Source organism: Duncaniella sp. (assembly GCF_029056165.1).
Lineage (GTDB): Bacteria > Bacteroidota > Bacteroidia > Bacteroidales > Muribaculaceae > Duncaniella.
In genome coordinates, this window is the sequence record NZ_JAIDBW010000015.1 from 1 (window position 1) to 53,624 (window position 53,624).

Annotated in this window: 42 protein-coding genes, 4 tRNA genes and 1 pseudogene; 23 read left to right on the top strand and 24 right to left on the bottom strand. The window is 47.1% G+C overall.

Annotated elements, in window-relative coordinates:
- Positions 1–62: 62 nt before the first annotated feature.
- The 4 genes from K2G41_RS04015 to K2G41_RS04030 all read right to left on the bottom strand — a co-directional run bounded on the left by K2G41_RS04015 (position 63) and on the right by K2G41_RS04030 (position 3,155).
- Positions 63–296, bottom strand: a complete 234-nt coding sequence (locus K2G41_RS04015; protein WP_300114809.1) for a hypothetical protein — start codon at positions 294–296, stop codon at positions 63–65.
- 139 nt (positions 297–435) lie between these two features.
- Positions 436–509, bottom strand: a tRNA-Arg gene (locus K2G41_RS04020).
- 357 nt (positions 510–866) lie between these two features.
- Positions 867–2,216 (bottom strand): DUF4861 domain-containing protein, encoded by a 1,350-nt coding sequence (locus K2G41_RS04025; RefSeq protein WP_300114812.1) that lies wholly within the window; start codon positions 2,214–2,216, stop codon positions 867–869.
- 78 nt (positions 2,217–2,294) lie between these two features.
- Positions 2,295–3,155, bottom strand: coding sequence for an RNA polymerase sigma factor RpoD/SigA (locus tag K2G41_RS04030; RefSeq protein WP_300114816.1), 861 nt, complete (start codon positions 3,153–3,155; stop codon positions 2,295–2,297).
- A gap of 279 nt (positions 3,156–3,434) precedes the next feature.
- Here K2G41_RS04030 and K2G41_RS04035 point away from each other — a divergent pair, with 279 nt between their 5' ends.
- The 4 genes from K2G41_RS04035 to K2G41_RS04050 all read left to right on the top strand — a co-directional run bounded on the left by K2G41_RS04035 (position 3,435) and on the right by K2G41_RS04050 (position 6,867).
- The gene (locus tag K2G41_RS04035) at positions 3,435–4,259 is read left to right on the top strand and encodes a glycogen/starch synthase (protein ID WP_300114818.1); all 825 of its coding nucleotides are present in this window, start codon (positions 3,435–3,437) and stop codon (positions 4,257–4,259) included.
- Between the two features lie 60 nt (positions 4,260–4,319).
- Complete coding sequence (locus tag K2G41_RS04040; protein ID WP_300114821.1) at positions 4,320–5,738, top strand: DUF4270 family protein; 1,419 nt, start codon at positions 4,320–4,322, stop codon at positions 5,736–5,738.
- Between the two features lie 140 nt (positions 5,739–5,878).
- A tRNA-Thr gene (locus K2G41_RS04045) sits at positions 5,879–5,952 on the top strand.
- A gap of 261 nt (positions 5,953–6,213) precedes the next feature.
- A complete protein-coding gene (locus K2G41_RS04050) occupies positions 6,214–6,867 on the top strand; it encodes a DUF3800 domain-containing protein (RefSeq protein WP_300114824.1) in 654 nt (217 codons plus the stop codon).
- A gap of 164 nt (positions 6,868–7,031) precedes the next feature.
- On the opposite strand, the gene K2G41_RS04055 is transcribed toward K2G41_RS04050, so the two are convergent.
- Together K2G41_RS04055 and K2G41_RS04060 are read right to left on the bottom strand one after the other, a co-directional pair.
- Positions 7,032–7,991, bottom strand: a complete 960-nt coding sequence (locus tag K2G41_RS04055; protein ID WP_300114827.1) for a nuclease-related domain-containing protein — start codon at positions 7,989–7,991, stop codon at positions 7,032–7,034.
- Between the two features lie 61 nt (positions 7,992–8,052).
- Positions 8,053–8,760: a hypothetical protein gene (locus K2G41_RS04060; protein ID WP_300114830.1), complete on the bottom strand. Its 708-nt coding sequence runs from the start codon at positions 8,758–8,760 to the stop codon at positions 8,053–8,055.
- Between the two features lie 616 nt (positions 8,761–9,376).
- Here K2G41_RS04060 and K2G41_RS04065 point away from each other — a divergent pair.
- On the top strand, positions 9,377–9,892 hold the full coding sequence (locus K2G41_RS04065) for a hypothetical protein (protein ID WP_300114833.1): 516 nt from the start codon (positions 9,377–9,379) through the stop codon (positions 9,890–9,892).
- Positions 9,893–10,004: 112 nt separating this feature from the next.
- Here K2G41_RS04065 and K2G41_RS04070 read toward each other — a convergent pair whose 3' ends face one another.
- Positions 10,005–10,805 (bottom strand): RNA methyltransferase, encoded by an 801-nt coding sequence (locus K2G41_RS04070; protein WP_300114836.1) that lies wholly within the window; start codon positions 10,803–10,805, stop codon positions 10,005–10,007.
- A 262-nt stretch (positions 10,806–11,067) separates the two neighbouring features.
- On the opposite strand from K2G41_RS04070, the gene K2G41_RS04075 reads away from it, so the two are divergent.
- A complete protein-coding gene (locus tag K2G41_RS04075) occupies positions 11,068–11,925 on the top strand; it encodes an enoyl-ACP reductase (protein WP_300114839.1) in 858 nt (285 codons plus the stop codon).
- A gap of 70 nt (positions 11,926–11,995) precedes the next feature.
- On the opposite strand, the gene K2G41_RS04080 is transcribed toward K2G41_RS04075, so the two are convergent.
- From K2G41_RS04080 to K2G41_RS04120, 9 genes and pseudogenes are all read right to left on the bottom strand, one after another.
- Positions 11,996–12,658 (bottom strand): HD domain-containing protein, encoded by a 663-nt coding sequence (locus K2G41_RS04080; RefSeq protein WP_300114915.1) that lies wholly within the window; start codon positions 12,656–12,658, stop codon positions 11,996–11,998.
- A pseudogene (locus K2G41_RS04085) lies at positions 12,653–13,267 on the bottom strand (HAD-IA family hydrolase); the annotation flags it as partial. The pseudogene K2G41_RS04085 and the gene K2G41_RS04080, both read right to left, overlap by 6 nt.
- A 242-nt stretch (positions 13,268–13,509) precedes the next feature.
- The gene (gene rhaD, locus K2G41_RS04090; protein WP_300114842.1) at positions 13,510–14,319 is read right to left on the bottom strand and encodes a rhamnulose-1-phosphate aldolase; all 810 of its coding nucleotides are present in this window, start codon (positions 14,317–14,319) and stop codon (positions 13,510–13,512) included.
- 32 nt (positions 14,320–14,351) lie between these two features.
- The gene (locus K2G41_RS04095) at positions 14,352–15,383 is read right to left on the bottom strand and encodes an L-rhamnose/proton symporter RhaT (RefSeq protein WP_300114844.1); all 1,032 of its coding nucleotides are present in this window, start codon (positions 15,381–15,383) and stop codon (positions 14,352–14,354) included.
- Positions 15,384–15,525: 142 nt separating this feature from the next.
- A complete protein-coding gene (locus K2G41_RS04100) occupies positions 15,526–16,782 on the bottom strand; it encodes an L-rhamnose isomerase (protein ID WP_300114918.1) in 1,257 nt (418 codons plus the stop codon).
- 70 nt (positions 16,783–16,852) lie between these two features.
- Positions 16,853–18,292, bottom strand: a complete 1,440-nt coding sequence (locus tag K2G41_RS04105) for a rhamnulokinase family protein (protein ID WP_300114846.1) — start codon at positions 18,290–18,292, stop codon at positions 16,853–16,855.
- A gap of 49 nt (positions 18,293–18,341) precedes the next feature.
- The gene (locus tag K2G41_RS04110; RefSeq protein ID WP_300114849.1) at positions 18,342–20,783 is read right to left on the bottom strand and encodes a glycoside hydrolase family 2 TIM barrel-domain containing protein; all 2,442 of its coding nucleotides are present in this window, start codon (positions 20,781–20,783) and stop codon (positions 18,342–18,344) included.
- Between the two features lie 93 nt (positions 20,784–20,876).
- Positions 20,877–22,196 (bottom strand): ribosome biogenesis GTPase Der, encoded by a 1,320-nt coding sequence (der, locus tag K2G41_RS04115; protein ID WP_300114852.1) that lies wholly within the window; start codon positions 22,194–22,196, stop codon positions 20,877–20,879.
- Positions 22,197–22,490: 294 nt separating this feature from the next.
- Complete coding sequence (locus K2G41_RS04120; protein ID WP_300114855.1) at positions 22,491–23,504, bottom strand: malate dehydrogenase; 1,014 nt, start codon at positions 23,502–23,504, stop codon at positions 22,491–22,493.
- Between the two features lie 585 nt (positions 23,505–24,089).
- On the opposite strand from K2G41_RS04120, the gene K2G41_RS04125 reads away from it, so the two are divergent.
- From K2G41_RS04125 to K2G41_RS04195, 15 genes are all read left to right on the top strand, one after another.
- Complete coding sequence (locus tag K2G41_RS04125; RefSeq protein ID WP_300114857.1) at positions 24,090–24,782, top strand: hypothetical protein; 693 nt, start codon at positions 24,090–24,092, stop codon at positions 24,780–24,782.
- A gap of 14 nt (positions 24,783–24,796) precedes the next feature.
- Positions 24,797–25,246 (top strand): hypothetical protein, encoded by a 450-nt coding sequence (locus K2G41_RS04130; RefSeq protein WP_300114859.1) that lies wholly within the window; start codon positions 24,797–24,799, stop codon positions 25,244–25,246.
- Complete coding sequence (locus K2G41_RS04135; protein ID WP_300114862.1) at positions 25,243–26,121, top strand: DUF6175 family protein; 879 nt, start codon at positions 25,243–25,245, stop codon at positions 26,119–26,121. Before K2G41_RS04130 ends, K2G41_RS04135 begins: the two co-directional genes overlap by 4 nt.
- 6 nt (positions 26,122–26,127) lie before the next feature.
- Positions 26,128–27,270, top strand: a complete 1,143-nt coding sequence (locus K2G41_RS04140) for a hypothetical protein (RefSeq protein WP_300114865.1) — start codon at positions 26,128–26,130, stop codon at positions 27,268–27,270.
- Positions 27,271–27,283: 13 nt separating this feature from the next.
- Positions 27,284–28,960: a hypothetical protein gene (locus tag K2G41_RS04145; RefSeq protein ID WP_300114867.1), complete on the top strand. Its 1,677-nt coding sequence runs from the start codon at positions 27,284–27,286 to the stop codon at positions 28,958–28,960.
- A 251-nt stretch (positions 28,961–29,211) separates the two neighbouring features.
- A complete protein-coding gene (locus tag K2G41_RS04150) occupies positions 29,212–30,417 on the top strand; it encodes an MFS transporter (RefSeq protein WP_300114869.1) in 1,206 nt (401 codons plus the stop codon).
- 115 nt (positions 30,418–30,532) lie between these two features.
- Positions 30,533–31,939, top strand: a complete 1,407-nt coding sequence (locus K2G41_RS04155) for an MATE family efflux transporter (protein WP_300114872.1) — start codon at positions 30,533–30,535, stop codon at positions 31,937–31,939.
- A 99-nt stretch (positions 31,940–32,038) separates the two neighbouring features.
- Positions 32,039–33,616: an FAD-dependent protein gene (locus K2G41_RS04160; protein WP_300114875.1), complete on the top strand. Its 1,578-nt coding sequence runs from the start codon at positions 32,039–32,041 to the stop codon at positions 33,614–33,616.
- A gap of 145 nt (positions 33,617–33,761) precedes the next feature.
- Positions 33,762–36,548 carry a carboxypeptidase regulatory-like domain-containing protein gene (locus K2G41_RS04165; protein ID WP_300114877.1) on the top strand — a complete coding sequence of 929 codons (2,787 nt, stop codon included), beginning with the start codon at positions 33,762–33,764 and terminating at the stop codon, positions 36,546–36,548.
- Between the two features lie 68 nt (positions 36,549–36,616).
- Positions 36,617–37,864, top strand: a complete 1,248-nt coding sequence (locus tag K2G41_RS04170) for a DUF4876 domain-containing protein (RefSeq protein ID WP_300114880.1) — start codon at positions 36,617–36,619, stop codon at positions 37,862–37,864.
- Positions 37,865–38,032: 168 nt separating this feature from the next.
- A complete protein-coding gene (locus tag K2G41_RS04175) occupies positions 38,033–39,442 on the top strand; it encodes a DUF6850 family outer membrane beta-barrel protein (RefSeq protein WP_300114883.1) in 1,410 nt (469 codons plus the stop codon).
- 46 nt (positions 39,443–39,488) lie between these two features.
- On the top strand, positions 39,489–40,391 hold the full coding sequence (locus tag K2G41_RS04180; RefSeq protein ID WP_300114886.1) for an ABC transporter ATP-binding protein: 903 nt from the start codon (positions 39,489–39,491) through the stop codon (positions 40,389–40,391).
- 12 nt (positions 40,392–40,403) lie between these two features.
- Complete coding sequence (locus K2G41_RS04185) at positions 40,404–41,075, top strand: hypothetical protein (RefSeq protein WP_300114889.1); 672 nt, start codon at positions 40,404–40,406, stop codon at positions 41,073–41,075.
- 3 nt (positions 41,076–41,078) lie between these two features.
- Complete coding sequence (locus K2G41_RS04190; RefSeq protein WP_300114892.1) at positions 41,079–42,323, top strand: DUF4857 domain-containing protein; 1,245 nt, start codon at positions 41,079–41,081, stop codon at positions 42,321–42,323.
- 68 nt (positions 42,324–42,391) lie between these two features.
- Positions 42,392–43,003, top strand: a complete 612-nt coding sequence (locus K2G41_RS04195; protein WP_300114894.1) for a hypothetical protein — start codon at positions 42,392–42,394, stop codon at positions 43,001–43,003.
- Between the two features lie 585 nt (positions 43,004–43,588).
- Here K2G41_RS04195 and K2G41_RS04200 read toward each other — a convergent pair.
- The 6 genes from K2G41_RS04200 to rfbA form a co-directional block, all read right to left on the bottom strand.
- Positions 43,589–44,077, bottom strand: a complete 489-nt coding sequence (locus K2G41_RS04200; protein ID WP_300114897.1) for a very short patch repair endonuclease — start codon at positions 44,075–44,077, stop codon at positions 43,589–43,591.
- A gap of 46 nt (positions 44,078–44,123) precedes the next feature.
- Positions 44,124–45,272: a dTDP-glucose 4,6-dehydratase gene (locus K2G41_RS04205; protein WP_300114900.1), complete on the bottom strand. Its 1,149-nt coding sequence runs from the start codon at positions 45,270–45,272 to the stop codon at positions 44,124–44,126.
- Positions 45,265–46,164, bottom strand: coding sequence for a dTDP-4-dehydrorhamnose reductase (gene rfbD / locus K2G41_RS04210; protein ID WP_300114902.1), 900 nt, complete (start codon positions 46,162–46,164; stop codon positions 45,265–45,267). The genes K2G41_RS04205 and rfbD overlap by 8 nt, the downstream gene beginning before the upstream one ends.
- A gap of 190 nt (positions 46,165–46,354) precedes the next feature.
- Positions 46,355–47,509 (bottom strand): lactaldehyde reductase, encoded by a 1,155-nt coding sequence (gene fucO, locus K2G41_RS04215; protein WP_300114905.1) that lies wholly within the window; start codon positions 47,507–47,509, stop codon positions 46,355–46,357.
- A 44-nt stretch (positions 47,510–47,553) separates the two neighbouring features.
- Positions 47,554–48,102: a dTDP-4-dehydrorhamnose 3,5-epimerase gene (gene rfbC, locus K2G41_RS04220; RefSeq protein ID WP_300114907.1), complete on the bottom strand. Its 549-nt coding sequence runs from the start codon at positions 48,100–48,102 to the stop codon at positions 47,554–47,556.
- Positions 48,103–48,129: 27 nt separating this feature from the next.
- Positions 48,130–49,008 carry a glucose-1-phosphate thymidylyltransferase RfbA gene (gene rfbA / locus K2G41_RS04225; RefSeq protein WP_300114910.1) on the bottom strand — a complete coding sequence of 293 codons (879 nt, stop codon included), beginning with the start codon at positions 49,006–49,008 and terminating at the stop codon, positions 48,130–48,132.
- Between the two features lie 359 nt (positions 49,009–49,367).
- Here rfbA and K2G41_RS04230 point away from each other — a divergent pair, with 359 nt between their 5' ends.
- Together K2G41_RS04230 and K2G41_RS04235 are read left to right on the top strand one after the other, a co-directional pair.
- Positions 49,368–50,531, top strand: a complete 1,164-nt coding sequence (locus tag K2G41_RS04230; RefSeq protein ID WP_300114920.1) for a rhamnogalacturonan acetylesterase — start codon at positions 49,368–49,370, stop codon at positions 50,529–50,531.
- Between the two features lie 75 nt (positions 50,532–50,606).
- Entirely contained in the window at positions 50,607–53,162 is a 2,556-nt protein-coding gene (locus K2G41_RS04235) for a glycosyl hydrolase 115 family protein (RefSeq protein ID WP_300114913.1), read from the top strand.
- 97 nt (positions 53,163–53,259) lie between these two features.
- Here the strand turns inward: K2G41_RS04235 and K2G41_RS04240 are convergent.
- Positions 53,260–53,343 (bottom strand) — tRNA-Leu (locus K2G41_RS04240).
- A gap of 167 nt (positions 53,344–53,510) precedes the next feature.
- A tRNA-Leu gene (locus K2G41_RS04245) sits at positions 53,511–53,594 on the bottom strand.
- Positions 53,595–53,624 lie beyond the last annotated feature (30 nt).

Here is a 53,624-nt window from a genome sequence, read left to right on the forward strand (position 1 = left end):
GTTAAACTATACGCTTGAATTTTAACATTAAACTGTCATCGTTTTTAACAAATGCACCGGCATTACGGCTTGAGCCGATATACAGCTTTTCCGCGAATCGGGAAATCCTGAATCAAACGTTCGTCAGTGAAGCCATATTCTCTCACCGTACCTTTTTTATAATCCTCACGTGACATATATCCACGCTCATCCAACCAGTAATCAAGCCTTTCTGCTGATTCTTGATAAGCTACAAACTCAAAGTTCTCCGTGATAACCTCCGGAAAGATAGTTTTCAGCACTTGCCATTGTTTCATACTACAAAGTTACCGATATTTAGTCATATTTTAACAACCGCTTTTTTACATTGACCCGAAATTTCAGGCGCAGTGATGTCGGTATTTATGTAGTTAAGAAAAATGTCGCAAAACCATTGAGGTTTTGCGACATTTTTCGTGATCCGGATGCGACTCGAACGCATGACCGTCTGCTTAGAAGGCAGATGCTCTATCCAGCTGAGCTACCGGACCGACCTTGTAGGTGAGAAATCGGTGAGGGGAGAAGTTTTTGTGAGGCAGGACTATCATGTGTCTGCGACTGATGGCCTATCCTGCGTTACTATTTCAATCCCTCTTATTTCTGTGGTGCAAAGTTAAGTATTATAATTGATTTTTACAAGTCAAAATTTAAAATCCGTTCAACTGTGACATTCGATAGGCTGCAAGGACGATCCGGCGGTAGAATGGGACACACGGATAGTCTGTGACGTGAGGATGGAGGCCGATTGCAGAATCAGAGCACTAAACGGGTCATATAGGTTAAGATGTGGATGGAGAGTTTTTGTCTTTATGGCCTGCGTTTAGTGACGGATTTTTTCAGTTTTGCGTTCAGCGGATCTGTATCTTGACAGGATTGTTTTTTAGTTTTTCCCAGTCGTGGAGATGTTTGAACCATTCAGCTGCGGTGTGGGGTGAAGCAGAGTCGCGGAGCGCACCTGATGTGAAGCTGTAACGTATCTCGCCATTTTTGTCGGGGCGTAGCAGAGTGAGGTAGTTGACATCATCCTCCTTGACTTCCTTGAGATTCACTGCAGGAACCCATATTCCAAGTCCGACGGTGTCGGAGATGTCAGCCATGCCTTTGTCAGGGACGTTTGATCCCCAGCTGCCTGCGAGTCCTTGGGGTGTGAGGAAGCCTTCGTTGTCAATGGCGAGTTTCTGCACACCGGTGCAGAATATGGAGTTGGGTTTTGCGCCGGTAAGTTTTATCTCCACGTCGTAGTCGCGGTGACGGTCATAGACGGTGTAACGCTGACGCATTTCGACGGGTTGACCGTTGTAGATCCAGCCGCGGTCCGACACTTCTATTATAGAGCGCACCGGACCGGTGGTCACAACGCGCTGCGAACGTGTCGTCACGGAGTCGATGGTCACGGGTGAGCCGTTCTGGTAGCCTCGGAACGATCCGAGTGCTACGGATGTTCCTGCCCAGAGGACGTCGCGTCCGTAGCCTTCCTCAAGCTGCTGGCGTGTGGTGTAGAAGCCGGTTTCAGCGAGTTCGAGGCGGGGAGTGTTCTTGGCATAGAGGTCAACGCTCTGGCGGTTGTCCATATAGACACGGATAGCGTTGTAGAGACCTTCGAGGACAGCTCCGTGGCCGTAGATGCTGCTATACATCTGGCGGTTGTCGGTATCGCCGGGGAAGGCGATGGCCTGAATCTTGGGGTATTTCTTGTTTTTGTCGTTAAGGCGGATGTAGGCGTAAGTGCCCGGTTCGAACGATGATGCCGGGAGGGCGTCGGAGGTCTCGATGCGGTAAGTCTCGGTGGCGTTTGGCTTGAGATCGACGAGAAATACGAGTTCGTCGGCACGGCCGTCGTCGTTAAGATCGTCGAGCTGCCATGCTATTTCCGGATGACCTTGGATAGTCACGGAGTTGACTTCCTTGCCTTTCTGACTTAACGGTACAGTGACGGGAACGGCTTCGCGGGCCACGTCGATCGGGTTGCTTACGGTGACGGTAAGTGAGAGTAATAGTGAAAGCGCGAGCATGGTTGAGTTGGAGGTTTTGTTTATTATATTTAAGGTATGTGAATGCTGATAGGTGACGGACCGGAGGAAAGGATGTGGAGTTGTCGTTTTTTCTCCGTCGGTGTCAGAGATTGTGGTAAAAGATAAGGCCGCGGGAGCAGTGTCCTCGCGGCCTTCTGTGGGATTTTTCTTTTTGTGATTGGGCATATCGTTGCCGCAGGGCGGATATGCATTTTCTCTCTTACGTGTTTCGACGGGCCGCCGTAGAAACCGGGACAAATTTTTTTACTGTCCGAGGTAGGCTTTGAGCAGGTGGCTCTTCTGGCCTTTGAGACGGCGGATCGCTTTCTCCTTTATCTGACGGACGCGTTCGCGGGTGAGGTCAAACTTCGCACCGATCTCCTCAAGGGTCATTTCCTGACATCCGATGCCGAAAAACATTTTGAGGATTTCGCGTTCGCGGTCATGGAGCTGCTTGAGGGCGCGTTCCACTTCTCTCGAAAGTGATTCCTGAGTGAGCGTTGCGTCAGCCATAGGAGAGTCATCGTTGGTGAGGACATCGAGAAGGCTGTTGTCCTCGCCTTCGACGAAAGGAGCGTCAACGGAGATGTGACGGCCTGAAACCTTGAGCGTATCGGCGATCTTATCGACGGGAACGTCAAGCTTTTCGGCGAGCTCCTCCGGAGAGGGGCGGCGTTCGTTCTCCTGCTCGAACTTCGAGAGGGCTTTGCTGATCTTGTTGAGTGAGCCTACCTGATTGAGCGGCAGGCGCACGATGCGGCTCTGCTCGGCGAGGGCTTGGAGGATGGACTGGCGAATCCACCATACGGCGTAAGAGATAAACTTGAAACCACGGGTCTCGTCAAACTTCTGTGCTGCTTTAATCAAGCCGAGATTGCCTTCGTTGATGAGGTCCGGGAGGCTGAGTCCCTGATTCTGATACTGCTTTGCAACTGATACAACGAAGCGGAGGTTGGCACGGACGAGCTTGTCGAGAGCTCTTTGATCTCCCTGGTGAATGCGCTGTGCGAGCTCAACTTCCTCTTCGACGGAGATGAGTTCTTCTCGGCCTATTTCCTGAAGGAATTTGTCGAGCGACGCGCTTTCACGGTTGGTGATTGATTTGGTGATTTTTAATTGTCTCATGTTCTACTGATAGCAGATAATTCGTGCAAAGGTAGCAATTTTTTTGCGCATACCAAAATTAAAAATGGCAAAATAGACGCGTCTGTCCGCGTCTTAATGCGTTTTTAGTCGAAAAGTTGCTCCTAAACTGCGCGTGGAGTGGGAAAAATGAAAATTTATTCGTAACTTTGCAATCCGAATCATATAACAAAGAACCGGCGAATTGAGTTCGGTCCCAAAGGCTTCCGCCTGCGGGGACGTGCTCGGCAGGTTCGATTAAAGTCAATATCTAAATCCTGCATGGAGTCAAAAAAAGTACTTTTCATCTCTCAGGAAGTATCACCCTATCTCCCTGACACTTCAATGTCTGTCCTCGGTCGTGAGATCCCTCAGGGTATTCACGGCAGGGAATTCGAAGTGAGGACTTTCACGCCTAAATACGGCTGTATCAACGAGCGTCGCAACCAGCTTCACGAAGTGATCCGCCTGTCGGGCATGAATATCATTATTGATGATGCCGACCACCCCCTTATCATCAAAGTGGCCACGCTCCTGCCATCGAGAATGCAGGTCTATTTCATTGACAACGACGATTATTTCCAGCCTCTTCCTGAAAAGGGACTTGAAACCGATCTGCTTGCCGCCGACAATGATGAGCGAATCATGTTCTTCACCATGGGTGTGGCCGAGACTGTCAAGAAGCTCCGCTGGCAGCCAGCCGTGATCCATTGCAGCGGTTGGGTATCGGCACTCGCTCCGCTCTATCTGCGCCGCAAGTATGCCGACGATCCCACATTCCGTGACTCGAAGATCGTCTATGCCCTCCAGCCTGAGAAATTCGAGGGGACGCTCGATCCGCGTTTTGCCGAAAAGCTCCTCATGAATGACTTTACCGAGGAGGACATCGCGGCTCTCGGCAAAGATCCGGTGGATTTCGCAACGCTCAACCGTCTCGCAATCGACTATGCTGATGCCGTCATTCAGGTGACTCCTGATGTCGATCCGGCACTTGTGGAGTATGCCCGCAATTCCGGAAAGCCCTTCCTGCCCTACGAAAATGATGAGGGGCGCGTCGAAGCCTATACGGATTTTTATCGTTCGCTCATCGGTGAGGAAGAGGATTGACCACGCGTTCGTCTTCCACATCATGCAAACCATTCAGAAGAATTATTCCGTTCAGATTAAATGAAGAATCTATTCCTGCTCTCCGCCGGTCTTGTCGCCGCGATGGCCGTTGCCTCATGTGACGAGGTCACTTCAACTGCCGGAAGTAGCCTTGTTCAGGATCAGGTCGAAATCATCATCGACTCAACGTTTACTGTCTCAGGTAAGGCCGTCATCAATGACCTCGTGCAGTCGCGCACGGTCTTGCAGCTTCTCGGCCGTATCGATGCACAGGGCTATGGCTCTCTTTCAAGCGACATAGTCTGCCAGTACATGCCGTCGAACTACGTGGATACAATAGGCGTGAAGCCTGATTATATCGACTCCGTGAAGCTCGTCCTCACGATGTTCAAGGACGGCTTTGCCGGTGACTCGGTTGTCCCTATGGGTGTCTCGGTCTATCCGCTCACCCGTCAGCTCACGTCGCCCATCTACAGTAATTTCAATCCCGACGGATATTACGATGCTTCGCGTCTGCTCGGCTCGACCACATACTCCGGTCTGATAGACGGAGCAGATGGTGTTGCCGCCGACAATTCAGGCAATATCTATAAGGATATCTATGTGACTCTCCCGCGCGAATTCGGCGTGGCACTCTACAATCAGTTCAAGACTGACGAGAACACTTTTTCGACCCCGCAGGCACTTGCCAAGTGGTTTCCGGGTCTCTACATAGCCAATTCGTTTGGATCGGGTCGTGTCACCCGCATCGTCAGCAATATGATCAATGTATATTTCCGCTCCGTGCAGCCGATCCCCGACACTGATCCGCAGCGCGACACGGTGCTCTACGGTACGGGTACATATCTCGCGGTGACTCCGGAAATCATCACCAACAACAATATCGCCTACAAGATGTCGGAGAGTCTTAAGCAGCGTGCATCCTCCGGCGAGGCTCTGCTTGTCGGTCCTACGGGCTATGACGTAGAGTTTACTTTCCCTGCACGAGAAATCATCTCACGTTACAAGGCTCAGAGCAACGATCTGTCCGTCATCAATTCACTTACTCTTTCCATACCTGTGGAGGAAATCGAGAATGATTACGGTCTGACACCTCCGCCTTACGTCCTGCTGGTGAAAAAGAAGGATAAGGAGAAGTTCTTCTCAGGCACTCAGATCAACGATAACATTTCGTCGTTCTATGCCTCGTATAACTCAACGGACAAATCCTACACATTCTCAGCGATGCGCGACTATCTCATGGATGTCATGTCGCATGACGAGGTCACTGCGGAGGATGAGGAGTTCGTGATCTGTCCGGCACTTGTTTCATTCTTCGTCAACAGCAGTAATAACTATTATTCGTATTATTACGGTACGACCACTTCGACCACTGTCAGCTCGATCACTCCTTACGTGACCGAACCTGTCATGGGCAAGCTTGATTTTGAGAATGCAAAGATCAACTTCACATTCACCAAGCAGACCATCAGCAAGTGACCGTAGCTTCTGAAGGATCTGTGCCCGGATTGATGAATGATTTTTTTAGGACATATCCCTACGAAAATCGGAAAAAATCATTAACTTTGCAGTCGTAAAAACTGAAAGATCCCGTCGCTGACAGATCTTGATGATATTAAGCCGCAATAGCTCAGTTGGTTAGAGCATTTCATTCGTAACGAAAAGGTCGTGGGTTCGAGTCCCACTCGCGGCTCAAAAGAAAAACCAATCCATTAAGGGTTGGTTTTTCTATTTGTATATTTTTGAAGGTGTTGATCTTATGTAATTCCTAAAAAGTTGCTATCCCCGATCGAAATATTAAAAAAGTTAAAATATTTTGTATAATAAAACATTAATCCTATCTTTGCATTACTATAATTGGCAGGTAAAGCCTGAATAAAGAGTGATAAGTGTCATAAGTGTATTTTGAATACACCTCTTTCAGGGTCTGCCTTTTTTTATATCTATACTTCTCATGGCTTCAAATGTATATCTTGATGAAAGTGGTGATTTAGGTTGGGTTCTTGATAAACCTTTTAGAAATGGAGGTTCAAGCAGATACCTGACCATAGCTTTTGTCGTATGTCCAGCAGAGAAGAAGCACTTGCTGCAACGAATAGTTGTGGATATGTATAGACGTAAGAGGTTTGATCCCAAACAAGAGCTTAAAGGTAATAACCTTACTGTTCCTGATAAATGTTTCTTTGCTGAGAAGGTAAGGAAACTTGTCAGTATGAACCCTGATATTTCAGTCGGAGCGATTACTGTGAACAAAAGTAAAGTCAGACAGCATATCAGAGAGGATTCTAATAAACTGTATAATTATATGATCCGTCTTGCAGTTCTTCCTGCGATAAATGGTCATGAACTAGTAAATCTCATACGAGATAATAAAACAGTAAAAGTTAAGTCCGGAAATAGTTTGATTGATTATTTACAGACGGTATTATGGTTTGACTATGATAGTCATACTAAAATTAAAGATATTCCATCTGATAGCAAACGAGTTAAGAATCTCATATTCATTGATTGGATGAATAATTTAATATGGGGGCGGTATGAGGATAATAATACTCAACCTTATGATATTCTTAAAAATGTAATCACATCTAGGAAGCTATTTTTTTGAGTCTTCATCGTCTTGTACTGGACTAAAAATAGCATGGACAGTTGATGTATATTCTTGGCGATTTCACTTATTGCCTGCGAGGATTGAAGATTTTTATTGAAAGCAAGAGAATGCGATGAGGATCGATTATCAGTGATAGTATCTATAGTTTTGGCAAAAGCTGATTATCGAAATATCCTTAGGCGAAATATCCCTCTTCGTGAGGTTTTTCTAAGGGGACTAAAGTAGTATCTGTGGATTCCAGTATATTGGGGATCAGGTCTATTACGATCGTAATATGAGGCAGAGTTAGTGTGAGATGTGACAATCATCGGGTCATTGCCGTTTTGTACTGCCTTCGTGAATAGGTCCATTATCTCATATTTATTACCGAAATTAACATTGGGCCGTCTCAAAATTTCAGAAACTATCTGACTGATTGAATTATGATAGATGATAAAAGTATTGTCCGCATTGCAAGTGATATTTCTGAACTCACAGTTCCCAAAGAATACAATAACTGAATAAATTGGAATGCCGGGATTTTGAGGCAGGTTTTGTCTGATAGCCTGAATGTGGGCTGCATTCTGCATAACCGGATTATAAAAGCGATACTTTTTCGTGCCGTATGCTAATAACTGAGTCCAGTATTTCTGATGCTCGTTTCCAAAAATCCAACCGCTATAGTCCTTAACTTCAAACACGATAAGACCCGCTCTTGTTGCGACTACTACATCTACTTGCGTATATTCACCACTTCGTTTTTGAATATATAAGTTATGAAAAATTGCTTTCGGATTGATGCCTTCATTCAATAAATCCTGTACCACCTGACGTTCCGCCCATTCCCCGCAGTTAATGGGCGAAATCGGTATAAAGGGTTCTTGTTCAGACGGTTCTTGTTCAGGAGAGTTTACAGGGTTATCCTGTCCAGTTGGCTTTGCAGGATTCTCTCGTATAGTTAGCTTTACAGGGCTCTCTCGTACAGTTGGCTTTGCAGGACTGTTCCACTTTACATTCTTTGTAGTACTAACTCGTTTTCTTCGTTTTACATGGATGATATACTCAATACCAAATATTAGACAAATTAAGAATAATATTGAACCAATCAAAAATATGGTAAGCTTGAATGGTATAGTAGGCATGACTTATGATTCGAAGGTTTTAGGGGGAATCTTATAAGAGGATTGAATGATGGGATAATTTCTATTTGAAAGCAATTACAGGAATAACTTTTGTAGTTATACCATCATAATATTTATAATTACCAATTTGCCTTGCGCATTTTCCTTTAGGAGCTTTCACTATTTGGTTATTATAAAAATTACTGCCTTCCTGAGCTAATATGAGAACTTCTAAGTCAGAGGTGAATACATATCCCGAAATAGCATCTCTAATTTCCAAAGCAATAGCATCCCCTGAATCCAAAACTTTTTGAACTTCAAAATTTTTACGACTAACACAGTCTCCCGGCTTATCAAATAATGTTATTCCAGAATTATTTGTGGTAGAAGCAGCTTTGGCTGATCTTGATATTTCTACGTCATCAATGATTTTAACGGCAGGTACTGTTTTCTCTATTCCGGCTTTTGTTGTGTATCTGAAAGTTCCTACCCGTTGAGCACGCTGACCGTTTTTAAGAACGATTGTTTGGTTATCGTAGAACTGTTGACTCTCATCAGGTATTATGAAAACAGTCGCATCAAAAATATCATCAGCATCGGCTAATGCATATCCTGATTCTGATACTTGGAATATCTTAAATTGTGAGTAATCCATATACTCTCCCGGTTCCTCAAACATTTCAAGTCCGGTAATGCCATGATTATTAGATAGACTAATGCCGTATGCAAAAGCAAATGTCAGTATAATTCCTGTAATTACACCGAGTAGATAGACAAGCCATTTTTTCATGATTGATAATGAATAATCTTTATTTAATTAGTCAATAAGGTTAATTTCCCAAATAAAAGGTATGATTTATAATGTTGATTGCTGTTAGGAGCAATACGACCGAGACCAAAAATTTTCTCATTTACTACTTCATACCAATGACCCTTTTAGTTCCATTTGAGCCGTTAATTATGCAGAAGCGTGGAACTGCAATGCCACGTTCTGAATTGGAGGTCGTAGGAAAACCTAATGAGCAGATGTAGTAATAGCAGCCCACGCCATAGCGTGAGAACCACTATGCCATCTTTGCTCATTTGAAAATTTCCTACGTTCCCAATTCACAAGATAAGCATAACGCTTCTTTTTAGTCCATAATGTCTTTGAAAGAGTTGCCTCAATCCAAATGCAAATATAGTGAAAATTCCATAAATATACTTTGATTACAGTTAAAAATCGGAATTTAAAGATTTATATCTTCTTTTTTGTAGCTTTATTGTTCCTTAATATATTCAAGAACGTGATTTTACGGCATTAGGAGTATATAGTGTGTGACCGGCCGGTGAGGGGGAGGGTTGAACTATCTGTCTGGCTACGTTGTTTTTACATTAAAACTAAACCTCATATTATCTTAATTATTATGAAGAAGATTTTATTATCATTGATAGCCCTAATAGGACTGTCGGCCGGGGCTTCTGCCATGAGTCTGAAAGAAGCATTCTCGGCTCTTTCAAATCTGCAGAACATCACAGTAAAGACTCCGGACTATAATCTGCCGGTAGTGGCTGACGTTGTGAAGGACGGCCAGATTGCCGCAGGATATAATATGAACCAACAGCAGGTCTATGAGACCGCCACAGCGGCCTACACGGTGCTGAATCAAGTCCCGTTGGCTTATATGATCAACGGTGGCAATAACAATCAGGTTGCCGCTTTCGTCTATGCCTCGCCTAAGGGTGACGGAATGAACGATGTGCTGATCGTCGTCATGAGCGGTTATAAGGGATCGGTCGTGTCGATGTTCGGTACGATAGACGATGCCGCCAAGGAAGCAATTCAGAATGCCCAGTTTGAGATGCAGGGTATCAATCTGAATATGAACGCTACGATGGCCGACGGCAGTGAGTTCAACATAACGTTGAGCAAAGCCAGATAGCGTACAATGATTAAACCTCTTTTTTGGGGGGAGTATAAAATAGAAAATGAGCGATGGTGTGTCAATTAGCGACTCACCATCGTTCATTTTAGAATCATATCAGTAATGATCCTTATCTTTTTCTGAGTTCCCAGCAGGCTACGGCTGCAGCCGCTGCGACGTTGAGCGAATCGACACCGTGGGCCATCGGGATGCGCACAGTGTAGTCAGCCTCTTCAATTGTCTTTGATGCGAGTCCATCGCCTTCTGTACCCATGACTATCGCCAGACGAGGTTCGGTTCGGAGTACAGGATCGTCAAGAGATATCGACTTGTCGGTGAGAGCCATAGCCACGGTTTTGAAGCCATAGTCTTTTAGACTGCTGACAGGACCATCGAGCCAAGCCCAAGGAACTTGAAACACCGTGCCCATCGACACCCGCACGGCGCGCCTGTTGAGCGGGTCACACGACGAACGTGTGAGGATGACGGCATCCATGCCCAAGGCGGCAGCCGAACGGAATATAGCTCCGATATTGGTCGTATCGACAACGCTGTCGATCACAACTACGCGGCTTGCTTCGCGCAGAAGATCCCCGGTGGGGCAGAACGGTTTTCTGCGCATGGCTGTAAGCACACCACGGGTGAGAGTATAGCCGGTGAGCGAGGCGAGGAGAGAGCGTGATGCCGTATAGACGGGGAGGTGGGGATACATTTCTATTATGTCGGCAGCGTCACCGCTGATATGCTTCTCCTCGCAGAGTAGCGATACGGGTTCATAGCCGGCCGCAAGTGCCACACGGATCACCTTGGGGCTTTCAGCGATGAAGATTCCCTTCTCAGGTTCGAGACGGTTACGCAGCTGTGCTTCGGTCAGTGAGGAGTAGCACTGCACTTCGGGATGGTCAAGTGAATCGATATGTATGACAGGCATTAATGTAAGATGGCTTGGATATAGTGTTAAAAACAGTGCAAAATTAAGTCTCGACGACCGATAATCCAACAAAAATATATCAAAAACAGGAGTAAATGTCAGATTTCACGCGAAATCTCCGTATCTTTGCACCCTGAAATCATTACTGATTCTGATTTTACATATTTTTCATTGGACCGGTTATTGTTGGCGCAGGCAGTGTCATTCAGTAGAAAAGTCTGCAGCCCGACGAAAAGTCCATTAGAACTAACAACCTATAAATATGGCTTATAATCTTTTGAAAGGAAAGCGCGGTATCATTTTCGGCGCGCTCAATGACATGAGTATCGCGTGGAAAGTGGCTGAGAAAGCTGTTGAGGAAGGCGCGACCATCACTCTGTCAAACACTCCCGTAGCAGTCCGCATGGGTGATGTCAGCAAGCTTGGCGAGAAACTCGGTGCTGAGGTGATCCCCGCAGATGCCACCAATGTCGAAGATCTCGAAATGGTGTTCGAAAAGTCTATGGAAATCCTTGGCGGTAAGATTGATTTCGTGCTTCATTCGATCGGTATGTCGCCCAATGTCCGCAAAAAGCGTCTCTATGACGATATAGACTACGATCTTCTCAACAAGACGCTCGATATCTCGGCTATATCGTTCCACAAGATGATTCAGGCAGCAAAGAAGCTTGATGCCATCGCTGACCACGGCAGCATCGTGGCTCTGAGCTATATCGCAGCACAGCGCACAATGTTCGGTTACAATGACATGGCTGACGCCAAGGCTCTTCTTGAATCGATCGCACGTAGCTTCGGCTATATCTACGGTCGTGAGAAGCATGTGCGTATCAACACAATTTCGCAGTCACCCACCCAGACCACTGCAGGTAGCGGCGTGAAGGGTATGTCGTCACTCATGGACTTCGCCAACCGTATGTCGCCCTTAGGCAATGCTACCGCCGACGAATGTGCCGACTACTGTATCGTTATGTTCAGCGATCTCACCCGCAAGGTGACCATGCAGAATCTCTTCCATGACGGAGGTTTCTCAAGCATGGGTATGAGTCTCCGCGCAATGGATCAGTATGAGAAGAGTTTCGATCAGTATCGTAACGAGGACGGAACAATCCAGTACGGTTAAGAAACCCGTCTTAATGATTTAAGAATCCCCGGAAAGAGTCAGATTATGAGTCTCGTTCCGGGGATTTTTGTTATGCTTCGCTGTCAAATATCCTGTCGAATATATCGCGGAGAAGATCGCTGTCGGCTATAATGGCGTGCAGTTTTCTGAGGCGTGCCGTGTTGTCGCTCCACGGAAGCCACACGCGCAGATAGCCATCAGGGCCGTATTTGTCGGTGAGGTGTGAGAGCGTGCGTTGATAATGTCCCTCGCGATCAAGTTCTGGATAGTTGGCGAGGCCATACTGGACGGTACGGCGGATGATGGTTTCAGCATCGATGAAACGATCGGCGTCCGCAACGATTTTTCCGTAATCGCTCCGCGGAGCTGTTTTTCCTGAAGCGCGATGATCCTCTACGGCTTGTTTCATCACTGCGATCATATCGGCGGTGAAATGCTTGCGGATGAAACTATCGGTTTCAAGTATCTTACCGGAATCGATATGATGATTCTCCCGCCCATTGACCAGTCCGAGATCATGGAAAGCAGCTATGCAGTAGATCATTTCGGGATCGAGTTCCGGAAGACCATCGGCGAGTTTCAGGCTTTGTGCTATCACCATTCTTACATGATCCCTACGGTGGGCTTTGTCGAAACTGTCATAGCGCGGAATGATTTCACGTTCGATGTAGTCGATGATATCAGGCTTTATACCTTTTATTATCGGAATCAGGGTTTCGAATGATGAGATCATATATGTAGGGTGGGCGGACAGCAGTTCCTCGGATTTCCCGTTTCCGTAGGTCACGGCGCAGGTTGCCGTACCGGCAGAATTTCCCATCTGTATATCGACCGGCGCATCTCCTACGGTTATGGTCTCGGCTACTTCCCATCTGCAATGGCCGAGTATGGTAAGGACAGGTTCGGGGGATGGCTTTCCTGTCCGTACATCATTGCCGCCTATGAGCATAGAAAAGTAATCGGCAATTCCGAACAGATTGACGTATTCATCAAGCGATTTATGACTCCTGCTGCTCGCTATGGCCATGTTGTGGCCTGTATCATGCAGTATTTTCAGGGTTTCGAGAACTCCGGGGAAACACTGCACGTCAAGCGGACGTTTGAGTTCGTCAAAAATACGGCGATAGGTTTTCGGAAAGTCAGTGGCTGCCATCTCGTTGCCCGGCCAAAGCACCGCCGGTATTTCTTCAAGGCGCAGACCTATCGTCAATGTGCATTCAGCGTCGGAGCGCGGTGGCAGTCCAAGTTGGCGCACGGTAGCTTGCATTGTAGCCACGATCAGTGGGGTGGTGTTGACCAACGTCCCGTCGAAATCAAAGATTATGTTCTTGTATTTTCCCATTTCTAACAGATTTTGGAGTTATGCCGTATTGTCGTTATGGCTGTGGATGTGTCACCATTATGTATGTGATCTGGAGGACTATCTGTATGAAAAGAACACTCAGGACATGTAAGGTGAACAGGAGTCACCCGTATGTCCTGAGTGTCGATTTTTTTGTCTGTGCTTAGGGTAAAGCAGCAGACTGTTTCAGTGAGATGTTTGGCCGTTACAAGGTGATTTTATCCCGGTCAAACATTCGAGCGTTACTTCGGCAGGTTGAAAGCAACTGTCATTTCCTTCATCTGCTCGTCGCTCATGCCGTCAGGCTCGAAGCCCATGTTCTTGGCTGCGATGTAGATAAGGGCAGACTTGTTAAGCACGTCAATCTGGTCGAAGGCTGCCATGACATCTTTCTCTACCGCAAACACGCCGTGTTTCTCCCAGAGGGTTACGTCATAGTCGCCGAGCTCCTTGATGGTTGCTTCTGCAAGTTCGTTAGAACTGGGGAGCTTGTAGGGGATGATGCCGAGACCGCGGGGACAGAAAGCTTTTGTCTCTGGAATCATGCTCCAAAGGAGGTTGGTTGCCACGTCTTTCTCAAGGAACTTCTTGCAATGGCTCATTGCAACGAGTTCAATAGGATGGGTGTGGACCGATGCCTTGTAGTCAGAACCCTTGGAGATGAGGTAGTTGTGGACTGCGAGGTGTGAAGGAAGCTCTGAAGTGGGTTTCACAGGTTCGTCAGCGATGATCTCATAGTGTGCGCAGTCATCGGTGATACGGATTACAGATCCGTTTTCCATAGGACGGCGAGCGAGGTCACGCATACGCTTGTTAGTACCTTTGCAATAGAAGTAGCAGCCCTTGAGTTCGGGAAGAGTGAGGCCGATAGGGGTAGCCGGAGCGATAGCGGGCATGTTGCGGATCTCATCATCGACATGTTCGGTGATGTTGACTGTGATATTTCCGCCGTTGCGTTCGGCCCAGCCTTTCTGCCAGAGATAACCGGCTACTTCAGCTACTTTTTCAACTTCGTCGCGCAGAGCGGGACGATTGTCCAATATTGATGCCATGATTGGTAATGGTGAATGAATTTGTTTGTTGATCAGATTAACTGTGGAAGGAAGCAGGAGACGATGAGCACCACGATGCCAATGACAAGCACTGTGATGGTTTTCGGCGAGCAGCCTTTCCACTCTTTAAGGATGATGCCCCACACGTTGGAGAACACAACGTTGAGGGCCATAAGGATACAGAATGAGAGGGTCATCAGTGTCGGCGAGTCTGTAAGGAAACCTTTGCCGAGAGCGAGTCCGAAGAACTGACTGTACCAGAGCGCACCTGCAAGCAGACAGAAGAGAAGATTGTTGGCGAGGACACCGCCCTTGGTGTAGTCGCCCCAAGTGTGGTTCCTCTGATTCTGATAGAAACAGTAGATGGCGTTGGTGACAAATCCGCCGAGCGTCACGAGGAACGTTGCGGGAAGAGTCTTGTACATGTCAGGGGTAAGGTTGCCGAAATTGATGCTGCTTCCGAATTCAAGGCCGACGTTGAAACATCCGCTCATGAAGCCCGCAAGCAGTGCGATGGTGATACCCTTGGGGAAATTGAAGTCCTTGACAGCGGCTTTCTTCTCCTCCTCGCTGAGCGTAGCGGCTTTCATCGAACCGGCTACACCGATGATGGCGATACCGATGAGTGTGACTATTACACCGAGGATCACTGCGAATGTCAGCTGTGAAAGCGGATCATTTTCAGGGAAGAAGATGTTGAGCAGGACGGGACCCATGATGGTTCCGAGTCCGGCGCATGTGCCGAGTGCGATTGACTGGCCGAGTGCCACGCCGAGATAGCGCATTGAAAGGCCGAATGTGAGTCCGCCGACACCCCAGAGTGCTCCGAAGAGGATGGTCATCCAGATGTTGAAGGACTGATCGGCAGTAAAGAGTTCGCAGAGCGAGTGTCCGGCCGGGACGGCGAGGAGTGCGCCAAGGAAGGGTAGGATTAACCATGCGAACACACCCTGTACGATCCAGTAGCTTTCCCAGCTCCAAGATTTGATCTTGTTGATGGGAACGTAGCAACTCGACTGGCAGAATGCACCGATGGCAATGATAAGTAAGCCTATGAGGATCATAGTTGGTCAGAGGATATATTAGTATAGAGTATAAAGTATAGAGTATAGATAATAGTTAGTTTTGCTCGTTTCTGAGAAGTGACTCTCATCTATACTCTATATTTATTCCTCTATACTATATAATTACTACAGAGGATTACGCTTATCGTTTAGAAGTTACGTCGCGTTCGTAGCCTTCCACTTCAGTGATGTATGTTTCGCCGACGGGTACATTGTTCTTGAGGCAGAACATGTCATAGACAGCGTTCCAAGGAAGGTTCTTGCACTCTTCGAGGAGAGCGAGACGCTGGAACTTCTTGTCCTCAAGCTCATACTTGCGGAGGGTTTCGGTCGGTTCGAGGAGTGCGCGGAGCATGCACTTCTGAGCGGCACGGCTACCGATAACGTAAGCACCGATACGGTTGAGAGTACCGTCGAAGTAGTCGAGACCATAGTGAACACGGTTGAGAGCACCTGCACGAACGATTTCGCTGAAGAGATCCATAGTGGGATCATCCATGATGGTTACATGGTCAGAGTCCCAACGGATGGGGCGGGAAACGTGGAGCATAAGTTCAGGAACGAAAAGAAGCATGGCTGACACCTTGTCGGCTACGCTTTCGGTCGGGTGGAAGTGACCGGTATCAAGAGTGATCATCATGTCATTCTTGGCAGCGTAGGCAGTGTAGAAGTCGTTTGAACCTACGGTGTAGCTTTCGAGACCGATACCGAACACTTTTGATTCAACGCAGTCCTTCATCCAGTCATAGCGATGTTCGAAGATCTGATCAAGTGAGTCCTTGAGGAGTTCGCGGTACATGTAACGGTTAACGGTGATGTCCTTTGAACCGTCGTGAACCCAAGTGTTCATGATACAGGGATCCTGCTGGGCCTCACCCATTGCCTGAGCGATTGCGCGGCAACGCTTTGAGTGCTCGATCCAGAAATCACGGATACCCTTGTCAGGGTTTGCAAGACTGAGGTCGCCGCTCTTCGGGTGAGAGAATGAAGTGGAGTTGAAGTCGAGTTTGATGTCGTTTGCTTTACCCCAGTCGATCCAGCTCTGGAAGTGTTCAACTGTACATTCGTCACGGTCAACGAACTTGTTGCCGAAATCACCGTAGATCTCATGGAGGTTGAGGCGATGCTTACCGGGGATAAGGCTCATAGCGTAGAGGATGTCGGCACGGAGTTCGTCGATATTGCGTGCCTTGCCGGGATAGTTACCGTTTACCTGAATGCCACCGGTGAGTGAACCGCCCTGATTTTCGAAACCGGCTACGTCGTCGGCCTGCCAGCAGTGCATGCTCAGGTGGAAATCCTGCATCTGGTCAAGAACCTTGTCGGTATCTACACCGATTGCTGCGTAACGTTCCTTGGCGAGTTCATACGCCTTCTTTACAGATTCTTCTTTCATAATTAATAAGGTAAAAGAGTGAATTAGATAATGATTGTTGTTTTTTTGTTTGTTTCTTATCGTTTAAGGCTTATCAGGCTTTGTGGGGCTCGTAAGTCTTTGTTTCAGTTGAATTTACTGCTACACGACGCATTTCAGTGATGTCGCTGACCTTACCGTCGGCACGGAGCTGTACGAGTACATTGCCGAGAGCGGTGCTCTCCGAAGGTCCTGCGACAACAGGAATACCGATGGCATCGGCAGTGAGCTGCATGAGATGTGCGTTCTGACATCCGCCACCGATCACGTGGAGAGTGTTGATATCATTTGGCGCGAGTTTGCGAAGCCATTCAAGCACTTCCTTATAGCGGTTGGCAAGGCTGCGGAAGATAACGCGCATGAAATCGGCTGCAGTTTCGGGGACGCGCTGGCCGGTCTTGCTGCAGTATTCCTTGATGGCCTCTGTCATTGACTTGGGATTTGCAAATGCAGGATCGTCAGGATTGATGATACTGTCGATATCCGAGGTTGTGTAGAGGGCACAGAGGTCAGCGATGTTTTCGGGAGCGTCTTTTAGCTCGGTACGTGAACGTTCGAGAAGCCAGAGACCGCAGATGTTCTTGAGGAAACGGATCGAACCGTCGATACCGCCTTCGTTAGTGAAATTGTAACCGAAAGCATCTGAATTAATGATCGGGGTGGGGGATTCCACTCCGAGGAGCGACCACGTACCGCAGCTCAGGTAAGCGAATTTCTCATCCTTGGCAGGAACGCCGATCACTGCTGACGCAGTGTCGTGTCCGGCTACGGCTACGACGGGAACAGGGCCAAGTCCGGTAGAGTGCTGGACACCGGGAGTAAGTGTGCCGATCACGTAGCCGGGATTCACGAGTTTACCGAAGCGATCGGGTGTCAGACCTGCTTTTTCAAGAAGCTCTGCATCGAGTTCGCCGGTAGTGGGATTGAGGATCTGTGATGTTGAAGCAACGGTGTATTCCGTGACGGCATTTCCTGTGAGCATATAGCTGAGGGCATCGGGCATGAACAGGATCTTATCAGCTGTTTTAAGTGCGTTGCCTTCCTTTTTGCTGAGGGTATGGAGCTGGAAGAGTGTGTTGAAGTCCATGAACTGAATACCGGTCTTTTCATAGACTTTCTCGCGTGGCATTTCCTCACAGAATTTATCTACCGCACCGGTTGTATGCGGGTCACGGTAACAATAGGGGAGACCTGCGATAGAGCCATCGGCATGGAAATAGGCCACGTCACAGCCCCAAGTATCGATACCGATCGAGCGCGCTTCCGCACCGATCTCACCGAGTTTGACCGATGCATTGCGCAGGCCGGTGAGCACTTCGTTATAGAGTCCCGGAAGATTCCAGAAAATATTATCTCCGATGGGGAGCATGGGATGCTTGAAACGATGAATTTCTTCTGTTTCAACTTTCTCGCCGTCAAATGAGGCGAGGATTACTCGACCGCTTGTCGCTCCAAGATCGACCGCGATGTAGTAATTCTTTTCATCTGCTTTCATGGGGTTGAAATTATGATTGGTGGTTATTAACTATCTGTAAAATAATATTTTAATTGATGTCTGTGGGATTGGTTGACGTGGCAATTGTCGCCTCTTTGATGTCGCCTTCGGGTTTTATCCGCAGGATGACCTTTCCCGGAGTGCGTGACGAACGCATTATCAGGGCTGCTTTGCCTTGAAACATACGGCGTGTCTGTCCGACGGTCAGCTCCTCGGAGTTGATATCGCCGTTGATCACACCTACGATCTCCGCCGGTCCTTCGACTTCGAAATCAAGGCTCTGCATGGCATCGGGGACTATCCGTCCACGCGAATCAACAGCTGTGATCCTGACATGCTGGAGGTCCTGACCATCGGCTTTCCACTGCGGATTGTCAGTCTCGACCAGAAGTTTCACCGGCTTTCCAGCAGTCTCGATCCGGTGGCGCGCTACGGGAGTTTTCTGTCCGTCGCGGTAAGCCACCGCTTCAAGAGTGCCTTTATTATAAGGTACGTTTTCCCAAAGGATGCGGTTGCGCTCTTTTGAATCATTGCGGTCGTTACGTTTGCGTCCGAGGCTCTTTCCGTTGAGCAGAAGCTCGACTTCATCAGCATTGGTGAATGTGCGTATCCGGAGTTTTGATCCGTCCTTACGATTCCAATGTGAGGAGTAGGACGTTGTCCCTACGGTTATGCCGTTCCATTCGGAGTCATCATCCGAGTCCTCAACTGCTATATGGACAATAGGTTCATCCGGCTTGAAGAAACTGCGGAGGAAGTAGGCCATAGGTTTTGGTTCGAGCGATATGTCAAACACACCTTGTGCCCATCCTTTTGCTGGCCAGCCCTGCGATTCACCGAGATAGTCGATCATTCCCCAGTAAGCAAGTCCGATCACGCGGTCAAGATCCATGTCGAAATAGTTCGGACCCATGCCGGAGGTGTTGGCTTCGCTCTGATAGAACATCATGTCGGGAAAGCGGCGTGAATCGCCGGGGAAATACATGTAGCGGTAATTGTACGACGCGATATCGGTGGCGAGCGCAAGCGGTGCGGGCAGGCTGTCGGTGAAATGATTGCGTCCGCGCGGATGCATAGCCACAGTGGATGGACGGGTACCGTCAAAATTGTCAAGGAGCATTTTCTGCAGACGGTAGGGGGTGACGCCCCAGTCATTGTAGGGGAGATCGCTTATCATCTGGAGTTCGTTGCCGAGACTCCACATCACCACCGAAGGATGGTTGCGGTCACGCCGCGCCCACTCCTCAACGTCGTGTTGCCACTGATCGGTCCAGTCTTTGCGGTCACCGGCATACTGGCGTTTCCATTTGTCGTAAAGTTCATCTACGACAAGTATGCCATAGCGGTCACAGAGATCAAGAAACGATTTGCTGTAGGGGTTGTGTGAGGTACGGATATGGTTGAAACCGAAATCTTTCAGGAGCTGAATGCGTTTTTCCATCGCGCGCGGATAAGCGGCTGCGCCGAGGGCGCCGAGTGTGTGGTGGTTCGCAATACCTTTGAGCAATACCTTACGGCCGTTGAGCTTCATGCCGAATTCAGGAGAAAATTCAATGCTTCTGATGCCGAAATTTTCGGTAATGCTGTCGGCCACTTTACCGTCCTTCCCGATAAGGGAGAGCGAGAGGGTGTAGAGATTAGGATTGTCAGTGTCCCAGAGAGCCGGTTTTTCGATGAGCACGCTGTCGATGTCGAAGTGACGTATGCGCTGACTGCGGTAGTTGCGGATTTTGTTTACGTGGTCATATATCACCGAACCATCAGGATTTTTGATTTCTACCCTTACGGACAGGCTGTCGGGACGATGACGCGATGCAATCTCCGCTTCGATTTTAACGGTGGAGAGATCCTCGCCGACCACCGGGGTGGTTATTTTAAGTGGATTGCGTACAAAATAATGATTCTTGTCAGTGACGATAAGGTTGACATCCCTGAAAAGTCCTCCTCCGGTGTACCAGCGTGAGTTTTCAGGCTTACCTGTATCGGCTTTTACAGCCACGACATTCGGCTGTCCGTAGTTCAGCACTCCGGTCAGATCCACTTCTGTGCCGAGATATCCGTAGTCAGTACTCCCAAGACGCTTTCCGTTGACATATACGTCGCCAGTCAGCATTATACCTTCAAAGTCCAGTATGACGCGCTTCCCTATCCATGATGAATCGGGTGTGAACGTCTTTCTGTACCATCCTGTGCCCATCTCTTTGAAACCGCGCGGACTCAGACGGCTTTTGACGTTGGCCATCTGATTGCTCATGTCGGGACGTTCGTCGGCCGACGGCTCCACCCACTCCTGTGAAATCTGGAAGTCGTGGGGTAGGTTTACGTCAATCCACCCGGCGTCATCGGTCAGTAATGACTCGGCGGCGGGTGGATTGCCGGGATGGAATTTCCATCCGAAGTTCCATGTCTCTGTAGTCCGACCTGAAGCCGAAGCACAGAGACATGTGATGAGCAATGTCAGTAATAATGAAGGATTAGACAATAATTTCATTTACTCTTTTCGCTGAGGTGGAGAGTCTGCTTTTTATCCAACAGTGGTGTGCAGAGTGTTTCGGATAAGTGCGGGGACTTCCGTGATGGAAACTTATTTCTCGCGCATGAACACATTGATCGGTGTCCCGTGGAAATCCCAGTTCTCACGAATCTTGTTCTCAAGATAACGTCTGTATGGTTCCTTAACCCATTGCGGGAGGTTACAGAAGAATATGAAAGTCGGGATGGGAGAGCCCTTCAGCATAGTCACATACTTGATCTTGATGAATTTGCCCTTGTTTGCGGGTGGCGGATATGCGGCGATGGCCTCCTGCATGACAGTGTTGAGCTGTGATGTCGGGACGATTCGGCGACGGTTTTCGCACACGTGCAGGGCTGTCTCAAGCACCTTGTAGATGCGCTGCTTTGTGAGTGCTGACGCAAAGATGATGGGGAAATCGACAAAGGGAGCGAAACGCTCGCGGATAGCGTCCTCATAATGCTTGATGGCTTCTTTGGACTTGTCCTCGACGAGATCCCATTTGTTGACCACTACCACAAGACCCTTCTTGTTGCGTTGGATAAGCGAGAAGATCGACACGTCCTGCGACTCGATGCCGCGAGTCGCATCAATCATGAGGATGCAGACATCTGAAGCTTCGATGGCACGGATCGAACGGATGACGGAGTAATACTCGATGTCCTCGTTGACCTTGGTCTTTTTACGGATACCGGCTGTATCGACAAGGTAGAAGTCGAAACCGAATTTATTGTAACGGGTATAGATCGAATCGCGTGTAGTACCGGCGATATCGGTCACGATGTGACGTTCTTCGTCGATAAAGGCATTGATGATCGACGACTTTCCGGCGTTAGGACGTCCTACGATGGCAATCTTGGGTATATCGTCGAGCTTTTCCGCTTCATCCTCATCCTTTTCAGGCATTTTCTTGACGACCTCGTCGAGAAGGTCACCCGTACCGTAACCGCTCACTGCCGAAACGCCCATCGGGTCTCCGAGACCGAGGCTATAGAAGTCGGCAATGTTGTAGATCGAGTCACCGCTATCTACTTTGTTGGCCACGAGTATCACGGGCTTGGTCGAGCGACGGAGGATTTCCGCCACCTGATCGTCGAGATCGGTAACACCGTTGGCGGCATCGACCACAAAGAGAATTTCGTCGGCCTGCTCGATGGCAAGCTGTACCTGCTTGTTTATTTCGTTTTCGAAGATATCTTCGCTGTTTACAACCCATCCGCCTGTATCGACAAGTGAAAATTCCTTGCCGTTCCAATCGACCTTGCCATACTGACGGTCACGGGTAGTGCCCGCCTCGTCGTTGGTGATGGCTGTGCGAGTCTGGGTTAATCTGTTAAAGAGAGTGGATTTGCCCACATTAGGGCGTCCCACTATAGCTATCATTTGTCCCATACATTGATCATTAATGGTAAAGGCATAAGAATGTGCCTTATGCCTTGCAAATTTAACCAATCATTTCGTAATTCGCAACAAAAATCTATTAAACGATGGTAATTTGTATTGAAAACAAACATTTGGTTAATTTATATTAAATTGCTGAATATTCTTATGTAAATATTTGGAGAATACTCTGATGGATATTACTTTTGCAACAAGTTTTTCATGGTATTAGATTTAAGGTAAAAAAGTTATTCGTCGTGATGACGAGTAATTTTTTTTGCCCCGAAATTTTTTCGGGGCTTATTATCAACAGGTCTTACCTTCAAGATAAGGATTGAGACGATGCCAGTCAGCGATAGGCGGCATTACTCCCATTTCGATAACCTCATCACGAAGCTTGCAAAGGTGCTCATAGCTCTTTTCAAGCTCTTTTTCTTCTTCAGGAGTTCCCTTTACAGGTTTGCATTCCACACCGTTCTTGCCGATGGTGGTTTCCATAGCCATCATGATGTGTTTGAAACGGTCGTTGTTGACGTATGTTCCGGCCGGCCAGCGGAAAGGCTTTCCACCCATAGCGGCGGCGATCATTTCGATTGACAGATAGGCAGGACTCTGGAATGAAGAACGTCCGCGCAGTTCGATTATCTTCTTTCCTCCTTGAATTACGCGTTCCTTGAGTGCGATCCAGTCCTCAAGCGGGAGCTTCGGTGTGCCGATTATATCGACGAGCGGTTTGCCATCCACAGTGGTTGTAGATGCGAACACAGCCATCTGCTCGCCATGACCTCCGTAGGTACGGCTGTTGACAATCTCGTCAGCGGGGACTTTGAGGTATTTTGAAAGCTCGCTTCTCAGACGTGTGCTGTCAAGCGCGGCGAGAGTAGTAACCTTTGAGGGTTCGAGACCGGAGTAGAGAAGAATGATGAGACCGGTGATGTCGGCAGGATTGAAGATCACCACAATGTGTTTCACATCTGGACAATACTGCTTCACATCCTTACCGAACTGTTCGGCAATCTGGGCATTGCCTTTGAGAAGATCCTCACGTGTCATGCCTGCCTTACGTGCGGCACCGCCTGACGATACAATGTATTTCGCATCCGTGAGAGCCTCTTTGATGTCAGAGGTATAGGTGATGTTCACACCCTCGAATCCGCAGTGAGCCAGCTCTTCGGCCACACCCTCCAGTGCAGGACCGTATGGGTCATAGAGGCAGATGTTAGGAGTAAGATGCATCATTACGGCTGTCTGGGCCATGTTTGATCCGATCATGCCGGCTGCACCGACGATGGTCAGTTTTTCATCAGTTAAAAATTCCATGATTTTTTTATTTATTGGATTTGTGTTATATGTCGTTGTCTTATAAGGTTTGTTCATGAGTGTTTTGACGCGGCCTCCATCTCAAGGAATCCGTTCATGAAATAAACGTAAAATCATATCCAAAAGTTGATTCCAAAGTTAGTTTTCCTCTTGCCATCTCAAAAAATCCTAAATTTATTTTTATTTTTTTGAAAAAGTTTTTATATCTTTGCCTCGCTTAAAAATCAACATATTTAGATTTATTAAGCACTACATAATTAAAAGCGTCATCAGCTTTGTCTATTAGGCATCTTTGAACCTGAGAAACTCAAAACCAGCTATAGATACGGCATAGGATGATGGCTACGGGTATGGAATAACTGTATCCCAAGTGTGCATAGAGGATTTTAATCCTCAGGCACACTTTTAGGTTACTATTTGCATACTTTGTGGGCTTCACTCTACTCGTTAACTGGTAAAGGTAATCTCAGGACCTAAAGATGCAAGACGAGTACGGTGGATGCCCACGTATTTTAATATTGTAGTTATAAAAATTAAGTATGAAAGTAGCTTTAATGGGTATCTAAAGCGTTAACTTAATTTTTTATGAGTGCTGCAGAGTATAATGCAATTGTAAAAAAATATATCGCCTCTAAATTTTTTGGTGAGTTAAAAACACAGTTGGAAGTCTTAGTTGATGCAATATCTTCTGTTTCAGGAAAATATGTATGGTATAATGGCTATAAAGACGAAGAAGATAATGAGGCTGTTATAGAACATTTGGAGAGAGTATTTGCCTATGAACTTTATTATCAATGGCGTAAATTGATGGATGACAATTCGTCAGACTTAACATTAAATGGTGAAATATCAAAGGAGGTATATGATGATATAATTTTAAAACAAACGACTTTTTATTTCCCGGATATGGTTTTACATAAAGGACAGGAAAACAAAGATAAACAAATGATAGTTTGTGAAATAAAAAGGAAACATTCATTTAATCCAAATAAATTTAAGAAAGATATTGAAAAGTTATCATGGTATATAGATGAGAAGCGATTTTCTGCACCATTTAAATGTGGGGTATTCATACTTGTAGGCTATCATCTTGGTGAATGTTGGAGCAAAAATTATTTGGATACTATAAGGGAAATTAATATAACAAGTGAGTGTACTAAAAATATAATATGTATGTACTATGAAGCTAATAAGGGATCATCTAATAAATTGGTAATATCTACATTATATGATTTGATTAATAATCCAAATGCATTAACTGATAAATTAAAAAAATAAACCAATTGATTCCTATGGGAAAAATATTAACAATTCTATTAGTCCTTATATCGGGTATTAAATGTTATGCTCAATCGGCTGATTACGAATTTATTGATGCAGAGGTCACATCTCCTAAATCTGTCAAAATCACGTTAAAAACATTTGCTCAGACAAAAAAGACAGTAAATTTCGAAGCTCAATGTGCGGCTCTTAAGATTATCATGTTTGATGGTATAGACGGTACTATATACAGTAGGCCATTATTAAATCAAGGAACAATGTTAATTAATGATCGTAATGATTATTTTGATGAATTATTCGGCTCTAGATTATCAACTTTTATCAGACAGACAAAGATGGAGTCAGATTTTAAAAAGGCAGAAAAAGGAGAAAAATCAACTCTATTTACAGTAGATGTAAATTATATCTCATTGAAAAAGGATCTTGAAAAGAATAATATTAAAACACAGTTAGGCTTATGAAAAAAATACTACTATTTCTGTACGTGATCTTTATCACTATAGGGAGTGCTGCACAGACAACACAACCTAAAATAATGGTTATACCTTATACTAAGCAAGGTGAAGATATTCGAAATATTCTGGAAGCTGATGAAAATAAGCGCATAGTATTGACTAAAATCAAAGAAGCTTTTGATGAACGCGGCTATTCGACTATCGATTTTGTCGCAAAACTGAAAGCAATCGAGAGTGGTAATACTTTCAATATTGATAATCAGTCAGATATTAAATCTCAGATTATTGATATGTCTGGTGCTGATATTTATGTTGAGGCCGAAATTACATGTCAGCAGGGAATAGGTGGGAGTGATAATAAAAGAGAAAGTCGAGTTAAAATCATTGTCACTGCCTATGATTCTGCAACAGGAGAATCATTATCTAACAAGATCGGTGAAAGTGGCGTGTTCTATACGAATGATATTGCTAAGTTAGGCATGAAAGCTATCTCATCTTGTGCAGACGATTTTTTGAGAATAATGCAAGAAAAATTTACGTCAATGGCTGAAAATGGTAGATCAGCTATGGTACAGATTGGACTGAGTGACAGTTCAGATTTCAATTTGGAATCTGAAGTAGGTACAGAGGGATTACAATTGCAAGATGAAATAGAACTTTGGATAGAGGAACGTGCATATAATGGAGATTATCATATACAAGGTGTGACAAAGACTAAAATGATTATTGATGATGTTAAGCTTCCTCCGGTAGATCCTGTAACCGGGAAGAGCTATACTTTATCAAAATTAAGTATTGATTTTATGAGGTTTTTTAGGAAACTAGGTATTCCGGTTTCTCGAAGTACAAGAGGAAACACTCTTTACATTACTATAAATTAAGTTGTCATGAGGAATCTATATTTTTGGGTTTTAGCTTTATGGACTTTTTCACTAAGAGCCCAAACATTAAATGATGTTGGAAAAATAGCTATAGGATTTGATGTCCCAGATGAATGTTCTATTGAAACGATTGAATTGAAAGACTATCTAAAGAATAAAATCTCACATTGGATTGCACAGGCCGGTTATTCTACGTCTGGAATATCTTCTTTTTATCTTATACCAGATATTTCAATTGATGAAGAGGATATTGCTGAAGGTGGAATGAAAAACGTGTACGTTATATCGGGAACTTTATATTTAAAGATTATACAATCAGATGGTGATGTTATTTTTTCATCAATCTCGCTTCCCTTTCGTGATTCAGCCACAAAAAAGATGTCTGCAATAAAAAATGGTATTGCGAAGCTACAGTATAATAAGATGATTCCTTTATTAGATGAGGCAAAAGTAAAAATACTAAAATATTATGAATTAGAGAAAGTAAATATATTTTCGCAGGCTGATATAATGACCAGACAAGGTAATTATGATGGTGCAATTGCCTATTTAATGTCAATTCCATCATGTTTAACATCGATTTATCAGGAGGCATTAGAAAAAGCGAATAGTGTTCTAGATGAGCAAGTTAGAATTTACAATGATAGTATTTTAACTTTAGCCAATAGTTATTTGGCTAAACATGATGCTCAGATGGCATTAGATGTGCTTAGTTCGTATCAAGAAGCCAAGAACGAACAAAATATTCGTTATAAAAATATGGTGGTGAAAGCGGAAGGTCTTGTGACTTCTGCAGAATTGGCAGCAGCAAGAGAAAAGCGCCAGCGGTATTTGGACGCAAAAGAAAGACAATATCATCAATGGGAAATAGAAGAAAAAGAGCAGAATCATAGGATTGCTATGGATAATCAGCAAATGGCCTATAATCGGGAAGCTCTAGCTTCAAATGAAAGATTGACAGCTCAAAAAATAATGTCCCAAGAAAGGATTACTGCTCAACAGATTACGTCAAGTGAGCGAACTGCCGCACGGCAGATAGCATCGAATGAACGATTGAGTTCTCAAAAAATAAATGCGTTAAAGAGTATTGCATGTACTTATTATCGCAATAATCCAACAAAAACAATAGTTGTTAAGCATCAATATTAATCTTATTATTTTTATGAAGAAATTCTTATTTTTTGTTTGTATGATGACAATATCTCTGACATTGTTATCACAAACTGCGGTAAATGCAGATGGATCAATAAAATACCGTGGGAATGTTGCGATCATTGTGACAAGCCATAATTTTACATTCAAAGATGGTGTCTTTGAGAAGAAAGTCGAGGATGAGTTAATAACAGAATTAAAATCAGCCTTGAATGCGATGGCAATGCAAAAATTTGGTAATTCTAATTTTGGAATTGTCAATCGTGATAATGAGGCATATACAAATGTAAAGAAGGCTCTTGAAGAGCAAAAACTCGAAGATTATATCGATGGTTTCTCCGTACAAGCTAAGGGCGAAGGTGCAGATATACTTTTTCTTACAGATATAACGACATATAATGAGAATGGTATTTGTCAGATTTTTATTTCGTGTCGCTTGATAAATATAGTAAACAACACTGGTTTTCATTATTCTATGAAATCGACACCAATTTCGATGTCAAACACAGTTGAAATGAATAAACAGATAATATCCTTAGTAAGACAATATGAGGATTTCTTGTATTCTCATATTTTAGATGTTTATCCTGAGCAATACGCAATCTCTAAGTCTGATGGTAAGAAACTTTACTTATCAGCTTATCAACCTAATGGACGTATATTGAAGGATGATAAATTCTATGTATTCGAATATGGACAAGAGATTTTAAGTATTGGAAATAATAATCAACCTGTTCAAGTTCTAAAAAAAATAGCAACTGCAACAGATCCAGAATCTTCAGGTGGATATTGTGTAGTAAAGGCTGAAAAGGCTATTAAACCATCAAATAATATTGTATTATTTAGAAATCAAAATGAGCCAATGGTTACTCCTAGTCCGTTGTTATTTACCTACTTCTCTCTACCTTATGAACCCAATACATACGATGGATTTATTAGGAATAGGGTAAATAATGCTGTATATGATGCACTTACGCGTCATCCGGGAGCTATAATAATAGAACAAGAACATTTGCCAGATCTTAAAAAAGAACGAGAATTACAAAAGACAGAGGACTTTATAGACGGACACGTTGTAGAACAGATGAAAGCTCTTGGTTCACAGTATATGTTGCATCTTGATAATTTTAAGATGAATGGAAATCAAGTTTCATTTCAATTAAATATGATCTCTATTGAGCAGAATCGAATTCTGCGAACAGTAGATGTCGTGACATCTATAGACAATATTGAAAACGAAATGTACAAACAGATTTGTGAACGAATTTCTTATCCATGTACTATTGAAATGAAGGATAAAAAGAATATGGCGATCCTCACAGGTTGGTCTTTACCTTTGGATTCAAAAATAATTATACAAGCAACAAAAGAAATACAGAATCCCCTGACCGGAGAACCGAGCTATACTAAAGTTCAAATTTGTAAAGGTACAGTGACTGAATACATGGGTTGTAAGTCTATTGTAAAAATAGATGATGTTTTAAGTGATGAGGATTTTAAAACACTTCCAGTGTATTCTAAATCAGGTGTAGTAAATATAATGCTGGATAGCTCAGGTATAAAGACTAATACAGATACTATGAGTGATGTAGAGAAAGCCGTTCAAAAAAATGAGAAATCAGAAAAACGCAAGTCTATGCTGAATAGACTAGGGAATAGCTTGCAGCAAAGTATTCAGATTAGATAAAATCATTACTATCTGTTAAATAATGAGGATGTACCAAGTTAAAAATACTTGATACATCCTCATTGGTGTTTTGTATAATTTTAAGTCAATATCTTTTAAAAGATTGTCTGTATTTTATGCAGGATGGAAAAATCTGAGTAAATTTGCAGCCGTTTTTCGCATGGAGAAAGTTAGTGAAACAATAATTGAAATAATATGGTTGATATATGGGTAGTCATAATAAACTGAATGATAGAGATAAGAAAGCAGGTATGCAGAAGGAGAAGCTTTGGAATTCCAACTATTGCAAGGCGATGGCAGGTAATTTCATGATGTTTTTCTCGTTCTATCTGCTCACTCCTCTGCTCCCTATCTATCTCGACGCACAGTTTCATGCCGATAAGGACCTTATCGGACTCGTACTTTCAGGCTATGTGATCGCTGCCCTGATAGTCCGGCCGTTCAGTGGCTTTATAGTTGACAGTTTCAACCGTAAGAAGGTGTTGATGCTGTGTTTCTTCTTTTTCTTTATATGTTTCACCGGTTACATCGGGGCAAGTACAATCCTGATGTTTGCAATTGTCCGTACCATCCACGGATTGCCTTTCGGCGCGACCACCGTGGCAAACAGTACGGTGGCAATAGACGTGCTTCCGTCATCACGCCGTAATGAGGGTGTGGGGTTCTATGGGCTCAGCAACAATCTCGCAATGGCCATCGCACCTTCGGCCGGTATCTATATCTATTCGATCACCGATAATTTTTCGCTTCTGTTCTGGATCTCGCTTGTAGTGGCATTCGTAGGATTCTATATGGCATGTTCCATCAAACTCCCTGCGAGGGCACTTGTGGCTGATAAGCCTAAGCTCAGTCTCGATCATTTCTTTTTGGGCCGTGCATGGCTGATGGCCATAAACATACTGTTCTTCGGTCTGTGCTGGGGAGTGATGAGCAATTATGTGGCTCTCTATGGAAAGCAGGAGCTCGGAATTACGGACGGCACGGGGCTTTTCTTCGCGCTGCTTTCTGCCGGACTTTTCGTGTCGCGTCTTTACGGCGTCAAGTCGCTGCGTGAAGGCAGGCTGACTGAAAATGCCCTTGAAGGAGCATCGATAAGCTGTGTAGGTTTCCTGCTGTTTGCCCTCTCGCCCGGCACGTGGGCCTATTATCTTTCGGCGATACTCATAGGTCTCGGCAACGGACGCATGTATCCAGCGTTTCTTAACATGTTTATATGTGTGGCGCGTAAGGATCAGCGTGGCACGGCCAACTCTTCGATACTCACCTCATGGGACTGCGGGATGGGTCTTGGAATCCTGCTTGGCGGTTTCCTTGCCGAGTATATAAATTTCTCGGCTGCATTCTGGGGAGCGGCTGTCTCGCAGATAGCCGGAACACTGCTCATTGTCTTTTTCACGCGTAAGTTTTTCAAAGCGCGGATGCTGCCAGAATATATGCCCGGAAATAATGAACCATAAGAGTGTTAAATAGTTTGTATTTAGTAGGAACGTGGAAACAAAGGTGCTAATTTTGCAGAGACGTTTCGTTTATCCTCACGTAGAAAGAATTTTTTTGAGAAAGGGAAAGAAATAGATGGCAGTAACAGCAAGCACATCGACGGAAGACCTTGGAGTAAAATCGGTCGGCAAACTCCTTGCGCAATATTCCATACCTGCGATCATTGCAAGTGTGGCTACGTCGCTCTACAATATTATCGACAGTATTTTCATCGGACGCGGGGTCGGCCCCATGGCCATTGCCGGTCTTGCCATCACATTCCCGCTGATGAACCTTGTGGCGGCTTTCTGTATGCTCATTGCAGCCGGCGGCGCGACAATTGTATCTATTTTCCTTGGTCAGAAGAACTATTCGCGCGCCACAGATGTGGTCAACAACGTGTTTACCTTATGCCTTATCCACTCCATCGTATTCGGAGGTCTCACACTCATATTTCTTGAACCGATCCTGCTGTTCTTCGGAGCTACCGCAGATACCGTCGGCTATGCCAAGGAATTTATGGAGGTGATCCTTTACGGTACACCGATTTCCTACGTGTTCATCGGTCTAAACAATCTGATGCGAGCCACAGGCTATCCGCGCAAGGCAATGGTGTCGGCACTGATTTCAGTGGCTGTCAATCTCGTCCTTGCTCCAATATTCATCTTTGTTCTTGAATGGGGCATCCGTGGTGCCGCATGGGCTACTATATGTGGCCAGTTCTCGGCTTTTGTGTGGGTACTGTCCCACTTTCTGTCCAAAAAGAGTTCAATCCACTTTCAGAGTGGCAACAAGTGGTTGTCGTGGTCCATCATAAAGCGCATTTATGCTATCGGGCTTTCACCGTTCCTGATGAACGTGTGTGCCTGTGTGGTCGTAATCTTCATCAATCGTGCCCTTCTTGACTACGGTGGTGCGGAGGGAAATCTCGCAGTCGGTGCTTACGGTATCATCAACCGCACGACCATGTTCTTCGTGATGATTGTCTTCGGAGTTACGCAGGGTATGCAGCCTATTCTCGGCTATAATATAGGTGCTAATCATTTTGACCGCGTGAAGAAGGTGCTTCGTCTCGGTATATTTATCGGAGTTGCCATCACGTTTGTCGGATGGATAATAAGCGAGGGTATGCCTGACACGGTTTCGGGACTCTTTACCACGGATGAGACGCTGACACGCATAGCGCGCGAAGGCTTCCGCATATATTTCATCGCTTATCCTGTTGTCGGATGTCAGATAGTGATACAGAACTTCTTCCAGAGTGTAGGTAAACCGCAGATGTCGATCTTCCTCTCTCTGACCCGTCAGCTTCTGTTCCTCATACCGTTCCTGATCGTCTTGCCTCGTTACTGGGGTGTGGCAGGTGTCTGGGCTTCTATGGCCGGATCGGATTTCATCGCTTTTGTGGTTGCCATATTGACTCTCTGGTGGTGGATGGGACATACCATGCGCCGTATGGAGCAGCGGGCCGGAGTGTTGCCGCAGTCCGACGCGAAACAGTAAAAGTAATAATTGAAGAATAGTATAGATCAAAAATTACAGCCGGGAATGTGGTTGTTTTGATGCGTGACTATTCTACATATCTAAATCATAGAAACAACAATGCAGCAGACTATAGATATAAGGGTCACGCCTAAGGTGGCCGGTGAGCCGATGCTTTTAAAGGCTGATCTTTCAAACCGTCTCGGAGTGGATGCAAACGCCATAAAGCACATCACTGTGGTGCGTCGTTCCATTGACGCACGTCAGCGTCAGGTGATGGTCAACCTTTCGCTCAAAGTTTATGTCGATGAGATCCCAGCTAACGTATCGCTTGTCAGGCCGATCGACTATCGTGAACTTTCCGGAAGTGAGCAGGCCATCGTTGTCGGTGCGGGACCGGCCGGACTTTTCGCTGCGTTGCGTCTGATTGAACTGGGTATAAAGCCAATTGTTCTTGAACGCGGCAAGGATGTTGACTCGCGGCGTAAGGATATGGCTGCGATTGCTCGTGAAGGAGTCGTGGATCCGGATTCAAATTACTGTTTCGGAGAGGGTGGTGCAGGTGCTTACTCTGACGGCAAGCTCTACACACGTTCGAAAAAACGCGGATCAGTGGATAAGATCCTCCACATATTGGCACAACACGGGGCTTCGGAGGATATTCTCGTGGATGCACACCCCCACATCGGTACTGATAAGCTCCCGGAGGTCATAAAGGCTATGCGCGAGACCATAATCCGCTGTGGCGGCGAAGTACGCTTTTCAACAAAGGTGACCGATCTGCTCGTTCAGGACGGTGTGGTGAAAGGTGTGGCGACAGCGGACGGAGCAAGTTTTACTGGTCCGGTCATACTTGCCACAGGTCATTCAGCGCGTGACGTGTATCGGATGCTTCATTCGCGGGGCGTGGCAATGGAACCGAAAGGTCTTGCCATAGGTGTGCGTCTCGAACATCCGCAACAGCTCATCGACCGTCTGCGCTATCATTCCAAAGAGGGTAGGGGTAAGTATCTTCCGGCTGCCGAATATACCATGCTTACGCGTGTGGATGATCGTGCGGTCTATTCGTTCTGCATGTGTCCGGGTGGTTTTATTATTCCTGCTGCAAGTGAGGACGGACAGCTTGTGGTCAACGGTATGTCACCATCCAACCGTGGCACACGCTGGGCCAATTCCGGAATGGTGGTAGAGATTCTGCCTGAGGATGTCCCGGTGGTGGATGACGGCGACGAGACACTGAAAATGATGCACTTTCAGGAGATGATAGAGAAAGCCTTTTGGGAGGAGGCTGGACGCACACAGAATGCTCCGGCTCAGCGTATGGTCGATTTCGTGAACTCACGTCAGTCGGCCGATCTTCCTCAGACCTCCTATGCTCCGGGCATCCATTCATCGCGTATCGACCGTCTGTTGCCCAAGGGAATCGCACGCCGTCTGCAGCAGGGATTTAAGGATTTTGACAAGAAAAATAAGGGTTTCCTTACCAACGAAGCCGTGCTCATCGGCGCGGAGACCCGTACATCGTCGCCCTTGCGTATCCCCCGCGATCCTGAAACTCTCGGTCATGTGAAGTTGCGCGGATTGTTTCCTTGCGGAGAGGGCGCAGGCTATGCCGGAGGTATAGTTTCAGCGGCTATTGACGGTGATCGTGCCGCCGATGCTGTCGCAGCCTATCTTGGGGTTGTCAAGGAGGCATAGTTGCGAGCTGTCTAATACAAATTGGGTATCAGGTGCGTTTATGAGTCCTGAATAATCATTAAAAATGAGTATTTCTGTCCAGTGAGGGATAAAGTAATTTTGTACTCTAAAAAATTGCGGTACAAATATTCACATTTCTCACCTGATGACATCACTCCACCGGCCCACCATTTCATTCTCCGGACTCCTCTTTTTGCTTGTCCTTGTACTTGCTACAGGGACGGCTTCCGCTGTTCCGGCCGGTGACCGAATTGAGCTCACGGTGGTTGATAGTTCGGCCTCAGCTCCGGTAGAGTTTGCCGCCGTCACGTTTTCATCGCTTGACGGAAAGGAGTTGAGGGGCGGACATACTGATTCGGATGGACGTTTGTCACTATACTTACCCCAAGGCTCATGGACGTTGGAAGTGAGTATGGTTGGTTTCAAACCTTTGCGGCGACAGTTGGACCTCAGTGGCGATCTTCGCCTGCAACTGTCACTTGAGGCTGCCGAGTCACTTTCAGAGGTAGTGGTTACAGCGCGTGAGGCACGTAGTGCGACATCCGCATCGCTTATCGACACTACGGCCATGCGACATCTGCAGCCGTCAAGTTTCAGTGACCTCATGTCGCTTCTGCCGGGTGGTGTGACTAAAGATCCTGAAATGGGGGCGGTCAACAGTATTGCCCTGCGTGAAGCAAACGGCATCACACCCACTGACGATTATGCTACATCAGCCCTCGGAACAGCCTTCGTGGTCGATGGTGTAAGGCTAAATACAGATGCCGATATGCAGACAACTCCCGATTCAGGACATGGTGACCGTATCGCTACCGGAAAGGGTATCGACATGCGTTCTCTTTCTACGGATGATATTGAAAGTGTCGAGATCGTGCGCGGTATTCCGTCCGTTGAGTATGGTGAACTTACTTCTGGACTGGTCAATATAAAACGTAAGAGCGGGGCAAGTCGTTTCGAGGCTCGTTTCAAGGCTGATACACAGAGTCAGCTGTTCTATGCCGGAAAAGGTTTTGACGTATTCGGGAATGACAGGTGGATCATAAATACCGGACTTGATTATCTTGATTCCAAAATTGATCCGCGCAATAACCGCGAGAATTTCAAGCGAGTGACCGCTTCTGTCCGTAGCCTGCGCCGTTGGGGCAACAGCGATTTGAATTTCAACTGGTCATCAAACGTAAGTTACAGTGCTACTTTTGAGAAGGATGACAACGATCCTGACCTCGCCGTCAACAATACGGTGGATTACTATAAGAATGACAAGCACTCTGTCAGGTGGGACAACCGTCTGACTTACACTCCTGCCTCTCCGTCGCCTTTGCAGGAACTAAGCCTGACATCGGGAGTGAGCTATTCACATGACCGCCTCGTGCAGCAGAAACACGTTGCTTCATCGCGCGTGCTTCCCCTCCCTGTTTCAACTGTGGAAGGAAGCAACTATACAGGTTATCTGCCGATGCTTTATCTCGCCGATTACCGTGTTGATGGTGATCCCTTCACAGCAAGCGTTAAAGGTGCGGGTCGCTTCCGTTTCGGGGCAGACCATATTGCTTCAGTATTGAAGACCGGAATCGAGTGGAACATGAGCAAGAACTATGGTCGCGGTGCGGTTTATGATACATCACGTCCGCTGACAGCAGCCAATTCTACCCGTCCGCGCGCATTCAGCGATGTCCCTGCCATGCACCTGTTTTCGGCCTACGTTGAAAGCGAAACGCATTTCTATGCGGGCCGACATACCGTCAGTCTGACTGCAGGTCTGCGCGAGACTCAGCTGCTTCATCTTGACAAGAAATATAAACTTAACGGAAAGCCATATCTTGATCCGCGTTTCAATGCTGTCTGGAATCTGCCCCATCTTTATGTCAGGACCTATCCGCTGAGTTTTGAACTTGCGGCCGGTGCGGGTTGGCACACGAAAATGCCCGTAGCCGCCTACCTCTATCCCGATAAACTCTATTCGGACTTCGAGCAGCTGAACTATTACCACAATGTCGAGGCCTATAGGGTCATGAATGTTATGACATATATAGAGGACATGACAAACTATTCTCTCCGTGCCGCACGAAATTTCAAATGGGAGGTGCGTGCCGACGTGACTTATCGTGGCAACCGTCTGTCAGTAACTTATTTCCGTGAGGATATGAAGGATGGATTCCGTAATTCCGGTTTCGTGCACACCTATCATTACAACCGTTATGATGCCTCCGGGTTTGATCCGGAAGCAGCCGGTCATGCTCCTGCCATAGAAGATCTCCCATATACCTCTCAGACATATCTTGCGGTGAGGAGCAAGACTACCAACGGAAGCCGCACGTATAAGGAAGGTGTTGAATATACGTTCCAGTCACGCCGTCTGCCCAAGATCAACACCCGCATGACGGTTTCGGGAGCATTTTTCAAGACTACCAACAGCAACAGTCAGGATCTTTGGTATAAACCCTCGATAATTGTCAATAATCAGGAATTGCAGTACGTCGGGCTTTACGATGATCTTGACGGAAGTGAGTACAGGAGTTTCAACACCAATGTCCTTTTCGATACGGATATCAAGCGTCTCGGTCTGAATTTTTCAATCGGAGTGCAGAACGTGTGGTTCACGTCGCGCCGCACTCTGCGTCGTGACGGCATACCGGTGCAGTATATGGATGTCAATGGTCAGCTCCATCCTTACACCGAGGAATGTCTGTCTGATCCTTACCTGAAACAACTTGTCAGGAATTACACCGAAGGTTCGTTTGCACGTCAGACAGTACCGTCTTCTACCACAGTCAATTTTAAGGCTACGAAATCATTCTGGCATGATCGTGTCGGGCTCGCCCTCTATGTCAATCGTCTGTTGGCCATCGAACCGACATATCAACGCTATGGAATGACCATACGAAGATATTCGACCCCATACTTCGGAATGGAACTTAATCTGAAAATATGATTCATGTTCCCAATTCATCACTATAAGGAAAAATATCAAATAAATATAATCTAAATACATCTAAAATCATGACATTTAACAAATTTCAGATCAGAAATCTGTTTCTTTCAGCAGTGCTGACCACTTCAATGTGTGGCGTTTTCACTTCGTGTTCCGATGACGATGACAAGCCCGAACCGACTTATCCCATTACAGTGACGGAGACCCTCCCGGCAGAAATTCCGGCATCGTTCAGCATTGTTTCAGGATCTGTTACCTGCAAGGAACTTAATACTGATCGTTCGACTACATTCCAGCTTCCGCTGACTTCATCCGATGTCCTCCCCGCAGGAACATACGATATTGACGGAACAATGGTGGTGAAATATGTCTCCGCCGGTGGTACGGATGTAGAGCAGACGCTGCGCACGGTAGCCACCCAGCAGGTAGTAAGCGCGACAGGTACCCCCATCACACTGAAATGGTTCTTCTATAATCCTGAGAATACTCTCGTGTTCGGTGAGATATACTGTGCGGGTTCACCTAACGCCGCAGGTACAAACGGACTTTACGACACATTCTTCACCATCTACAATAACACTGATGAGATCCAGTATGCCGACGGTCTTGCAATTGTTGAGAGCAAGCTTACTAACGCTTCCACAGATAAGATTCTGACAGATGCGAATCTTCCTGAAAATAATTTCACTGTAGGTGCGGTTTATGTCATCCCCGGCAGTGGCAAGGATGTTGCCATCAATCCCGGCGAGTCTATCAAGATTGTGGATCAGGCAATCGACTGGAGCGAACAGGTGAACGGTGCGCTCAACCACACCGATGCGGATTTCGAATGGTACGATGTCGTGACCACCGGAACTGTACGCGATACTGACAATCCCGATGTGCCTAACCTTGACAAGTGGTTCTCATACTCCGCCACCATCTGGCTTCCCTCCAACCAGTGCAACCGTTCCTATGCTCTCGTGCGTTTCCCCGAAGGCATGACTGCTGAGAAGTTCCTCGCGGAGCAGGAAGGCAATTATACATATATCAATGCCGCTACCGGTAAGGAAATGAGCGGTACGAAGGCTTATCTTGTGAAGTATGAATGGATTCTTGACGGCGTCAACCTTTGTCCTGAAGAGAGCTGGATTTCAGGTGCGCTCAGCACTACGGTTGATGCAAGCCATGCAGCCATCTCGCAGGCTAAGCTTGACAAAGGCCGTTTCGGTAAGAAGTTCGTCCGCAAGACAGCGGGCGTATCGGCTGCAGGTCATACTGTACTCATGGATACCAATGATTCTGCCAACGATTTCAACATCGTCTCTGCAAAATAAGGAATACTGATTTAATTCAATCTGATGTCTGAATCCCCCCGACACTACAGAACAATCTGTAATCTAACTCTGATGTCCGTTGCCCTGCTGCTTTCCGAAGCGGCAGGGTCACGGACTACTGTTGGGCTATTGAGGGAACTGCAACGCCTATCCCTTCCGGTACAAAGCATGACGCTGAGCGATTATGAAGCCAATCCGGCTACGATGATGAACCGTGATACGGTCTCAATTTCGTCGTTTGCCGTCGGTATGGATCTGGACAGGGAGGATAAGCCGGTCATGGAGCAGACCGGCGACGGGCATGATCTCTTCAGGATCACTGCAAGTTCCTACACCCGTCTTGATGACAGGAGTGTCGTGTGGGGCGATGCCGCTTTTGTGACAGGCAAGTATCGTGATGTACGCTGGACTGACTGTATTGATTATATGCGTGTGGCTCCTTACGTCCTTGGTGATGAGGTCGGAGGTGATCTGAGTACACGTAACTATAATTTTTCCGGAGGTTATGCACGGGAGTATGGTAAGTGGGATTTCGGTGGGCAGATAGCCTATCGTGCCGAGATCGCCTACCGTAACCGCGATCCGCGTGTCAAGAGTGTGGTGTCCGATCTCTCCGTCAATGCCGGAGCTGCATATCGTTTCGGCCATTATCAGCTTGGACTCAAAGGAGGAATCAACGTCTATAACCAGAGTTGCGACCTTGATTTCTACAGTCCGGTAAATGAAATAAATACTTACACGCTTACCGGCTTGGGCACATATTACCGCCGTTTCATGGGCAATACCAATAAGAACAGCGGTTATTCATCGGTCGGTTATGATGCCGGCTTCCAGTGGTTGCCTGTTAGCGGCAAGAACGGTCTGTCAGCGAAGGTCGGCTATACCCACTACCGGATGGAGCAGCAGTTGCGCAATTTCAATAATCTCACGCTGGGTTTTACTGACAATGATCTTGTTTCATTCAGTTTGGCATACCGTTTCGCTCTCACCCGCGCACTGGTTTGCCGTCCGCTTGTCCAAGGTCAGATGTTCAGCTGTAAAGGCACTGAAAATCTGTTCGGTACATCAGCAGGTGCGAGTTATGACAAAATCGGTAGCCGTAGCCCGTATAATTTCTCTGACAAATCATTCAACGTGACGCTCCCCTTTGAACTGACCACCGGTGTGGCGCGGTTTACAGCGACTCCGCAGATAGGATATACCTCCCGGAGCGAGAGTTACAACGAACCGTATCGTCATCTCGCTGTCGATCATCTCATACCCGGTCTGCAGATGGATTTCTCTACCATTTCATCCGGCAAATGGCTCTGGAATCTCACGGTCAATGCATCCTATGCCAAGGCTGATGCTTCTGATCCGGTGCTGACCGATCTGGAAACTTCGACATCGCTCGGAAGATGTGTGCTCGACAATTACTCGATGCTGAAGGCCGACCGGCGTAGGTGGGGAATCAGCTGTGATTTAAGTCACGCGCTCAGTTCCTTCATCCTGTCGCTCCGCGCAGAGTATGATATGACGGACTATGTAGGGCAGGGGACATGCCACCACTTCATGCTGACTGTCGGTGCATCATTCTGACATTTCTGAACATAATAGCTAAATTTAATTTATCCATAGGAAAATAATGAACGGAAACTCTGAATCTGTAATCTCTGTAAAGAACCTTACCCAACGCTACGGTACCGGTAGGGTGATCTACAGTGATCTGAGTTTTGAGGTGCCTAAGGGCAGGATACTCGGCCTGCTCGGTAAAAACGGTACCGGAAAGACAACTACAATAAATATCCTCATGGGCTATCTCCGCCCGCAGAAAGGGGAATGCCGGATTTTCGGCGAGGATATAACTTCTCTTTCGCCTGCCACACGTGCGCGCATAGCCTTGCTGATTGAAGGACATGTACAATACTCATTCATGACCATTGGTCAGATCGAGCGTTTCTACTCAAGCTTTTATCCGCGCTGGAATCGTGATGCCTACTATGAACTCATGGCCAAGCTCCATGTGTCGCCCGGACAGAAAATCTCATCGATGTCATGCGGTCAGCGTTCACAAGTGGCACTTGGTCTTATTCTTGCGCAGAATGCCGATCTGCTTGTGCTCGACGATTTCTCTCTGGGGCTCGATCCCGGTTACCGCCGTCTCTTCATCGACTATCTGCGGGAGTTTGCCAAGGCCGAGGAAAAGACAGTGTTCATGACCTCTCACATCATTCAGGATCTTGAACGTCTCATTGACGACTGCATCATGCTTGACTACGGCAAAATCCTCACGCAGATGCCTGTCGATGATCTGCTCAGGGATTTTTCACGCTATACGCTCCCGACAGATCTGTCTGCAGATAAGTTCAACAATCCCGAACTCTTCATCAACCCCGGAAAGATCCGCAACGAACTTGAATTTTACACTTTCAAGCCCATTGAGGAGGTCCGTGCCGGACTTTCCGCGCTTGGTGTGAGCGATGCCGGGCTTGAACGTCGTGAGATGTCGCTCGAAGATGCATTCATTGGTCTGACTGGTAAATATTGATAGGAAAATAAAATGGAAAAAGCTCTTATATTCAAGGAATGGGTCAAGACGCGCATGGTCTTTTTCATATCGCTTGCACTCGCCGTATGCGTGGCCCTTTATGTCGTCCTGATGATGAAGCGTCTGATCGAACTCAAGGGCGTGGATCATCTTTGGCTCATAATGCTCCTGAAGGACAACACTTTTATTGATATAATCAAGTATATCCCCTTGGTGATCGGTCTGGCACTGGGCGTGGCTCAGATGGCACCGGAAATGTCGCAGAAACGTCTGAAACTCACTCTCCATCTTCCTTATCCCCAGCGGAAACTCATCGGCCTCATGCTCCTTACGGGTATGGCCGAACTGCTTGTGATCTATGTAATTCAGGCGTTGATCATCGCTGTCTATGATTCTACCATTCTCCCTTCGGAACTTGTGTGGCGCGTCATGCTGACCACTTTCCCGTGGTACTTTGCCGGATTCACTGCCTATCTTTTCGTGACATCCATCTGCCTTGAGGGAACATGGATGCGACGTGTGATACTCGCTCTGCTCGGCATTGCCGTACTGATGATTTTCTTCCTGCAACCTGTTCCGGAAGCCTACAACGGCATGATCATTATCTTCCTCCTCACCACCCTTATTCTCACTATTCTCTCATTTGGTTCAATCATAAGGTTCAAGGAGGGCCGTCAGGATTAAGAGATGAAAAAGGCATATACAGTTTTACTCGTAGCGTTAAGCATTATTGTTCTGTCATGGTTTCTTCCGTGGCTCTATTGGATAATCTTCCCGGTCGGCGGTTCAGATCCGTTCATAGCATATTCGCCTGTCAGCGGTCAGATGATAGTTTCCGAGATGGGCGATGAGAAAGTACCACTCATCTATGCTCTTGATTCGGAAGGCGGACGTCAGCCGGGTACATTCACCCGCGAGGAGCGAGATTCATTGCTCCCTCAGATCTACTATACCCAGCTGATGGCCCGTGAGGCTCTCCCAGATACTATTGCCGGAGTCGAGGTGAGTGTCCCGGCTTTCAAACACAGTCAGTGGGTGTTTTCATCGATCCCACGTGATATAAATAAGGTTCACCCAGAAGTTTATATGATCATGGAATCCATGCCAGCACGCGTGGATCTTGAAGATCCGACGGAGGTGTTTCGTTTCCGCGACGGTCAGGTTCAGTTCATCGACATGGAGACCAATGCCGTCAATGAATCCCGCTCGAAGCGATTTACCGACATTTTCAATGACCGTGAATTTAAGCTTCCTGTCAAAAGTTTCTCGGCCAATATCACGAGCCGTAAGCCTTATGACGAGGGTTATCTCATGGCCGATGCTGCCGGTGATCTCTATCACCTGAAGATGCAGGCCGGTCGTCCTTATCTCATGAAGGTGATCAAGCCTGATTCGGTCAGAGTGGCTCATGTGTTCGTCATGGAGAATGTCGATAACCGCCACCTCGGTTTCATGACGGATGACAATGACAACCTTTACATCATCGAACGTGAGGGCTACCGTATCGTTCCTTTGGCGGTAGGAAAGGTTGATCCTGAAAAAGACCGCATTTCGGTGGTCAAGAATCTGTTCAATATGATAGTCAAGATCACATCCCCCGAAGGCGTGCGTTGGACAGCTATTGATTCGGACGATTATAGCCGTCTTGCCGGTTATACCGCTCCATATAATGAAAGTCTTACGGAAAAGATAGCCTCATATATATTCCCTTATGAGCTTTCGTTCACGTCTGTCAGCGACTGTTACGCTTCACCGAGAGTCGAGGGCATTTCTTGGCGTGCACTTTTTCTCAATGCTGTGCTGGCTCTTGCGGTGTTCATAGTGGTGCGTCGCCGTCAGGAATCAACTGTCGTGGGATCGCTCACTGCTGTTGTCGTCACTTTCGTGTTCGGTATCTTTGCATTTATCCCTATGATACTTATAAAGAACTGAACTGTATAATTGATATCCGTGTCTAAACGTTCAATAGATAAAAGTTTAATATATTTATAATTACAAAAATGAAAAAGACATCAATTTTCACACTTCTTGCATTCGTCTGCATGATCATGATTTCGTGTGGCGGTTCATCTAATGGTTCATCAACCGACAATTCGACTGCGGCTCTCAATGTCGATGAGGTTCTTGCCAATCCCGACAATTATCTTGGCGATACCATAGTCATTGAAGGTGTGTGCTCCCATCTTTGCGCTCATGGCGGGAAGAAAGCATTTATCGCCGGTTCGGCTGACAGCATTATGCTCCGCTGCGAGGCATTCCCTCTGATGGGAGAGCCTTTCCCAAAGAGCGTTGTACGCCGTCCTCTTCAGGTAAAAGGTATCCTCCGCGAGGAACGTGTTGACGAGAATACCATTCAGGAAATGATCCGCAGAAATGAGGAGGCTCAGGCTGCTGCAAATGTCAACGGTGAGCTTACCGATGCCGCTCCTGCCAAAGCTGAGAGCGGTTGTGCTACCGAACGTACGGCCAAGGGACAGCGTAATCTCACTACATTTGAAGAACGCATCAATGACTTCCGTACCAAAATCGCTGCCCGTCAGGAAAAGGAGGGTAAACCTTATCTCTCATACTACTTCCTTGAGGCTTCATCCTATGAAGTCCTGCCGGAATAATCCACTGTCAACCGATTTGATTAGATATAGAACTTAGCTGTTAAAACGCAGAGGATATGTCAAAAACAAACTGACATACCCTCTGTTTTTTATTCAAGATAGTTTTAGTATAATTAGTTTGCAGGATGCGGCGTAATAGGCTCATGGAGGTGAAAATACCAATGCTAAACCGCGAAGCGGTGATGCAATCATAGCTCCACATCGACAAAGCGGAGGTTGAAAAAATTGACCGTAGGGAAATTTTTCATGCCGTAGCGCGGGAGGTGTGGGGTTGGTTGGCAATACCAAAGAAGTCGGCGTCGAAGACGTCGGATAGAGGAGTAGCATTTAGGGATCTACTGAAACACTATTGTCTGTGAAATGACAAAAAACTTTGTCCGACGTCTTCGACGCCGATATTATTTAATCATAGCCCCACGCCTCGTCGTTACCGGACAATACTCGCCCTGATGGGCTTCGTTGTCCGGTAACTCCTCGTGGTGGGGCTATGATTGCACCACCGCTTCGCGGTTTATTATAATAGATGTATCTCCTCTTGTAATTTGATGCGTCATTGTGGACGCTTAATCAGATTTATGTATCAACTTATCGTTTGCCATAGCTCTCCGTCGGTTCGGCTGCTATGCCGGCCGGAGTGTCGGAGATGGTGTAGGAGTCATTGCTGTGCGGGCTGATTATCTTATTGTAGATGGCTTCCAGTGAGGCTTCGCGCTCCTTGGAGTTTCGTAACGAGCACTCCCACACGCGTATCACTCTCCATCCGAGAAGCCGGAGATCGACATCGTTGCGATAGTCGCGCGCGATGTTCAGATTGATCTTATGTCGCCAGAAATCGACATTGCTCTTTGGCAGACGGAAATAACGGCAATCCTTGTGTCCATGCCAGAAACATCCATCTACAAACACCACAGTACGGTATTTCCTGAAAACAATGTCCGGACTTCCCGGAAGTCGTGAATTATTGACACGGTAGCGCAAACCTTTGGCATGGAGGAAGCGTCGCACGATCATTTCAGGACGCGTATCCTTACCATGTATCGCAGCCATACATCTGCTGCGTTCTTCTGGGGTCATTACATCGGTCAAGGTGAGGAGGAGTTTGGTTAAGCAGTGATAGGTATCATCGGTTGAGATACATCTCGTCGTAATAACTCTCGTAGTCACCGGAAGTAATATTGTCCATCCATTCCTGATGGTCGAGATACCAACGGACGGTTTTCTCGATACCCTCCTCGAATTGCAGTGATGGTTCCCAGCCGAGTTCTTTCTGGAGCTTGCGTGAATCTATTGCATAGCGCATGTCGTGGCCGGGACGATCAGTGACGTAGGTTATGAGATGGTCACTCGTGCCCTCCGGATTTCCGAGAAGCCGATCGACAGTCCGTATGATCACGCGGATGAGATCGATATTCTTCCACTCGTTGAAACCACCTATATTATATGTGTCACCGGCTTTACCTTTATGGAAAATAAGGTCGATCGCACGTGCATGATCCTCGACAAAAAGCCAGTCACGGACATTCTCACCCTTGCCATAGACAGGGAGCGGCTTTCCATTGCGGATATTATTGATGAAAAGGGGGATCAGTTTTTCAGGGAACTGGTAAGGGCCGTAATTATTTGAGCAGTTCGTGACGAGTGTGGGCATTCCGTAAGTGTCGTGATATGCCCTGACGAAATGATCACTCGATGCCTTCGAAGCCGAGTAGGGGGAATGCGGGTTGTACTTGGTGGTTTCGAGGAAAAATTCCGTACCGAATGCCTTATGATGTTCAGCCGATGAAGCGGCGGTAGAGAAAGGCGACGGGATACCTTCGGGATGGGTTAAGGCAAGTGCGCCATAGACTTCATCAGTAGATATGTGGTAGAATAGTTTCCCGGCATAGCCCTCCGGCAGAGATTCCCAGCGTTCGCGGGCAGCCTGAAGGAGCGCGAGTGTACCCATTACGTTGGTTCGGGCAAAAGTGAAAGGATCTTTGATGGATCTGTCAACATGACTCTCTGCAGCAAGATGGATCACACCGTCGATCATATACTCTGCAAACACGCGGCGCATTTCATCAAGGTCCGCGATATCAGCCTTGACAAAGACATAGTTGTCGCGCTTCTCGATATCCTTGAGGTTGGCAAGATTGCCGGCGTAAGTCAGTTTGTCGAGATTGACTATCCGGTAATCGGGATATTTATTGACAAAAAGACGCACCACATGATTCCCGATGAATCCTGCACCGCCGGTGATGAGGATATTGCGTTTGTAGAGTTTATTCATTGCTGTCGGATTTGAGGTTGAGGATACATTTTCGTAGCGAATCCACCCAATAGGGTATTTCCTGCCCGAATGTCTGTTTGAATTTAGTCTTGTCGAGCACTGAGAATGACGGACGCGTCACGGCAGAAGGAAATTCGTTGCTGTGACAGGGTTGAATGTTGCAGGTGTGCGCTGTTCCGTCCGGATTACGCATGGATCCCGCCAGTTCACACGACATTTTTGCAAGGTCAAACCATGAGCAGACTCCCTCGTTGGAGTAATTGTAGATACCGTCCGCTTCCTTATACTTTCCGGAATCGATGATCCCGACAATTGCTTCCGCAAGATCGCCGGCGTATGTCGGAGAGCCGATCTGATCAAACACCACATTCAGTCCGTCGCGCTTTGCGGCAAGACCGAGAATGGTTTTTACGAAGTTCTTACCATATTCCGAATAAAGCCATGCCGTACGCAGGATGATGTGGCGACATCCACTTGCCATGATGGCTTCTTCACCATGAAGCTTTGTCCGTCCGTAAGCCCCGGTAGGATTGACGGGTTCATCCTCCGTGCGCGGAAGATTTCCCGTGTTGCCTCCGAAGACGTAATCGGTCGAGATGTGTATGAGCGGTATTCCAGCCATCTTTGCTGCATGGGCAAGATATCCGGCAGCCGTGGCATTGATCAGTTCCGCAATGTCTTCCTGCTGTTCGGCCCGTTCCACATCCGTGAAAGCCGCGCAGTTGACGATCAGTTGGAAGTCGTTGGCACTTACTCCGAGTTCAACCGCTTCCTTATCCGTGATGTCTATGTCATCGGCATCAGTGAATATGTATTCGTTATGTGAGTTGGCGGAAGCGTTGCGGAGACATGTGCCGAGCTGGCCGTTTCCACCGGTGACGAGGATTCTCATAAGCAGGAAAAAATAAGGTCTGTCCTAAAATCAGAAATTTAACACCGTGCGGAAAAAATGGTTGATTCCGCACGATGCTAAATTTCGGTGTGTATTGCAACTTGGACGTGGAATTATCACTGAAATGATATTTCACACTGAAATGATATTTCAAGTGTCCATTATTACGTCCATTCCGAGGAAAAATTCTTTAGAGAACTTTCTTGTAAAGCTCGACTACGTCCTCGATGGTCACGTCGCGGGGGTTGCCCGGAGTGCATACGTCAGCGATAGCCTGCTCGGAGAGAGCGGGGATATCCTTTTCGGTAATGTTGATCTCAGAAAGGTGCTGGGGGATACCGACCTTGATCGAGAGTGCCTTGACGGCATCGCAAGCAGCCTGAGCGGCTTCCTCGCGGGTCATGCCGCTGATGTCAACACCCATAGCCTCTGCGATGGCAGGATACTTGTCGAGACATGCAGGCATGTTCCACTCCATGATGGTGGGGAGAAGGAGGGCGTTGGCCACACCGTGGGGGACATCAAAGAGTGAGCCGAGGGGATGTGCCATACCGTGAACGAGGCCGAGACCTACGTTGGAAAATGCCATACCTGCGATGTACTGAGCTACGGCCATTGCGTCGCGGGCCTCTGCGTTCGAAGGCTCTGCCACTGCGGTCGGGAGGTTACGGCTGATCATACGGATAGCCTCGATCTCGAACATATCGCTCATTGCCCATGCACCCTTGGTGATGTAGCCTTCGATTGCGTGAGTGAGGGCATCCATACCGGTAGCGGCTGTGAGCGAAGCGGGGAGCGAGTACATGAGTTCTGCGTCAACGATGGCAACTGCGGGGATATCGTTGGGATCGACGCACACCATCTTCTTCTGATTCTCTTCGTCGATGATCACATAGTTGATGGTTGTTTCAGCTGCAGTTCCGGCAGTAGTCGGGAGAGCTACGATGGGCACGCACTTGTTTGTGGTAGGAGCGCAGCCTTCGAGCGAAACGATGTCAGCAAATTCAGGATTGTTGATGACGATACCGACAGCCTTGGCTGTGTCGATGGATGAACCGCCACCGATGGCGATAATGAAGTCAGCACCTGATTTCTTGTAAGCCTCGATACCGTTCTTGACGTTGGTGACGGTGGGGTTGGGCTTGACATCGCTGAAAATCTCGTAGGGGATACCGGCTGCATCAAGCACGTCGGTTACCATTTTTGCTACACCGAATTTCACAAGACCTGCGTCAGTGACGATAAACGCTTTATTTTTACCGAGACGTTTTACGACTTCGGGAAGCTCTTTGCGAGCACCCGGTCCGAAGTATGAAACTTCATTGAGGATAAATCTGTGGATCATGTCAGATAGTAAGTTAATTTATACGAATTTTTGAGTTTTCAGGCTCAAAAGGGTGTTTCGAAATTATTGAATGCCGGATGTCGCAGATCCTTGTCGGACAGGATGGCTTTTGATGGATCTATGCGCCAGTCGATTCCCAGTGCCGGATCAAGCGGAGAGATGCCTCCTTCGCTTTCGGGTGCATAGAAGTTGTCACATTTGTACTGGAACACCGCCACGTCGCTCAGCACGGAAAAACCGTGGGCGAAACCATGAGGCACGAAGAACTGCAACTTGTTTTCCTCGGTAAGTTCGGCGGCTACATATTTTCCGTAGGTCGGCGATCCTTTTCGCAGATCTACCGCTACATCCAGCACTGCACCGCGCACACATCTTACGAGTTTCGCCTGTGTGAATGGCGGACGCTGGAAATGGAGACCGCGGATAACCCCGAAAGTCGATGCGGACTCATTATCCTGTACGAAGTTGACCGGCTCCACGAGACGGTTGAACTCTCGCTGCGAGTAGCTTTCGAAAAAATAGCCGCGCGAATCCGTAAAGATACGGGGTTTGAGCATCACCACTCCTTCGATTTCTGTCTTGATAACTTCCATTGTTACGCTTGATAGGCTTGATGTCGATTATGAGTTGGTGATTAGTTTCATGAGATACTGTCCGTACTGGTTTTTAAGCATCGGTCGGGCTATTTCCTCCAGTCTCTTGCTGTCGATCCAGCCGTTGCGGTAAGCGATTCCTTCCAGACAGGCTATCTTGAGACCCTGACGCTTTTCAAGCACTTCTACATAGATCGATGCTTCGGCCAGAGAGTCATGCGTACCGGTGTCGAGCCAAGCGAAACCGCGTGGGAGTGTTTTCACCTTCAGCTCCCCGTCCTTGAGAAAGGTCTGGTTGACGGTGGTTATCTCCAGTTCTCCGCGTGCGGAAGGCTTTATCGTAGAGGCCACTTCGACGACTTTATTCGGGTAGAAGTACAGACCGGTAACCGCGTAGTTGGATTTCGGATGCTCAGGTTTTTCTTCGATCGAAAGGCAATTCCCCTCATTGTCAAACTCAGCCACTCCATAGCGTTCGGGGTCGCTGACCCAGTAGCCGAACACGGTTGCCTTGCCGTCAGTCTCCGCGGCTTGGACGGCATCGCGGAGCAGCGATGTGAAACCTGCGCCATGAAATATGTTGTCGCCGAGCACGAGGCACACCGAATCGTCACCAATGAAATCCCGACCAATAATGAAGGCTTGCGCGAGACCGTCGGGCGATGGCTGTTCGGCATATTCGAATCTTACGCCGAAATCAGAGCCGTCGCCGAGCAGACGGCGGAATGCGGGGAGATCCGTCGGAGTGGATATTATAAGTATATCACGTATCCCGGCAAGCATAAGGGTCGATATCGGATAATAGACCATAGGCTTGTCGTAGATAGGGAGCAACTGTTTGCTGACCCCCTTTGTGATGGGATAGAGGCGGGTGCCTGACCCTCCTGCCAGAACGATTCCTTTCATGGGGTTGCTACTGTCGGGACTATTCTTGTGCAAATATAGTCAAAAGTCACCACATATTCGAGTGGGATTGTAGAAAAAATCGACAGGCTTATGCAAATAGTTAAATTGAATGCTTGGCATCGGCTGAATTCTTATCAAAGGTTGCCGGATGAGGATTTTTTACGCCTTGACGGAGGGTTTTGTTTCGAAATTTGGAGTTAAAATTGTAATTTAGCGATGAATTTTGGATGATCAGTTCATCCGTTTAGTGCATAAACTTTAATAAGCCACATAATACCATAAGGAAAATGAATATCCGTCAAATAATTTCCTCACTCCTCCTCTCGGTCTCCGTTCTCACAGTCTCTGCAGAGACATATATGCTTGACAATCAGACGCGCTATGACTCCGTCAAAGGTTACGGTTATGACCGGATTCCGACCCCTGCGGCGGGGAGTACGGATCCGTATTACTACTCTGTCCGTGTGCCTGATGGGAATTACAAGGTTACTTTTGACCTCGGAAGTGATAAGCGCGCGGCAAATACCACTGTCCGCGCAGAGTCACGCCGTCTTCTTGTCGAAAACCTCCCTACTAAGAAAGGAGAATCCGTAAAAAAGACTTTTATAATCAACAAGCGCAATCCGCGCATATCCGATAAGGAGCGCGTGACGCTGAAACCGCGTGAGAAGTCTAAACTCAATTGGGACGATGTGCTGACCTTCGAGATCAATGGTTCTGCACCTGCCTGCAGAAGCATAACCGTCGAACCTGCGGATACGAGCGTGACCACTGTATATCTCTGCGGAAATTCCACCGTGGTCGATCAGGAATATGAACCTTGGGCGAGCTGGGGACAGATGTTGCCGCGTTTCTTCGATGATCAGGTAGCCGTGGCCAACTATGCCGAGAGCGGTGAGTCCGCGCTGAATTTTATTAATGCCAAACGCCTGAAGCGGGCTTTGCGTGACGCACGTCCCGGCGACTGGTTCTTCGTTGAGTTCGGTCACAACGATCAGAAAATCAAACGATCCGGAAGCGGGGCATACTATTCGTTCATGACAAATCTTAAAACCATCATGGATGAGGTGAAGAAAAAAGGTGCTAACATCGTCTTCGTCACACCGACCCGCCGTAGAGTCTTTGACTCTTATGGTTCGACGGTAAATACCCACGAGGACTATCCCGATGCCATGCGTTGGATTGCCGCGAAGGAAAATGTACCGCTCATCGAGCTGAACGGTATGACGGCAAGACTCTATGAGACTCTCGGTGTTGAAGGATCGAAAAAAGCTTTCGCCCATTATCCGATGGGCAGTTTCCCCGGTCAGGAGCAGGCTTTGGAGGACAACACGCATTTCAACCCTTACGGAGCATATCAGATCAGCAAATGTGTCATAGAAGGTATGCGCACTGCCGCTCCGGGACTTTTCATGCACATAGTGGATTTTGATTCGTATGATCCTTCACGTCCTGATTCCGTCGGGGACTTCTACTGGGCTCCGGCTCCATTCTGCGAGAACGAGAAACCGGAGGGGAATTGAGCGCGCGTAGAGGACCTACACTATAAATAGACTTACACTAATAAATATATGTATATTTGCGGGAGCGGATAAGTTATGATAAGATATATAGGTGCGGCCTTATTGCTACTGCTGTCAGGCATTGTCTGTCGCGATGATGCCACGGCGGCAGTTCATATTTTTGACGGACGGAATCCCGTAACGTTCAACTCTCCCGCATGGGCTTCCCGGCCTGTCCCTGAGAAAGCGGCGGAGATGTTTGAATCGGACATGACCGATGTTACCGGTCTGTATCCTCTACGGGTTGATCGAACTGAAGCTGCCATCCGCATATATAATCTTTCGGCCATCACTGAGACTGAAACCGACGAACTCAGAGCTGCGGATATTGATCTGTCCGAACTTCGGGGGCGTAGTGACGCATTCTGCCTGAAGGTTCATGACGGCAAGCTCTATGCTGTCGGAGCGGATGACCGTGGGACGGCCTACGCTATTCTTGAGATATCACGTCTCGCGGGGGTCTCACCATGGGTGTGGTGGAACGACTCTCGTTCTCTTCGTCGTGATGATATAGAATTGCCGGATGACTATGTGTCATATCAATCTCCGTCCGTCGAGTATCGCGGGATCTTCCTTAACGATGAGGATTGGTCGTTGCAGCCTTGGAGCTGGAGGACTTTTGAGAAAGATCAGGAGCCGGGAACTATAGGCGCACGGACATATAAGGAGATATTCAAATTGCTGCTGCGTCTGCGGGCCAACATTATATGGCCTGCTATGCATCCATCGACCAAGCCGTTCTATTTCGTGGCCGGCGCAAAAGAGACGGCTGACAGTTTCGGCATAGCGATAGGGACATCTCATTGCGAACCCTTGATGCGTAACAACGTCGGCGAATGGAAGGAGAGTGAGCGCGGCCCTTACAATTATATTACCAACCGTGCATCAGTGGTTGACTATTGGTCTGAACGGTTGATGGAAGCGGGAGGTTATGAGAACATATATACGATAGGTATGCGCGGCATCCACGACGGTTACATGGAGGGGGTGAAGACTATGGACGAGCGCGTCGCGGCTCTTCGTGATGTCATCAGTGATCAGCGTTCATTATTGCGACAGTATGTTGATACAGCTGTCACATCCGTTCCGCAAATATTCATTCCGTATAAGGAGGTGCTTGAGATCATGGACAACGGATTGGAGATCCCGGAAGACGTGACACTCGTGTGGTGTGACGATAACTATGGTCACATTTCGCGTCTCAGTGATTCCATTCAGCAGCAGCGCAAGGGCGGGGCAGGGATCTACTATCATCTGAGCTACTGGGGGCGACCGCATGATTATCTGTGGCTCGGCACTACGCAGCCGGGGCTCGTGTATAAGGAGATGAGTAATGCCTATTGTCATAATGCACGAAAGATATGGATCGCCAATGTACACGACCTTAAAACATCCTCCTATCCGCTCGAACTTTTCCTTGACATGGCATGGGACATTGATGCCGTCAAGTCGATCGGTGTCGGAGAGCATCTTGCCTTATGGCTTGAACGTGAATTTGGTGAGGCAGCTGGAACGGCTCTGATGGCGGTGATGTATGAGTATTATCGGCTGGGCAACATCCGTCGGCCGGAACATACGGGATGGTCACAGGTGGAACTTAACCGTAAGATCTATCCTCGCGGACGTTCGCAGGTGGGCGATACGGATTTCAGTTTCACGGAATTCGGGGGCGAGGCTGACCGTTATCTTGAAGCTTACGATTCAATTATACTGAAGGTGAATGAGATTGAAGCTGCTGTCCGTCCGGAGAGGCACGACACTTATTTCGCTCAGATGAAATATCCTGTGTCGGCAGCCGGATTGATGGCGAGAAAGATGCTTGAGGCCCAACGTGCGCGATCATACGCGATGGGGCAGAGCGATGCATCGCTTTGGGGACGCGACAGCCTCATGTTTCAAGCATGTGCCCGAAGTATGGATGCATATCAAAAAATCCGTCGGCTTACGGCTTTTTACAATGATTCGCTTGCCGCCGGGAAATGGAAACACTCCATGTGTATGAATCCGCGTGATCTCTGCGTGTTCAATCCTCCTGTGCTCCCTGTCGGTCTGACGGAAGAGGAGATCATGCGTTACCTTTCTCCAGCAAATTTAAAAGTCAATTCATCTTCAATTGTCGGCTTCGGTCCTTCCACAGGATGGACTGCACGCAACGGTGACTCCTATGATTCCGCAACTTTCTCTCCTGCTCCTGTCTTTATGCTCGGTCACAGCATGAACGCAGTGCCTCTTCCAAAAGGCGAGAGTCTGATGTTTGATTTCGATGTTGATAGTGATGGCAAGGCATATCTGCTGACGGCTCTCATCCCGACGCAACCAACCGATAACGGGGAGCTGCGGATAGCAATCAGTATCGACGGAGGTGAACGGCAGACAGTAAGCATCCGCGAAAAGGGCAGGACTGACAGATGGAAAGAAAATGTGTTGCGTAATCAGGCACGCGTAACGACAGCGCATGATCTTAAAAAGGGTCGTCACCGGATCGCAGTCACTGCGCTTGATGACAATATAATCCTCGATCAGCTTATGCTCGATAGCAAAAAAGATAGGAAATTCTATGTGGTCCCGGTCTCGCCGTCACGTCCGCGTTGAATGCATAGGGCGTTGCCGGAAAGTTTATGGATTCTATAAAATAATAGGGGTATAGAAAAAGAGCTTTGAAATTATAATTTCAAAGCTCTTTTTCAAGTGTCCGAGATGAGATTCGAACTCACACAGTCTTACGACCACTACCCCCTCAAAGTAGCGTGTCTACCAATTCCACCACCCGGACGATTAAATGTCAGCCAATATGGTTATTGACGTTCATTCAGATATTTTCCTGAGCACTTTTTATGAAAAACCGCTGTTCTTTTCAACCGGATAGCTCCGGAGTGCTACTGTAAGATCCTTTCAATGAAAAATCCTGATTAGTAAAACCATAATCAGGATTTTTTGAAGTGTCCGAGATGAGATTCGAACTCACACAGCCTTACGGCCACTACCCCCTCAAAGTAGCGTGTCTACCAATTCCACCACCCGGACGAAAAATGTCTGTCAATGTGTTATGCGCAT

Bases quoted from the DNA above. Each gene is read 5' to 3' on its own strand.
- K2G41_RS04170 (WP_300114880.1), top strand. From the start codon at position 36,617: ATGACATTTAACAAATTTCAGATCAGAAATCTGTTTCTTTCAGCAGTG.
- K2G41_RS04145 (WP_300114867.1), top strand. From the start codon at position 27,284: ATGAAGAAATTCTTATTTTTTGTTTGTATGATGACAATATCTCTGACA.
- K2G41_RS04070 (WP_300114836.1), bottom strand. From the start codon at position 10,805: ATGCCTGTCATACATATCGATTCACTTGACCATCCCGAAGTGCAGTGC.
- K2G41_RS04160 (WP_300114875.1), top strand. From the start codon at position 32,039: ATGCAGCAGACTATAGATATAAGGGTCACGCCTAAGGTGGCCGGTGAG.
- rfbD (WP_300114902.1), bottom strand. From the start codon at position 46,164: ATGAGAATCCTCGTCACCGGTGGAAACGGCCAGCTCGGCACATGTCTC.
- K2G41_RS04185 (WP_300114889.1), top strand. From the start codon at position 40,404: ATGGAAAAAGCTCTTATATTCAAGGAATGGGTCAAGACGCGCATGGTC.
- K2G41_RS04025 (WP_300114812.1), bottom strand. From the start codon at position 2,216: ATGCCCAATCACAAAAAGAAAAATCCCACAGAAGGCCGCGAGGACACT.
- K2G41_RS04065 (WP_300114833.1), top strand. From the start codon at position 9,377: ATGAAGAAGATTTTATTATCATTGATAGCCCTAATAGGACTGTCGGCC.
- K2G41_RS04190 (WP_300114892.1), top strand. From the start codon at position 41,079: ATGAAAAAGGCATATACAGTTTTACTCGTAGCGTTAAGCATTATTGTT.
- K2G41_RS04050 (WP_300114824.1), top strand. From the start codon at position 6,214: ATGGCTTCAAATGTATATCTTGATGAAAGTGGTGATTTAGGTTGGGTT.
- K2G41_RS04125 (WP_300114857.1), top strand. From the start codon at position 24,090: ATGAGTGCTGCAGAGTATAATGCAATTGTAAAAAAATATATCGCCTCT.
- K2G41_RS04060 (WP_300114830.1), bottom strand. From the start codon at position 8,760: ATGAAAAAATGGCTTGTCTATCTACTCGGTGTAATTACAGGAATTATA.
- K2G41_RS04150 (WP_300114869.1), top strand. From the start codon at position 29,212: ATGCAGAAGGAGAAGCTTTGGAATTCCAACTATTGCAAGGCGATGGCA.
- K2G41_RS04235 (WP_300114913.1), top strand. From the start codon at position 50,607: ATGATAAGATATATAGGTGCGGCCTTATTGCTACTGCTGTCAGGCATT.
- K2G41_RS04165 (WP_300114877.1), top strand. From the start codon at position 33,762: ATGACATCACTCCACCGGCCCACCATTTCATTCTCCGGACTCCTCTTT.
- K2G41_RS04135 (WP_300114862.1), top strand. From the start codon at position 25,243: ATGAAAAAAATACTACTATTTCTGTACGTGATCTTTATCACTATAGGG.
- rfbA (WP_300114910.1), bottom strand. From the start codon at position 49,008: ATGAAAGGAATCGTTCTGGCAGGAGGGTCAGGCACCCGCCTCTATCCC.
- K2G41_RS04120 (WP_300114855.1), bottom strand. From the start codon at position 23,504: ATGGAATTTTTAACTGATGAAAAACTGACCATCGTCGGTGCAGCCGGC.
- K2G41_RS04030 (WP_300114816.1), bottom strand. From the start codon at position 3,155: ATGAGACAATTAAAAATCACCAAATCAATCACCAACCGTGAAAGCGCG.
- K2G41_RS04175 (WP_300114883.1), top strand. From the start codon at position 38,033: ATGACGCTGAGCGATTATGAAGCCAATCCGGCTACGATGATGAACCGT.
- rfbC (WP_300114907.1), bottom strand. From the start codon at position 48,102: ATGGAAGTTATCAAGACAGAAATCGAAGGAGTGGTGATGCTCAAACCC.
- K2G41_RS04040 (WP_300114821.1), top strand. From the start codon at position 4,320: ATGAAGAATCTATTCCTGCTCTCCGCCGGTCTTGTCGCCGCGATGGCC.
- K2G41_RS04075 (WP_300114839.1), top strand. From the start codon at position 11,068: ATGGCTTATAATCTTTTGAAAGGAAAGCGCGGTATCATTTTCGGCGCG.
- K2G41_RS04195 (WP_300114894.1), top strand. From the start codon at position 42,392: ATGAAAAAGACATCAATTTTCACACTTCTTGCATTCGTCTGCATGATC.
- der (WP_300114852.1), bottom strand. From the start codon at position 22,196: ATGGGACAAATGATAGCTATAGTGGGACGCCCTAATGTGGGCAAATCC.
- K2G41_RS04155 (WP_300114872.1), top strand. From the start codon at position 30,533: ATGGCAGTAACAGCAAGCACATCGACGGAAGACCTTGGAGTAAAATCG.
- rhaD (WP_300114842.1), bottom strand. From the start codon at position 14,319: ATGGCATCAATATTGGACAATCGTCCCGCTCTGCGCGACGAAGTTGAA.
- K2G41_RS04055 (WP_300114827.1), bottom strand. From the start codon at position 7,991: ATGCCTACTATACCATTCAAGCTTACCATATTTTTGATTGGTTCAATA.
- K2G41_RS04130 (WP_300114859.1), top strand. From the start codon at position 24,797: ATGGGAAAAATATTAACAATTCTATTAGTCCTTATATCGGGTATTAAA.
- K2G41_RS04095 (WP_300114844.1), bottom strand. From the start codon at position 15,383: ATGATCCTCATAGGCTTACTTATCATTGCCATCGGTGCATTCTGCCAG.
- K2G41_RS04180 (WP_300114886.1), top strand. From the start codon at position 39,489: ATGAACGGAAACTCTGAATCTGTAATCTCTGTAAAGAACCTTACCCAA.
- K2G41_RS04080 (WP_300114915.1), bottom strand. From the start codon at position 12,658: ATGATCTCATCATTCGAAACCCTGATTCCGATAATAAAAGGTATAAAG.
- K2G41_RS04230 (WP_300114920.1), top strand. From the start codon at position 49,368: ATGCTTGACAATCAGACGCGCTATGACTCCGTCAAAGGTTACGGTTAT.
- K2G41_RS04035 (WP_300114818.1), top strand. From the start codon at position 3,435: ATGGAGTCAAAAAAAGTACTTTTCATCTCTCAGGAAGTATCACCCTAT.
- K2G41_RS04200 (WP_300114897.1), bottom strand. From the start codon at position 44,077: ATGACCCCAGAAGAACGCAGCAGATGTATGGCTGCGATACATGGTAAG.
- K2G41_RS04140 (WP_300114865.1), top strand. From the start codon at position 26,128: ATGAGGAATCTATATTTTTGGGTTTTAGCTTTATGGACTTTTTCACTA.
- K2G41_RS04105 (WP_300114846.1), bottom strand. From the start codon at position 18,292: ATGAAAGCAGATGAAAAGAATTACTACATCGCGGTCGATCTTGGAGCG.
- K2G41_RS04015 (WP_300114809.1), bottom strand. From the start codon at position 296: ATGAAACAATGGCAAGTGCTGAAAACTATCTTTCCGGAGGTTATCACG.
- K2G41_RS04205 (WP_300114900.1), bottom strand. From the start codon at position 45,272: ATGAATAAACTCTACAAACGCAATATCCTCATCACCGGCGGTGCAGGA.
- fucO (WP_300114905.1), bottom strand. From the start codon at position 47,509: ATGATCCACAGATTTATCCTCAATGAAGTTTCATACTTCGGACCGGGT.
- K2G41_RS04110 (WP_300114849.1), bottom strand. From the start codon at position 20,783: ATGAAATTATTGTCTAATCCTTCATTATTACTGACATTGCTCATCACA.